The organism is Acidovorax sp. (genome assembly GCF_034519795.1).
GTDB lineage: Bacteria > Pseudomonadota > Gammaproteobacteria > Burkholderiales > Burkholderiaceae_C > Acidovorax.
In genome coordinates this window covers 56,273-110,412 of sequence record NZ_JAXHOB010000009.1, presented here as the reverse complement: position 1 = coordinate 110,412, position 54,140 = coordinate 56,273, and the positions used below count along the sequence as shown (strand labels likewise).

The 54,140-nt window shown below is 67.3% G+C and carries 57 protein-coding genes and 5 pseudogenes (2 of these 62 running past the window's edge); 33 read left to right on the top strand and 29 right to left on the bottom strand.

Going from position 1 to position 54,140, the window contains the following annotated elements:
- From U5N23_RS11075 to U5N23_RS11050, 6 genes are all read left to right on the top strand, one after another.
- Positions 1–1,648, top strand: partial view of a glutamine--tRNA ligase/YqeY domain fusion protein gene (locus tag U5N23_RS11075; RefSeq protein WP_322592864.1) — the 3' portion only. 176 nt of this gene lie to the left of the window's left edge; 1,648 of the gene's 1,824 nt are visible here — the last part of the coding sequence; its start codon lies beyond the left edge, outside the window; the stop codon is at positions 1,646–1,648.
- A gap of 94 nt (positions 1,649–1,742) precedes the next feature.
- Positions 1,743–1,991 carry a type II toxin-antitoxin system Phd/YefM family antitoxin gene (locus U5N23_RS11070; RefSeq protein WP_322592863.1) on the top strand — a complete coding sequence of 83 codons (249 nt, stop codon included), beginning with the start codon at positions 1,743–1,745 and terminating at the stop codon, positions 1,989–1,991.
- Positions 1,992–1,999: 8 nt separating this feature from the next.
- On the top strand, positions 2,000–2,419 hold the full coding sequence (locus U5N23_RS11065) for a type II toxin-antitoxin system VapC family toxin (protein ID WP_322592862.1): 420 nt from the start codon (positions 2,000–2,002) through the stop codon (positions 2,417–2,419).
- Positions 2,420–2,592: 173 nt separating this feature from the next.
- Positions 2,593–2,958 (top strand): hypothetical protein, encoded by a 366-nt coding sequence (locus tag U5N23_RS11060; protein WP_322592861.1) that lies wholly within the window; start codon positions 2,593–2,595, stop codon positions 2,956–2,958.
- A gap of 115 nt (positions 2,959–3,073) precedes the next feature.
- On the top strand, positions 3,074–3,496 hold the full coding sequence (locus U5N23_RS11055) for a nuclear transport factor 2 family protein (RefSeq protein ID WP_322592860.1): 423 nt from the start codon (positions 3,074–3,076) through the stop codon (positions 3,494–3,496).
- A gap of 84 nt (positions 3,497–3,580) precedes the next feature.
- The gene (locus tag U5N23_RS11050) at positions 3,581–3,901 is read left to right on the top strand and encodes a DUF2322 family protein (protein WP_322592859.1); all 321 of its coding nucleotides are present in this window, start codon (positions 3,581–3,583) and stop codon (positions 3,899–3,901) included.
- Positions 3,902–3,989: 88 nt separating this feature from the next.
- Here U5N23_RS11050 and U5N23_RS11045 read toward each other — a convergent pair.
- A pseudogene (locus tag U5N23_RS11045) lies at positions 3,990–4,559 on the bottom strand (transporter substrate-binding domain-containing protein); the annotation flags it as partial.
- 266 nt (positions 4,560–4,825) lie between these two features.
- A pseudogene (locus U5N23_RS11040) lies at positions 4,826–5,039 on the bottom strand (cyclohexadienyl dehydratase); the annotation flags it as partial.
- Between the two features lie 210 nt (positions 5,040–5,249).
- Between U5N23_RS11040 and U5N23_RS11035 the strand changes: the two are divergent.
- Positions 5,250–5,501 carry a hypothetical protein gene (locus U5N23_RS11035; protein ID WP_322592858.1) on the top strand — a complete coding sequence of 84 codons (252 nt, stop codon included), beginning with the start codon at positions 5,250–5,252 and terminating at the stop codon, positions 5,499–5,501.
- A 141-nt stretch (positions 5,502–5,642) separates the two neighbouring features.
- On the opposite strand, the gene U5N23_RS11030 is transcribed toward U5N23_RS11035, so the two are convergent.
- Together U5N23_RS11030 and cls are read right to left on the bottom strand one after the other, a co-directional pair.
- Positions 5,643–6,740 (bottom strand): hypothetical protein, encoded by a 1,098-nt coding sequence (locus tag U5N23_RS11030; RefSeq protein WP_322592857.1) that lies wholly within the window; start codon positions 6,738–6,740, stop codon positions 5,643–5,645.
- Between the two features lie 129 nt (positions 6,741–6,869).
- A complete protein-coding gene (cls, locus tag U5N23_RS11025; protein WP_322592856.1) occupies positions 6,870–8,153 on the bottom strand; it encodes a cardiolipin synthase in 1,284 nt (427 codons plus the stop codon).
- A gap of 122 nt (positions 8,154–8,275) precedes the next feature.
- Here cls and U5N23_RS11020 point away from each other — a divergent pair, with 122 nt between their 5' ends.
- On the top strand, positions 8,276–9,190 hold the full coding sequence (locus U5N23_RS11020) for a peptidoglycan DD-metalloendopeptidase family protein (RefSeq protein ID WP_322592855.1): 915 nt from the start codon (positions 8,276–8,278) through the stop codon (positions 9,188–9,190).
- Positions 9,191–9,201: 11 nt separating this feature from the next.
- Positions 9,202–9,414, top strand: coding sequence for a hypothetical protein (locus U5N23_RS11015; protein ID WP_322592854.1), 213 nt, complete (start codon positions 9,202–9,204; stop codon positions 9,412–9,414).
- A 967-nt stretch (positions 9,415–10,381) separates the two neighbouring features.
- Here U5N23_RS11015 and gltS read toward each other — a convergent pair.
- Positions 10,382–11,578: a sodium/glutamate symporter gene (gene gltS, locus U5N23_RS11010; RefSeq protein ID WP_322592853.1), complete on the bottom strand. Its 1,197-nt coding sequence runs from the start codon at positions 11,576–11,578 to the stop codon at positions 10,382–10,384.
- Between the two features lie 224 nt (positions 11,579–11,802).
- On the opposite strand from gltS, the gene U5N23_RS11005 reads away from it, so the two are divergent.
- The 4 genes from U5N23_RS11005 to U5N23_RS10990 all read left to right on the top strand — a co-directional run bounded on the left by U5N23_RS11005 (position 11,803) and on the right by U5N23_RS10990 (position 15,126).
- On the top strand, positions 11,803–12,351 hold the full coding sequence (locus U5N23_RS11005; protein WP_322592852.1) for a pseudouridine synthase: 549 nt from the start codon (positions 11,803–11,805) through the stop codon (positions 12,349–12,351).
- Between the two features lie 91 nt (positions 12,352–12,442).
- Complete coding sequence (locus U5N23_RS11000; RefSeq protein WP_322592851.1) at positions 12,443–13,189, top strand: GntR family transcriptional regulator; 747 nt, start codon at positions 12,443–12,445, stop codon at positions 13,187–13,189.
- Between the two features lie 36 nt (positions 13,190–13,225).
- On the top strand, positions 13,226–14,230 hold the full coding sequence (locus tag U5N23_RS10995) for a tripartite tricarboxylate transporter substrate binding protein (protein ID WP_322592850.1): 1,005 nt from the start codon (positions 13,226–13,228) through the stop codon (positions 14,228–14,230).
- Positions 14,231–14,307: 77 nt separating this feature from the next.
- A complete protein-coding gene (locus U5N23_RS10990; RefSeq protein ID WP_322592849.1) occupies positions 14,308–15,126 on the top strand; it encodes an amidohydrolase family protein in 819 nt (272 codons plus the stop codon).
- Positions 15,127–15,145: 19 nt separating this feature from the next.
- Here the strand turns inward: U5N23_RS10990 and U5N23_RS10985 are convergent, their stop codons facing one another.
- Positions 15,146–15,748: a DUF2242 domain-containing protein gene (locus U5N23_RS10985; RefSeq protein ID WP_322592848.1), complete on the bottom strand. Its 603-nt coding sequence runs from the start codon at positions 15,746–15,748 to the stop codon at positions 15,146–15,148.
- Positions 15,749–16,210: 462 nt separating this feature from the next.
- Between U5N23_RS10985 and U5N23_RS10980 the strand changes: the two genes are divergently transcribed.
- Positions 16,211–17,284, top strand: coding sequence for a tetratricopeptide repeat protein (locus U5N23_RS10980; protein WP_322592847.1), 1,074 nt, complete (start codon positions 16,211–16,213; stop codon positions 17,282–17,284).
- 188 nt (positions 17,285–17,472) lie between these two features.
- Positions 17,473–18,780 carry a UDP-N-acetylglucosamine 1-carboxyvinyltransferase gene (locus tag U5N23_RS10975; RefSeq protein ID WP_322592846.1) on the top strand — a complete coding sequence of 436 codons (1,308 nt, stop codon included), beginning with the start codon at positions 17,473–17,475 and terminating at the stop codon, positions 18,778–18,780.
- Positions 18,781–18,787: 7 nt separating this feature from the next.
- Here the strand turns inward: U5N23_RS10975 and U5N23_RS10970 are convergent, their stop codons facing one another.
- Positions 18,788–19,447 carry a hypothetical protein gene (locus U5N23_RS10970; RefSeq protein ID WP_322592845.1) on the bottom strand — a complete coding sequence of 220 codons (660 nt, stop codon included), beginning with the start codon at positions 19,445–19,447 and terminating at the stop codon, positions 18,788–18,790.
- A gap of 122 nt (positions 19,448–19,569) precedes the next feature.
- On the opposite strand from U5N23_RS10970, the gene U5N23_RS10965 reads away from it, so the two are divergent.
- A complete protein-coding gene (locus tag U5N23_RS10965; protein ID WP_322592844.1) occupies positions 19,570–20,025 on the top strand; it encodes a thermonuclease family protein in 456 nt (151 codons plus the stop codon).
- On the opposite strand, the gene U5N23_RS10960 is transcribed toward U5N23_RS10965, so the two are convergent.
- The gene (locus U5N23_RS10960; protein WP_322592843.1) at positions 20,022–21,722 is read right to left on the bottom strand and encodes a flagellinolysin; all 1,701 of its coding nucleotides are present in this window, start codon (positions 21,720–21,722) and stop codon (positions 20,022–20,024) included. The genes U5N23_RS10965 and U5N23_RS10960 overlap by 4 nt on opposite strands.
- 341 nt (positions 21,723–22,063) lie before the next feature.
- On the opposite strand from U5N23_RS10960, the gene U5N23_RS10955 reads away from it, so the two are divergent.
- The 3 genes from U5N23_RS10955 to U5N23_RS10945 all read left to right on the top strand — a co-directional run bounded on the left by U5N23_RS10955 (position 22,064) and on the right by U5N23_RS10945 (position 26,277).
- On the top strand, positions 22,064–23,338 hold the full coding sequence (locus U5N23_RS10955; RefSeq protein ID WP_322592842.1) for an MFS transporter: 1,275 nt from the start codon (positions 22,064–22,066) through the stop codon (positions 23,336–23,338).
- Between the two features lie 153 nt (positions 23,339–23,491).
- Positions 23,492–25,063, top strand: a complete 1,572-nt coding sequence (locus tag U5N23_RS10950; RefSeq protein ID WP_322592841.1) for a DUF1800 domain-containing protein — start codon at positions 23,492–23,494, stop codon at positions 25,061–25,063.
- 11 nt (positions 25,064–25,074) lie between these two features.
- The gene (locus U5N23_RS10945) at positions 25,075–26,277 is read left to right on the top strand and encodes a DUF1501 domain-containing protein (RefSeq protein WP_322592840.1); all 1,203 of its coding nucleotides are present in this window, start codon (positions 25,075–25,077) and stop codon (positions 26,275–26,277) included.
- 12 nt (positions 26,278–26,289) lie between these two features.
- On the opposite strand, the gene U5N23_RS10940 is transcribed toward U5N23_RS10945, so the two are convergent.
- The gene (locus U5N23_RS10940; RefSeq protein ID WP_322592839.1) at positions 26,290–27,207 is read right to left on the bottom strand and encodes a DHH family phosphoesterase; all 918 of its coding nucleotides are present in this window, start codon (positions 27,205–27,207) and stop codon (positions 26,290–26,292) included.
- 390 nt (positions 27,208–27,597) lie between these two features.
- Here U5N23_RS10940 and U5N23_RS10935 point away from each other — a divergent pair, with 390 nt between their 5' ends.
- Positions 27,598–28,065, top strand: a complete 468-nt coding sequence (locus U5N23_RS10935) for a TerB family tellurite resistance protein (protein ID WP_322592838.1) — start codon at positions 27,598–27,600, stop codon at positions 28,063–28,065.
- 12 nt (positions 28,066–28,077) lie between these two features.
- Here the strand turns inward: U5N23_RS10935 and U5N23_RS10930 are convergent, their stop codons facing one another.
- The 3 genes from U5N23_RS10930 to U5N23_RS10920 form a co-directional block, all read right to left on the bottom strand.
- A complete protein-coding gene (locus U5N23_RS10930) occupies positions 28,078–28,413 on the bottom strand; it encodes an ankyrin repeat domain-containing protein (RefSeq protein ID WP_322592837.1) in 336 nt (111 codons plus the stop codon).
- A 24-nt stretch (positions 28,414–28,437) separates the two neighbouring features.
- Positions 28,438–29,145 carry a tetratricopeptide repeat protein gene (locus U5N23_RS10925; protein ID WP_322592836.1) on the bottom strand — a complete coding sequence of 236 codons (708 nt, stop codon included), beginning with the start codon at positions 29,143–29,145 and terminating at the stop codon, positions 28,438–28,440.
- A 70-nt stretch (positions 29,146–29,215) separates the two neighbouring features.
- On the bottom strand, positions 29,216–29,851 hold the full coding sequence (locus U5N23_RS10920; protein WP_322592835.1) for a DUF6151 family protein: 636 nt from the start codon (positions 29,849–29,851) through the stop codon (positions 29,216–29,218).
- 137 nt (positions 29,852–29,988) lie between these two features.
- On the opposite strand from U5N23_RS10920, the gene U5N23_RS10915 reads away from it, so the two are divergent.
- From U5N23_RS10915 to U5N23_RS10880, 8 genes are all read left to right on the top strand, one after another.
- Positions 29,989–30,738 (top strand): pseudouridine synthase, encoded by a 750-nt coding sequence (locus U5N23_RS10915; RefSeq protein WP_322592834.1) that lies wholly within the window; start codon positions 29,989–29,991, stop codon positions 30,736–30,738.
- A gap of 70 nt (positions 30,739–30,808) precedes the next feature.
- Positions 30,809–31,765, top strand: a complete 957-nt coding sequence (locus U5N23_RS10910; RefSeq protein WP_322592833.1) for a nitronate monooxygenase family protein — start codon at positions 30,809–30,811, stop codon at positions 31,763–31,765.
- 61 nt (positions 31,766–31,826) lie between these two features.
- Positions 31,827–32,450: a hypothetical protein gene (locus tag U5N23_RS10905; RefSeq protein WP_322592832.1), complete on the top strand. Its 624-nt coding sequence runs from the start codon at positions 31,827–31,829 to the stop codon at positions 32,448–32,450.
- A gap of 1,007 nt (positions 32,451–33,457) precedes the next feature.
- Entirely contained in the window at positions 33,458–34,003 is a 546-nt protein-coding gene (locus U5N23_RS10900) for an MgtC/SapB family protein (RefSeq protein WP_322592831.1), read from the top strand.
- Positions 34,004–34,193: 190 nt separating this feature from the next.
- The gene (locus tag U5N23_RS10895; protein WP_322592830.1) at positions 34,194–35,129 is read left to right on the top strand and encodes a DMT family transporter; all 936 of its coding nucleotides are present in this window, start codon (positions 34,194–34,196) and stop codon (positions 35,127–35,129) included.
- 105 nt (positions 35,130–35,234) lie between these two features.
- Positions 35,235–35,468, top strand: coding sequence for a hypothetical protein (locus U5N23_RS10890; protein ID WP_322592829.1), 234 nt, complete (start codon positions 35,235–35,237; stop codon positions 35,466–35,468).
- A gap of 170 nt (positions 35,469–35,638) precedes the next feature.
- Positions 35,639–36,442, top strand: coding sequence for a class III extradiol ring-cleavage dioxygenase (locus U5N23_RS10885; protein WP_322592828.1), 804 nt, complete (start codon positions 35,639–35,641; stop codon positions 36,440–36,442).
- 56 nt (positions 36,443–36,498) lie between these two features.
- Positions 36,499–37,041: a DUF924 family protein gene (locus U5N23_RS10880; protein WP_322592827.1), complete on the top strand. Its 543-nt coding sequence runs from the start codon at positions 36,499–36,501 to the stop codon at positions 37,039–37,041.
- A gap of 13 nt (positions 37,042–37,054) precedes the next feature.
- On the opposite strand, the gene U5N23_RS10875 is transcribed toward U5N23_RS10880, so the two are convergent.
- The 3 genes from U5N23_RS10875 to U5N23_RS10865 form a co-directional block, all read right to left on the bottom strand.
- Positions 37,055–37,822 carry a fumarylacetoacetate hydrolase family protein gene (locus U5N23_RS10875; protein ID WP_322592826.1) on the bottom strand — a complete coding sequence of 256 codons (768 nt, stop codon included), beginning with the start codon at positions 37,820–37,822 and terminating at the stop codon, positions 37,055–37,057.
- A 5-nt stretch (positions 37,823–37,827) separates the two neighbouring features.
- Entirely contained in the window at positions 37,828–38,805 is a 978-nt protein-coding gene (locus U5N23_RS10870) for a tripartite tricarboxylate transporter substrate binding protein (protein WP_322593221.1), read from the bottom strand.
- A gap of 303 nt (positions 38,806–39,108) precedes the next feature.
- Positions 39,109–40,350: a pyridoxal-phosphate-dependent aminotransferase family protein gene (locus tag U5N23_RS10865; protein ID WP_322592825.1), complete on the bottom strand. Its 1,242-nt coding sequence runs from the start codon at positions 40,348–40,350 to the stop codon at positions 39,109–39,111.
- Between the two features lie 122 nt (positions 40,351–40,472).
- On the opposite strand from U5N23_RS10865, the gene U5N23_RS10860 reads away from it, so the two are divergent.
- Both U5N23_RS10860 and U5N23_RS10855 read left to right on the top strand, forming a co-directional pair.
- Entirely contained in the window at positions 40,473–41,171 is a 699-nt protein-coding gene (locus U5N23_RS10860; RefSeq protein WP_322592824.1) for a GntR family transcriptional regulator, read from the top strand.
- Between the two features lie 13 nt (positions 41,172–41,184).
- Positions 41,185–44,253, top strand: a complete 3,069-nt coding sequence (locus U5N23_RS10855) for an FAD-binding and (Fe-S)-binding domain-containing protein (RefSeq protein WP_322592823.1) — start codon at positions 41,185–41,187, stop codon at positions 44,251–44,253.
- Positions 44,254–44,333: 80 nt separating this feature from the next.
- Here the strand turns inward: U5N23_RS10855 and U5N23_RS10850 are convergent.
- A pseudogene (locus U5N23_RS10850) lies at positions 44,334–45,250 on the bottom strand (LysR family transcriptional regulator).
- A gap of 152 nt (positions 45,251–45,402) precedes the next feature.
- On the opposite strand from U5N23_RS10850, the gene U5N23_RS10845 reads away from it, so the two are divergent.
- A complete protein-coding gene (locus U5N23_RS10845; protein WP_322592821.1) occupies positions 45,403–45,819 on the top strand; it encodes a 4-oxalocrotonate tautomerase in 417 nt (138 codons plus the stop codon).
- 76 nt (positions 45,820–45,895) lie between these two features.
- Entirely contained in the window at positions 45,896–46,333 is a 438-nt protein-coding gene (gene gloA / locus U5N23_RS10840; protein WP_322592820.1) for a lactoylglutathione lyase, read from the top strand.
- A 216-nt stretch (positions 46,334–46,549) separates the two neighbouring features.
- Here the strand turns inward: gloA and U5N23_RS10835 are convergent, their stop codons facing one another.
- From U5N23_RS10835 to U5N23_RS10775, 13 genes and pseudogenes are all read right to left on the bottom strand, one after another.
- On the bottom strand, positions 46,550–46,960 hold the full coding sequence (locus U5N23_RS10835; protein ID WP_322592819.1) for a hypothetical protein: 411 nt from the start codon (positions 46,958–46,960) through the stop codon (positions 46,550–46,552).
- A 105-nt stretch (positions 46,961–47,065) separates the two neighbouring features.
- Complete coding sequence (locus tag U5N23_RS10830; protein ID WP_322592818.1) at positions 47,066–47,746, bottom strand: DMT family transporter; 681 nt, start codon at positions 47,744–47,746, stop codon at positions 47,066–47,068.
- Between the two features lie 221 nt (positions 47,747–47,967).
- Entirely contained in the window at positions 47,968–48,267 is a 300-nt protein-coding gene (locus U5N23_RS10825; RefSeq protein WP_322592817.1) for a hypothetical protein, read from the bottom strand.
- Positions 48,268–48,295: 28 nt separating this feature from the next.
- A complete protein-coding gene (locus U5N23_RS10820) occupies positions 48,296–48,946 on the bottom strand; it encodes a GntR family transcriptional regulator (RefSeq protein ID WP_322592816.1) in 651 nt (216 codons plus the stop codon).
- A 67-nt stretch (positions 48,947–49,013) separates the two neighbouring features.
- Positions 49,014–49,454: a VOC family protein gene (locus U5N23_RS10815; RefSeq protein ID WP_322592815.1), complete on the bottom strand. Its 441-nt coding sequence runs from the start codon at positions 49,452–49,454 to the stop codon at positions 49,014–49,016.
- On the bottom strand, positions 49,451–49,672 hold the full coding sequence (locus U5N23_RS10810; protein ID WP_322592814.1) for a hypothetical protein: 222 nt from the start codon (positions 49,670–49,672) through the stop codon (positions 49,451–49,453). The genes U5N23_RS10815 and U5N23_RS10810 overlap by 4 nt, the downstream gene beginning before the upstream one ends.
- 130 nt (positions 49,673–49,802) lie before the next feature.
- Positions 49,803–50,204 (bottom strand): annotated as a pseudogene (locus tag U5N23_RS10800) (ATP-binding cassette domain-containing protein); the annotation flags it as partial.
- A 66-nt stretch (positions 50,205–50,270) separates the two neighbouring features.
- Positions 50,271–51,080 (bottom strand): ABC transporter permease subunit, encoded by an 810-nt coding sequence (locus U5N23_RS10795; RefSeq protein ID WP_322592811.1) that lies wholly within the window; start codon positions 51,078–51,080, stop codon positions 50,271–50,273.
- Positions 51,081–51,261: 181 nt separating this feature from the next.
- Positions 51,262–51,744 (bottom strand): transporter substrate-binding domain-containing protein, encoded by a 483-nt coding sequence (locus U5N23_RS10790; RefSeq protein ID WP_322592810.1) that lies wholly within the window; start codon positions 51,742–51,744, stop codon positions 51,262–51,264.
- A gap of 55 nt (positions 51,745–51,799) precedes the next feature.
- A pseudogene (locus U5N23_RS33120) lies at positions 51,800–51,976 on the bottom strand (transporter substrate-binding domain-containing protein); the annotation flags it as partial.
- A gap of 322 nt (positions 51,977–52,298) precedes the next feature.
- Positions 52,299–52,511, bottom strand: a complete 213-nt coding sequence (locus U5N23_RS10785; RefSeq protein WP_322592809.1) for a hypothetical protein — start codon at positions 52,509–52,511, stop codon at positions 52,299–52,301.
- Positions 52,496–52,672: a hypothetical protein gene (locus tag U5N23_RS10780; RefSeq protein ID WP_322592808.1), complete on the bottom strand. Its 177-nt coding sequence runs from the start codon at positions 52,670–52,672 to the stop codon at positions 52,496–52,498. The genes U5N23_RS10785 and U5N23_RS10780 overlap by 16 nt, the downstream gene beginning before the upstream one ends.
- A gap of 296 nt (positions 52,673–52,968) precedes the next feature.
- Positions 52,969–53,808, bottom strand: coding sequence for a GntR family transcriptional regulator (locus tag U5N23_RS10775; protein WP_322592807.1), 840 nt, complete (start codon positions 53,806–53,808; stop codon positions 52,969–52,971).
- Positions 53,809–54,099: 291 nt separating this feature from the next.
- On the opposite strand from U5N23_RS10775, the gene U5N23_RS10770 reads away from it, so the two are divergent.
- Positions 54,100–54,140, top strand: partial view of an ABC transporter substrate-binding protein gene (locus U5N23_RS10770; RefSeq protein ID WP_322592806.1) — the 5' end (the start) only. 844 nt of this gene lie beyond the right edge of the window; only the first 41 of its 885 coding nucleotides appear in the window; its start codon is at positions 54,100–54,102; its stop codon lies off the right edge, out of view.

Sequence of the window (54,140 nt, the reverse complement as noted above, 5' to 3'; positions counted from 1 at the left end):
GCCCGACCCGGCGAAGATCCGCACGCGCTTCCCGCCCGAGCCCAATGGCTACCTGCACATCGGCCACGCCAAGAGCATCTGCATCAACTTCGGCCTGGCGCGCGACTACGGCGGCGTGTGCCACCTGCGCTTTGACGACACCAACCCCGAAAAAGAAGACACCGAGTACGTCAACAGCATCATCGATGCCGTCAAATGGCTGGGCTTCGACTGGAACGGCAGCCCCAACGCCGCGCCCTACCAGGCCAGCGATTATTTCGACTTCATGTACCGCGCGGCCGAGTACCTGGTCGAGGCCGGCCACGCCTATGTGGACGAGCAGACCGTGGAGCAAATGCGCGCCAACCGCGGCGACTTCGGCAAGCCGGGGGTCAACAGCCCCTTCCGCGCCCGCACGCCGGCCGAAAACCTGAGGCGCTTTCGCGAAATGCGCGACGGCGAGCACGAAGACGGCTCCATGGTGCTGCGCGCCAAGATCGACATGGCCAGCCCCAACATCAACATGCGCGACCCGGCCATCTACCGCATCCGCCGCGCAACGCACCACAACACCGGCGATACCTGGTGCATCTACCCGATGTACACGTACGCCCACCCCATCGAGGACGCGCTGGAGCAGATCACCCACAGCCTGTGCACGCTGGAGTTCGAAGACCAGCGCCCGTTTTACGACTGGCTGCTGGAGCGCCTGACCGAAGGCGGCCTGCTGGGCAACCCGCCCCCGCGCCAGTACGAGTTCTCGCGCCTGAACCTTACCTACGTGATCACCAGCAAGCGCAAGCTGGCCCAACTGGTGTACGACCACAAGGTGAGCGGCTGGGACGACCCGCGCATGCCCACCATCGTCGGCCTGCGCCGGCGCGGCTACACGCCCGAATCGCTGCAGGTGTTTGCCGATCGCATCGGCGTGACCAAGAGCGACAGCTGGATCGACTACAGCACGCTGGAAGGCTGCCTGCGCGAAGACCTGGAGCTCAAGGCCTTCCGCGGCATGGCCGTGCTCAACCCCGTCAAGCTGGTGCTCACCAACTGGGACGAGGTCATGGGCGCCGGCCACCTGGAGTCCTGCACCCTGCCCTCGCTGCCCCACCCGCCCGAAGGCGTGGAAAGCCCCGAGCGCCACTTCACCATCGGCAAAGAGGTGTGGATCGAACGCGAAGATTTTGAGGAAGAGCCCCCCAAGGGCTACAAGCGCCTGTTCCCGGGCAACAAGGTGCGCCTGAAGGGCGGCTACGTCATCGAGTGCACCGGCTGCACCAAGGATGCCGACGGCACCATCACCGAAGTGCTGGCCACCGTGGTGCCAGACACCAAGAGCGGCACCCCCGGCGCCGACACCGTCAAGGTCAAGGCCGCCATCACCTGGGTGGGCGTGGCTGACGGCGTGAATGCAGAAGTGCGCATGTACGACCGCCTCTTCCTCGAAGCCCAGCCCGATGCGGGCGGCAAGGACTTCATCGAAGGCCTGAACCCGAACAGCCTGAAGACCGTGACCGCCATCGTGGAGCCCTCGCTGGGCCATGCCCACAAGGACGACAAGTTCCAGTTCGAACGCCACGGCTACTTCGTCGCCGACCGGGTGGACCACGAGCCGGGCAAGCCGGTGTTCAATCTGGCGGTGGGGTTGAAGGACAGCTGGGGTAAGTAAACCCCACTCAGAACAAAGGCGCCTTGGGCGCCTTTGTTATTTCACCGCTTGCGGCCTACAATCTGACCTGTCTAGTCAGACATCCAGGAGCACTATGCAAACATGGCAAATGCAGGACGCCAAGGCCCGCATGTCCGAACTGGTGAAATCCGCCCAGAGCCAGCCGCAGGACATCACCGTACATGGCAAGTCGGTTGCGGTGGTGGTTTCGCGCGAAACCTTCGACCGGCTTTCCCAAGCGCAGGGGACGCTTGTGGACTTCATGCAGCGGTCGCCCTTGTTCGGAGCTGATGACGTGGAGTTTGAACGCGACTCCAGCCTCACGCGTGATACTGGCTTCTGAGGCGGCCCATGAGCTACCTGATCGACACCAATGTGCTTTCCGAGCTGAGGCGCAAGGCGCCGGATCCTGGTGTGGTGGACTGGTTCACCAAGCGTCCACCCAGCACGCTGTTCCTGAGCGTATTGACGCTGGGAGAGATACGCAAAGGGATAGAAGGTGCTTCGGACGCGCAGCGACGCCAGGTGCTGACCGACTGGCTCGAAACGGACCTGCCGCTTTTCTTCACGGGGCGCATACTGTCTGTGGACGCTTCCGTCTCTGATCGATGGGGCAGGCTAGTTGGCGCTGCAGGGCGCCCCCTGCCCGCCATCGACAGCCTGCTTGCTGCCACCGCGATGGCGCATGACCTGGTACTCGTAACGCGCAATACCAAAGACTTTGCGGGGCTGTCTGTGCAGCTGTTCAATCCGTGGGCAGACAAGCAATAAGCGCCTGTCAGGCTTACCCTGCCCACTCTGTTGATGCGCGGCGTAGTCGACGGCGTGAAGGCCGAAATGCACATGTACGACCACCCGTTCCTCGAAGCCCAGCCCGACGCGGGCGGCAAGATCCAGTTCGAATGCCACGGCTACTTCGTTGCCTTCAACTGCCCAGTGCGGAGATGGCCATCGAGCGGGTGCGCTTGCGGGTGTCGCAGGGCGGGCATAACATTCCTGATGAGGTCGTTAGGCGGCGGTTTGATGCGGGGCTGTCCCATCTGACCCGAACCTACCAGCCCATCGTCGATGCCTGGTTTCTGTACGACAACCAGCACCGGCAGCCATTGCTGCTGGACCAAGGTCTCGCCCCCACCGATGATCTGGCCCAGGCTGCATTGGCAGCGCTTGCCAGGGCAGGCCTGCGTGCAGCACAAGACGCGCGCAAAGCAAACACCCCTATGGTGATCACGGTGGGGGGCAAGGTGCAGCACATCAGCCCAGAGGAGTACGTCAGCCTGCGCCAAGCCCCGCAAAAGGCCCCCGCGTGATGGCGGAGTGCCCACTGTCAGCCCTTCCCTACCCCACCCTTCGCACTCAGCCGATGCCGGCAGAGGTCGCCACCGCGCACCATGGCCCCTTGTTCATGAAACAACGGAGGTCCCCATGCCCACGACATCTGCACCCCGCCAAACCCTCATCGACCTGGAAACCCAATTCTGGCAAGCCATGGTCGACGAGAACGTCGGCGCCGCCACCGAGCTGCTGGCCGAGCCCGCCATGATGGTCAGCAGCCACGGTGCGCTCCAATTCGGCCGCGCCATGTACGGCAAGATGGCCAAGGAAGGCCCGATGGTGGTCACCGCCTTTGAGTTCAGCGACATGCAGGTGGTGTTCCCGACCGAAGCGATGGGCATCCTGACCTACCGCGTGAAGCAGGGCGTGGCGCCGCGCGGCGACAAGGCGCAGAGCACGGAACAGGTGATGCACGACAGCTCGACCTGGATCCATGCTGATGGCCAGTGGAAGTGCGTGATGCACACCGAGACGCCGGTGGACGACTCCATGAAGGCACCAACCAAGCACTGAGGAAGGCGCGGGGGTTTTAAGATCGGCGGTCTTTTCCATCCAAGCGCAGCCGGGCCATGCTCGCCTCGATCTTTGTCTATCCTCATGAACTTCGCCACCCGCCTCCAGCAACTGCCCTCCGCCTCCCACCTTGCCGCCCTGCAACTGCTGGGCGCCGATGGCGAGGTGCTCGCCACCATCGAGAACAAGCCCGGCCAGACCGGCTCGCTGGTGGTGTATGCCGCGCTGGCCGCGCTGTACGGCGGCAGTATCACGCCGGCAGCGGCGCGCCTGGGGCTGGAGTGGTATGGCGAGCACGTGGCCGATGCCAAGGCATTTCCGGGCAAGCACCCCAACATCGACCGCCTGCTGGGCTGGGCCGAGGGCAGCGAGAGCTACCGCGCGCAGGTGGTTGCCCTCGCCTGATGCCCATTGAGCCAGGCTCTGATACGGATTTGCCTTCAACCGTCTAACTTCTTTGGTCCGCCTTGCCGTGCTACAGCAGTTCAGCGGCTTACTTCAGCCACTTGTCGGCGGCGCCCTTGAGGACACCCCGGCTGTCAATCTGGCCCCAGACGAAATTCATCACGCGCGTGTAGTCCGCATCGTCCTTGGGCAGCATGAAGCCCAGGTAGCTCTTGGGTGTGAGCGGTGCGTCGATGAAGGCCGCATGCAGGCGCGGGTCGGCCTTGCTGTAGACCAGGGCCTCGTAGGTCTCGGTGATCATCACATCGCCCTTGCCTTCGGCAATCAGCGCCGGGATCTCGGCGTTCTTCTCGTGCGTGCTGACCTGGGCGGTCTTGAGGTTCTGCAGCACAAAGGTCTCGTTGGTGCCGCCGGGGTTCTTGATCACGCGCACATTGGGCTTGTTCAGGTCGTCCACGGTGGTGTACTTGGCCTTGTCGGCCGAGCGCACCAGTGCCACCTTGCCGAAGGGCGCGTAGCCGGGCAGCATTTCGATCAACCGGATGCGCGCCACGTTGCGCGTGATGCCGCCCACGGCGATATCGAACTGGTCGGACTGCAGGTCTGCCATCAGCTTGGGCCAGGAGGTCTGCACGTACTCGATCTTCACACCCAACTTCAGTCCCGTGAACCATAGAAATGACACCCCCCGCCGGGGCGGGAAGGGGCGCAGGCGTAGGCGCGCGCCGCAGTCCAGGCTCGCCGCCTGGACAAGGTGCGCAACGCCCGCATGCGCCCCTTCTCGCCCCGGCCCTTCGGGTGAGCGCCACACAGGCCGCATGCGGCGTTGCCAATCCTCGCCAGGTGTCCAACCTGGCTGCGGTTGGCGCCTTGCCTGCGGCCTGTGTGGCGCTCACGGGGGGTGCCATTTCTATGGTTCACGGGACTAGGCCATGGCTTCGATCACGTCGATATCGTGGCCCGACAGGCCGGCGCCGGTCTTGATGGCAAACGGGCGGTAGTCGCCCGGCGTGCCCACGCGCAGCACCTTGGTTTCCATGATCTTGTCCAGGCGCGGGCCGGCCTGGGCGCCCTGGCTCAGGGCAAGGGTGGCGACCACGGCGGTCACGGCCACGGCAAGTAGTTTCTTGGCGATCATTTCAGGGCACTCCGAAGGGGGAAAGGGTGAGGGTACGGCTGCGTGCGACCGCCACCGTCTGCGCGGGCGGTTCGCAACAAAAGGATACCGCGCGGTCCTGCTTGGCTACCGCTGCAAGGCAACGCACAACCAAGGCACGAAGCCTTATTCGGCGTAGCCCTGAAGGAAGTGGGTTACCCTGCCCGCATTCACCAACCGAGAACACACACCATGACCAAAAAGCTCAAAGTCACCATCGAAGTCGAAATGTCCGTGCCCGAGGACTGGTCGCTGGTCGAAACCTCCGAAGGCACGCCCGTGCTGAGCCTGCCGGACGGCCGCTTCATGGACATCGCCATCGAGCCCCTGTTCGCCACCGACCCCGAAGAGCTGTGGAGCAGCACCGAAGACGACGACGCCCTGCACGAAGTGCTCGACATGGTGGACAGCGAAGCCGTGACCTACGAGTTCGTCACGCATTGATGCACCCCGTGGCGCTGTGCGCCATGGGCCCGCACGGCGTCATCGCAAGTTAGAGCGGCCAACAAAACTCAGCGAAGCGGTTCTGGATAGGGCGTGTACGACAAGACGCAGCAAAGACGCCAGAAGAGTTTTGTTGGCCGCTCAATACAGGCTGTAGTGGTAGTCGTAGCTGCGCAGCCACAGCCGCGGCTTGCGCGGCCCGTCGAAGTGCAGCTGCAGCAGGTTGGCGCGCGGGTTGGCGCTGTCCACCACGAGTTCGTCGTCGGTCTCGGGTGAATCCACGTCCGACAGCGCAAAGCGCTGGAATACGTGGGTCAGCGCGGCCTCGGTGGTTTTGGGGCGGTAGTCGTCGTCCAGCAGCAGCTCGGGCGTGGCGATGTGGTCCTGGTGCAACCAGTACCACAGGCCTTCATTGGGTGTGCCGGGCCGGGCACCGGGGTTGCCTTTGTCACCCCAGGTATTGGGCGGCTCGCCGGGCGTGGCGCCCACCGGGTCCCACGCCATTACGCCCAGCCCATCGCCCACCTCGATGAACACGGCCAGGCTGCGGTCGTAGCGGGCACGCACGGCGGGTGAAAGAATGCGGTCGAGCCCATTGGCGCCTGTGCGCTGGTAGCCCCCTTCGCGCAGCAACAGGTCGGTGACCTTGCCCATGTCGGCCGCCGACAGGAAGTAGGAATCACCGATCTCGATCCGCCAATCGCCCAGCACCTTCACCAGCGGGGGCAGCGCCACACCCAGGCTCTTTTCCAGGTCGGCGAAGGCGGCCTTGGCAGGTTTTTTTTTGGCGCCGCCGTCACCGGGCTCGATGGAGATGGTGTCTTCCAGCTTCTTGGCCAGACCCCGGACGCGCTCGATCCAGGGCTTGCCCTGCTCGTACAGCGGGGCCGAGAAGGGCGCCATGTCGCGCACCGTCCAGGTCTTGTCGAAGGACGATGTCTTGGCGCCCTGGGTGACTTGCCCCTTGAGCCGCATGCGCTTGAGCCCCACGGGCAGTCCAAACACCAGCGCGGGCGGCTTCTTGAGCCCCGGCTGCGTGGCCTGGTGGTCCAGCTGCGCGACCAGCTTGCCATCGACGATCACATCGGCCACCACCTTGTCGCCCGCGTTGATCCAGGGGTGGATGCCGGCCCGGCCGGCGGTGGGGCCGTCGGCTGCGGAGACACTACCCGGCGCCCCTGCGAACACAGTCGCCAGCCACGCCGATATGCCCGCCAGAATGCTTCGCCGCTGTGCCATGGAAATCCCTCTCTCTTTTGTCTTGTAGAAGAGCGGAATTGTAGAAACGCGAAACCTCCTGAAGGCCTGAAGCGCATTCCCATGAAGTAACGAGCTGTTAGCGAAACGCGCGGTCTCGCAGCGGCATGCCTACAGCTGCGACTCCAGCAACGCCGCAACCCGCTCCGCCAACCGCTCTTTGAGCGGCCGGTTCTGCCAGTCCTCCAGCGTCACGCGCTTCGACTGCTTCAGATCCTCCTCGAACACGCGCGTCTGGCGCTCGGCGAACGCAGCGTCGTAGACATTGAGGTTGGCCTCGTCGTTGAGGCGAAACGAGCGGTTGTCGAAATTGGTGGAGCCCACCGACACCAGGCGCTGGTCCACGATCATCACCTTGCAGTGGTACATGGTGGGCTGGTACTCGTAGATCTCGGCACCGGCTTCGAGCAGCGGGCCCCAGGTGGCGCGCGAGGCGGCCTTCACGGTCTCGGTGTCGGTGTGCGGGCCGGGCGTGATGAGGCGCACACGCACGCCGCGCTTCAAGGCATCGAGCATGAGCTGGCGCGTGAGGTCGTCGGGCACGAAGTAGGCGACCGACAGGTCCAGGCTGCGCTCGGCGGCGGTGACGGCCATGTGGTACATGAGCTGCATGCTCTCGCTGCCGCTCGACGGCGAGCTCGAGAACATCTGCGCGCGCTGGGTGCCTTGCGGTGCAATGGCCGGAAAGTACGCATCCCCATGCACCACCTTGCCCGTGACCTTGAGCCAGTTGTCCAGAAAGGTGGCCTGCATCTGCGCCACGGCGGGCCCGCGCACCTGGTAGTGCGAGTCGCGCCAGTGGTCCGGGTCCTGGCCATTGCCCGTCCACTCCGGCGCAATGCCCACGCCGCCGGTGAAGCCCACCTGCCCGTCCACCACCAGCAGCTTGCGGTGGGTGCGGTTGTTCATGCGTGCCAGGTTGTACCAGTGCGGCTTGTGGAATTTTTCGACGAGCACGCCGGCCTCCTTCATCTCGGCCAGGTAGCTCTCCTCCATCTTGGCGCTGCCCACCCAGTCGAGCAGCACATGCACCGCCACGCCCGCGCGGGCGCGCTCGGCCAGGGCGTCGGCAAACTGCTTTCCGATGTCGCCGGACCAGTAGATGTAGGTCTCGAAGTTCACGCTCTTCTGTGCCGAGCGGATGGCCGCGAGCATGGGCGGAAAGATCTGGTCGCCGTTGATCAGCTCCTTGACCTCGTTGCCACCCAGGATGCCCGGGCCCAGCAGGCTGCCCATGGCGCGCTCGAACTGCGGGCTGGCGCTGGTGTACAGCCGCGGTATCTGGTGCTGCACCTTCTTCTCGCCGGCCGTGAAGTTCAGGGCAAAAAGCACCAGCGCGGCCGTGGCCACGAAGGTGAGCAAGACGATGCGCAGGGTGCGGCCTGTTTTTTTCATGGCGCGATTGTGGGTGGGGCCCTGGCGGGGCGATGTAGGCCGACTTCGTTTCAAAGGCCCGGCACAATGGCGGCCTGCATCGCCGTCTGCCCGTTATCGATTTGCCCAAGGTTCGTTCTTCCGTGCCCCATTCCATCCGCAACGCCATCCTTCCTGCCGAGACCTCTTCCCTGAACCGCCGCACCGCATTGCTGGGCGCAGCCAGCGGCCTGTGGGCCCTGCATGCGCCCACGCTGCACGCCAAGGCCCCGCCTGCCCCTACGGTATGGCCGCAGCCGCTGCAGGTACCGGGCGGCGTGGCCCGCCTGTCGCTCGGCCCTGCGGCCCAGCGGCCGGTAGCGCATGTGGGCGACGTGCCGTTGCTGGTGGTGGGCGATGCCATCGAATGGACGGCCATCGTCGGCATACCGCTGGCCGCCACACCGGGCCCGGCGCACATCACCGTGCAGCCAACCAGCGGTGGCGCGGCCCGCGAACTGCCCTACACCGTGGCGCCCAAGAAGTACAAGGAGCAGCACCTGACCGTGTCGCCGCGCACGGTGGACCTGTCGCCCGCAGACCAGGCGCGCTACGAGCGCGAGCGCGACCACCAGGCCCGGGTGATGGCCACCTTCACCGAGTCGCCTGCGGGCCAGGCGCTCGACTCGCTGCGCATGCGCGTGCCGGTGCCCGGGCGCCGCTCCAGTTCGTTCGGGCTGCGCCGGGTGTTCAACGGCCAGGCGCGCAATCCGCACAGCGGGATGGACATCGCCGCGCCCACGGGCACGCCCATCCTCTCGCCCCTGCCGGCGCGCGTGATCGACACGGGCGACTACTTCTTCAACGGCGGCACCGTGTGGCTGGACCATGGCCTGGGCCTGCTCTCCATGGTCTGCCACCTGAGCGCCATCGACGTGAAGGTGGGCGACGTGCTGGCCACCGGCCAGCGCCTGGGCGCCGTGGGCGCCACCGGCCGCGTGACGGGGCCGCACCTGCACTGGGGCGTGATGCTCAACCGCACCATGGTGGACCCGGCGCTGTTCGTGCCGCAGGCGTGATGGCAAGCGCCATGGCACTTGACCACGACACACTTCGCACAGGCCGCGCCCTGGCATCTGCCGCCTTGGCACTGTGCTGCACAGGCTGCGCCGTGGTGGCTGTGGCCGATGCGGCGGTGAGCGTGGCGGCCACCACGGTGAAGGTGGGGGCCAAGGTAGTTGGGGCTACGGTGGACGTGGGGGCTGCTGGTGTGAAGGCGGTAACGGGCGGCAGCAACGATTGACGTGCCGCCTTGCGTGCACCGTGCAGGCGGCGTTTGATTGCAGTGGCCCATGGCTGTGTGCAGGACCTGCAGGTCGGGGTCCGTGCCAAGGGGTTCTGCGGTTCTGCGGTTCTTGTTGGATGGGTGCTGCGTGCCTTGGTGAAGGGCGGAGGCCGGGGTGTGCGCCCGGCGGCGCAGTAACTTTCTCTTGCGTCGCCAAGAGAAAGTCACCAAAGAGAAGGCGACCCCCAGTCTGCGTCCCCCGTTCGCCCTGTCGGGCGAATGGGGGCAGCCTGCGATGCTCGGATCTGGGGTGGGCGTCGCTGAACTCGCTGCGTTCTGCGAACTCCGCTCAGACAGCAGCGACGAGCTAGACGACGAAGCGTGTGTGTCCTTCGGCACACACGCCCACCCCAGCTCCTGCGCTTCTCGGCGCAGCCAGCAGGGGTGGGGAGCGGGGACAAAGACGGCTGCTGCTTCGCAGCTGCGCCTGGGGTCGGTTACGCGCTGCGCGCTGCCGACGGGCGGCGCAGCCGCCCTGGCGAGCCGAGCGCAGCGAAGGACCACAGGCCGAGCGAAGCAATGGCCCGTATGGAGCCCGCTCCCACCCCCTTCTGACCGTGCCGAGAAGCGCAGGGCCTGGGGTGAGCGCGTGCCGAAGGACACGCGCATCGTTGTCTGGCTTGCCGCAGCTGTTTGAGCGGAGTTCGCAGAACGCAGCGAGTTCTGCGGCACACCCCAGGACCGAGCATCGCAGGCTGCCCCCTCGCCTCCGGCGAGGGGGACACGGGCAGCGGGGTCGCCTTTCTTTTGGGTACTTTTCTTTGGCGAAGCAAAGAACAAGTACCTCGGCCGCCGGGCCGAGACCCGGCTCCCGCCCTCCATCAAGGCATGCAGCCACCATCAAACCACAAGCGACGAAGGAGACCCGTGCTCCACCTTCAGCAAAGCAAAAGCAGCAATCGAGCAAAACGGCTTCAGCGGCCCATCATTTCAAGAAATTCATGAACGCCGTAATGACCACCGCATTGAAGAAATCAATGAACAGCGAACCCACCAGCGGAATCACGAAGAACGCCTTGACCGACGGCCCATTGACCGCCGTGAACGCCTGCATGTTCGCCATGGCATTGGGCGTGGCCCCCATGCCGAAGCCGCAGTGCCCGGCGGCAATGACAGCGGCATCATAGTCGCGCCCCATCACGCGAAAGGTGACCCAGTAGCCGTAGGCGAACATCAGCGCCGTCTGCGCCACCAGGATCACCAGCAGCGGCCCCGCCACCTCGGCCAGTTCCCACAGCTTCATCGACATCAGCGCCATGGCCAGAAAGAAGGCCAGCGACACATGGCCCACCACCTCGAACTGCCGCAGCGGCAGCTCGCTGTTGCGCCAATCGATGAGGTTGCGCACCAGCGCCGCCACCAGCATGGGCCCCAGGTACGAGGGCAGCGTGACGCCCAGGTCCTTGAGCCAGTTCACCAGCAGCGTGCCGATGCCGATGGACACGGCAATCAGGATGCTGGCGTACATCACCGTATCGCCACCACTGCCCGTGTTGGCCGTGACGGGCACCGGTATGGCCGGCGCGGTGGCAGCGCTGGCGCCATGCGCGTGCAGGCCGTTGCGCCGCATGAGCAGCGTGCCCAGGGGGCCGCCAATCACGCAGCCCGCCACCAGGCCATAGGTCGCGGCAGCAATCGCGGCCGGCAGGGCACCGGCTGCGCCGGCCTGCTCCAGCAGGGGGCCGAACGCGGCCGAGGTGCCATGCCCGCCCGTGAGCGCAATGGAGCCCGCCGCCACGCCGATGAGCGGATGCACGCCCAGCAGTGCTGCCAGGCCCGCGCCCAGGGTGTTCTGCAGCAGCACCAGCCCCACGGCCGCCGCCAGGAACAGGGCCACACCCACCCCGCCCTTCTTGAGCAACTCGAAGCTGGCAGAAAAGCCGATGGTGGTGAAAAACACCAGCAGCAAGAAGGCGCGCATGTTGTCGTAGAACTCGAACGCGAAGCTGCCGCTCAGGTGACCCACCAGCGCGATGAGCGAGAACACCAGCCCGCCGATGATGGGGCCTGGTATGAAGTAGCGCGACAGCACGCCTACGTGCTTCTTGATGAAGTCGCCCAGGACCAGGAGCACGGCGGCAACGCCGATGGTCTGTGCAATGTCCAGCTGGATGGTGATCATGGTGGAGTTGACTGGTGCCAGGCAGCAAGGCCGGGCCGGAACGCAGCCACCGCGTGAATGGGGTGGCCAGGGGGATGCAGCAGCACGCTGCGCGAGCCGGCGAGTGTATCGCCGCAGAAATGCCCCTCCAGGGCCTTCGCAGGCTGCGCGCAGCGGGCCCCTGGCTGCGGCTATGCTTGGCGGCCCGCCCACCGCTGCACTCCCTGCGCCACCGCGCCGCCCCCATGCCACCCCGCCTGATCCGCTTCAACAAACCCTATGGCGTGCTGAGCCAGTTCACGGCCGAGGGCAAGTGGCAGGGGCTCAAGGACTACATCGACCAGCCGGGCGTGTACGTGGCGGGCCGGCTCGACGCCGACAGCGAGGGCCTGCTGCTGCTGACCAGCGACGGGCCACTGCAGGCGCGCATTGCCGACCCGCGCTTCAAGATGGAAAAGATCTACTGGGTGCAGGTGGAGGGGCAGCCCGGTGAAGATGCCCTCGCACAGCTGCGCAGCGGCGTGCAGCTCAACGACGGCCCCACCCGGCCCGCGCGCGCCCGCTTGATGGACCCGCCACCTGCGGTATGGGAGCGCACACCGCCCATCCGCGAGCGCAAGGCCATCCCTACGGCCTGGATCGAGCTGGCCATCCGCGAAGGCCGCAACCGCCAGGTGCGGCGCATGACGGCGGCCGTGGGCTTCCCTACGCTGCGGCTGGTGCGCGCGGCCATCGGCCCCTACACGCTCGACGGGCTGGCACCGGGGGCCTGGGCCGAGCAGGCCGTGCTGTAGACCACAGCGGGCCCACCGTGCGGACAAGGGCAGTCCCCACCAAGGGTAAACCCGGATTTTTCAAGTCCTATAGAGGACTATAGTTCTTTGCATGGAATCCCCCTCGCACCTCGCCCTGGTCGACAGCTCCTCCGGCATGCGCCGCTATGCCGCGCTGGCCAATGCCCTGCGCGTGCGCGTGGTGGCGGGCGAGTGGCCGCCGGGCAGCGCCCTGCCGGCCGAAAGCCTGCTGGCTGCCGAGCACCAGGTGGCCCTGGGCACCATGCGCCGCGCGCTGGAGCTGCTGGTGGAGCAGGGGCTGATCGAGCGCATCCACGGCAAGGGCACCTTCGTGCGCCAGGGCATCGCGGGCGGGTCCATGCTGCGGTTTTTTCGCTTCGGCGGCGGTGGCGGCAGCGAAGTGCCGCAGTCGCGCATCCTCGTGCGCAAGAGCGTGACCGCAACGACCGCCGTGGCGCGCGGCCTGGGCATTGGCCCGGGTGAGCCCGTGCTGCACCTGCTGCGGCTGCGTCTGCTGGCCAGCCAGCCCTGCCTTATCGAAGAGATGTGGCTGCCGCTGGACCTGTTCGCACCGCTGGCCGACGACGACCTGGCTGGGTGGGACGACCTGCTCTACCCCATGTTCGCGCGCCGCTGTGGCGTGCACGTGCACCGCGCGGTAGACCAGATCGGCTTTGGCGCAATGACCGGCGCCCAGGCCGCCCAGTTGCGCCTGCCTGCCGGCCACCCCTGCGTCGCTGTGGAGCGCAGCGCCTACGACCTGACAGGCCGCTGCGTCGAGTGGCGCACCACGCGCGGTGATGCCCACGCCTTCCACTACTCCGTAACGATCACCTGACCCTCTCGTCCCCCGACCCCAGCAGGAGCAACCACCATGGCACCATCCACGCCCTCTTCCCATATCCCCCGCCGCCTGCTGCTGCAGGCCGCCGGTGCCGCGCTGGCCGCACCCTGGGTGGCCCACAGCCACGCGGCCACGGTGGCCGGTGGGCGGCCTGTCACGCTGGTGGTGTCCTACCCTGCGGGCGGCGGTGCCGACCTGATCGCGCGCATCATCGCGCCGCGCCTGGCCGACGCGCTGGGCCAGAGCGTGGTGGTGGAGAACAAGCCGGGCGCCAGCGGGCAACTGGCCGCCTCGCAGGTGGCGCGCGCCACGCCGGACGGCAGCACGCTGCTGCTCGATGCCTCGTCGTTCGCGGTCAACCCCTCGCTGTTCCCCAAGCTGCCGTATGACAGCGCCAAGGCCTTCACCCCGCTGGCGGTGCTGGTCACCTTTCCCAACGTGCTGGTGTGCACGCCCGGCTTCTCGGCCAAGTCGGTCAAGGACGTGATCCAGCTGGCCAAGGCCAAGCCGGGCGAGCTGACCTATGCGTCGTCGGGCAACGGCTCGGCCCAGCACCTGGCGGGCGCCATGTTCGAGGGGCGCGCGGGCGTGCAGTTGCTGCACGTACCCTACCGCGGCGGCGGCCCGGCCATGACCGACGTGATGGGCGGGCAGGTGCCGCTGTTCTTTGCCAACGTGGCCTCGTCGCTGGGCCACATCCAGGCGGGCAAGCTGCGCCCGCTGGCCGTGACCAGCATGGTGCGCGCCCGTTCGCTGCCCAATGTGCCCACCATGGCCGAGGCCGGCGTGCCCGGCTACGAGGTGCTGGAGTGGAACCCGCTGCTGGCCCCTGCCGGCATCGCTGCAGACACCAAGGCCACGCTGGTGGCCGCCGTGCGCAAGGCCCTGGCCGACCCCGAGGTGCTGGGCCGCGTGCGCCAGTTGGGGGGCGATGTGTTCGCCGATGCCTCGCAGCAGACCGCCGGCAAATTCATTGCGGCGCAGCAGGAGCAGTGGGCCAAAGTGGTGCGCGAGCGCAAGATTTCGGTGGGATAAGCCCCCTGCCTGGGCGGCCGGCAGGGGCGCGCACGCTTCGTGCATGCGCCATCGGCACGCCGTAGCGTGTGACTGAAATGACTTTTTCCACCTCTCCCACTTCCCCTCCTGCCCTGCCCCAGGGTTGGGACACCCATGTACACGTGTTCGACAGTGCCGCGCCCGCGCAGGCCGGCCACTACCAGCCCGTGCACCGACCGCTGGCCGACATCGAGGCACTGGCCGCGGCCCATGGCATCGGGCACCTGGTGCTGGTGCAGCCCAGCGTGTACGGCACCGACAACCGCGTGCTGCTCGATGCGCTGGCCCAATCCAGCGGCCGCCATCGCGGCGTGGTGGTGCTGGACGGCACCGTGCCCGACGCCGAGCTGGACCGCATGCATGACCTGGGCGTGCGCGGCGTGCGCTTCAACCTCGTCTCGCCCGTGGGCAACGGCCCCGAGACCATGAAGACCCTGGCCCCGCGCCTGGCCGAACGGGGCTGGCACGTGCAGTGGTACGCCAACCCCGAAGACCTGGCCACCATCGTCCACCTGCACCAGGGCACGCCCGTGGCCTGCGTGCTCGACCACCTGGCCGGCCTGCACGGCCTGCTGCCCTCTGATGACCGTGCCTGGCAAGCCCTGGCCAAGCTCGCGGGCCAGGGCGCCTGGGTCAAGCTCTCGGGCTGGTACCGGCTGCAGGCCAGCGCGCCGTATGGCCTGCTGCACCCGGCCATCACCCGCGTGGCCGCGCACATGGGGGATCGCCTGGTCTGGGGCTCGGACTGGCCGCACACCTCGTTCGCACCCGACGCGCTGCCGCGCTATGCCAGCGTGTGGGAGCCGGTGGTGAATGCGCTGGGCCATGAGGCCGCGCTGCGCATCCGCGATGCCGGCGCGCGCCTGTACGCCTAAGAGCCCGGCAGCGACCCGGCTACTCGTTGGCCTGGGCGGCCTCGTCGATCACCAGATAGCGTTTGACCAGGTCGAAAAAGCTTTCGTAGAAGGTGTCGGTGGTGATGGTCTCGCTGCCCACGCGCACCAGCGACTCGCTGCTCGACGAGAACGGCAGCGACACGGACCCGATGGCCCCCACGCCCAGGCTGGCCGAATTGTTGGTCTTGCGCAGCGCAAAACTGTCCTGGATGGCCGTGACAAAGCCCAGGCTGATCTTGCCGGTGGGCGACTCGGGCACGCAGACCACGCGGATCACCATCTGCATGTGCGTCTCGGTGCCGGGCTGGAAGTTCTTCTTGCCCTCCACCAGCTCGGCCGAGCTGGTGTTGATGATGTAGCCCTGGCTGAGCAGCGCCCGGCGCGATGCCTCGCAGGTCTGCGCCGGCGTGGCATCGAACAAGCGCGAGTAGGTGGCCAGCGAGCCGAATTTCTCCTGCGGCGCCTGGGGGCCCTGCGCGCTGCTGGGCAGGGTGCCGCAGCCGGCCAGCAGCAGGGCGACGCCCGCCAGCAGTGCGGCAAGCGGGCGAAGGGCGCGTGGCGTGGCGCCGAAAGGCACAAGGGCAGACGGTTTCGAGGGCATCGTCGGATTCAAAAGCGGCACTCCGAAAAGGCAGGCGTTGGAGAGGGTGCGGGGCGCCCGGCACTGCAGACAACGGCGGGCAACTGTCGCTGTGAGGCGCCGTACTTGCGGTCGGTTCCCACCATTCTAGAAATGAAATTCGTCGCTGGGATGGCATTTCGCCGGGACACGGCGCCCGGACTGTGCAGTTCTCGGGCAAGGCACCATCATGCCATGTTGCTCTCATTTCGATAGCCCGCAAGCCCCCCTGCACGATATTGGTCTTGATTGTTACAAATGGCGCTGCAAGTTGCCGGTTTTGGCGGGGATCCCTTTGCCCTCGTTACACATCTGGACATATAAAAAACCATTTACTACAAATACACTAGCCGCCTACGGGCCAGCTGGCGCCCCTATGGGAGGGGGCCGCACCAAGATGCCCGAGGAGGGCCGCGCTTTCGTGCGCGGTGAAGGAAGAGATACGTGAACCAAAAACCCGACCTGTCGTTTTCGCTGGAGCCCATCGAAAAGGAATCCGCCGCCAAGACCACCTTCACGGAGCGCACCTGCCCCCGCTGCAAATACGCACGCCAGCCCAGCGACACAGCGCCTGATTGGCAGTGCCCGAGCTGCGAAGTGGCCTACGACAAAGTAGACCCGCCCAAGCCGCGCGAACCCGAGGCTGCGGCCCCTGCGCCGGCACCGTATGTCGGCAAGGCCGCGCGGCAGCGTGCGGAAGCGGCGGCTGCCGCTGAAGCCGCGGCCGCTGCCAAGAAGAAAGAGAAAGCCCGGAAAAAGCCCTCCCGCGAGCTTCCCACGACCTGGATTGCCCTCGCACTGGCCGTGGTGCTGGGCCTGGGCCTGGTGGGCTGGAAGTTCCACAACGACAAGCTGCGCGCGCAGGAACGCATCGCCAAGGCCGAGGCCGATGCCCGCGCTGCGGAAGTGGCGGCACAGAAAGCCGCCCAGGACCAGCAAGCGCGCATGAAGGACCTGGAAAAGCAGGCCCGCCGCAGCAGCGAAGGGCCTGAAGCGGTGCAGGAACTGCAGGCCCTGGCAGACAAGGGCGACCTGCGCGCCATGCTGGTGCTGGGCACCACGCTGCGCGACGGCCGCGGCGTCCCCAAGGACCCCGACCAGGCCATCCGCTGGCTGACCAAGGCATCGAGCGAGGGCTATTCCCTGGCCAGCGTGCAGCTGGGCTACAGCTATGAGCGCGGCCTGGGCGTGACCCAGCAGGCCGAGCAGGCCGAAAACCTGTACCAGCGCGCCGCGCGCCAGGGCGACCCATCGGGCCTGTACAGCCTGGGCCTGCTCTACTCCACGGGCCTGGACAACGTAGGCCGCCGGCCGGTGGCCGCCCACATGCTGCTCGACCTGGCGCAGCGCGCACACAAGGAGCAGCAGCAGGACGACACGCTCGTCCCGCCCAACCGCGGCGCCTTCTGGGCGGCCGGCACCATGCGCCGCCTGGCGCCCAGCATGAGCATCGTGGAAGTAGCCGAGGCCAAGCGCCTGGCCGACGCCTGGAAGCCGGGGCAACCGTTCGGGTTCTGACCCCCCTGGCTTTGGAGTGGCCGATCTAAAGCCGACCTGCCGAGCGGCAGATTACCGGCGGATACACGCGCCGGTGCGCGGCACGGGTACAGTGCAGGGCTTTCGCGGAGCGCAGCGCCAGCAGGCGCAGCGCCCGCCGTGCCTTTTTCCGCCCAGATCCCTCCCCCCTCTTTCTTTCCGGTTTCCCCATGTCCAACCTCATCGTCCACGGCGGTACGCCCCTGCGTGGCCGCATCACCCCGTCCGCCAACAAGAACGCCGTGCTGCCGGTGCTGTGCGCCACCCTGCTCACGCGCGAGCCGCTGCGCCTGCATGGGGTGCCCGACATCACCGACGTGCGCAAGATCCTCGACATCTTTCGCATGCTGGGCAGCAGCGTGCAGCTGGACGAGGCCACGGGCACGCTGAGCCTGCACCACCAGAACACGGTGTTCGACCCCGCGCAGCACCGCCTGCCCGAGGAGATGCGCTCGTCCATCATGCTGATCCCGCCGCTGCTGGCCCGCTTTGGCGTGGCGCGGCTCGAAGACAACGTCAAGGGCTGCACCCTGGGCGTGCGCGAGATCGACCCGCATGTGGAAGTCTTCCAGCGCTTTGGCGGCACGGTGGAACGCGCCGAGGGCTCGCTGCTGGTGCGCAGCAGCCAACAGGGCGCGCTCACGCCCACGGACCACTGGCTCGACTACGCCTCCGTCACCACCACCGAGAACTTCGTGCTCTGCGCCGTGGCCGCCAACGGCACCTCCACCTTGACCAACGCGGCGTCGGAGCCCCACGTGCAGGAGTTCTGCCGCTTCATGGTGATGCTGGGTGCGCGCATCGACGGCATCGGCACCTCGCGCATCACGGTGCAGGGCGGCGCGGCGCTGGGCGGCGGCGAGTTCCGTTTCGATGAAGACTTCCACGAGATCACCACCTTCCTGGCGCTGGGCGCCATCACCGGCGGCGACGTGATCGTGCGCAACAGCGCGCCGGGCAACTTCCCGCTGATCGACCGCACCTTCGCCAAGTTCGGCGTGGTGGTCACGCACGAGGACGGCTGGTCGCGCGCGCACTGCCCTGGCCCGCTCAAGGTGCAGACGCCGTTCACAAGCAACGTGCTGACCAAGGTCGAGGCCGCGCCCTGGCCCTACTTCCCGGTGGACCTGCTGCCCATCTTCATCGCCCTCGGGGTGCGTGCGCAGGGCAACTGCATGTTCTGGAACAAGGTCTACGACGGCGCCCTGGGCTGGACGGGCGAGCTCTCCAAGTTCGGCGCCCACGTCTTCTCGTCGGACCCACACCGCCTCATCACCTTCGGCGGCAACCCGCTCTCCCCCGCGCTGGTGGAGAGCCCCTACATCATCCGCGTGGCCATTGCCCTGTTCATGGTGGCGGCCAGCATCGAAGGGCGCTCGGAGATCCGCAACGCCGCGCCCATCCGCCGCGCCCACCCGCGCTTCGTCGAGAACCTGCGCAGCCTGGGCGTGAACGTGGAGTGGACCAGCGAGGAGTAAGGGCCTGCTACCGGCGACGGAACCAGAGCACCACGCCCAGGAACACCACGCCCGTGAGAATGGGCGACCAGGACATCAGCAGTTCGATCCACGTCGATTTGCGGATGCCCGACCAGACCTCGACCTGCACGCGGTCGATGCGCAGGTTGCGCGACGACTCGAACTCCAGCGAGGGGGCGGCCATGCGGTCTTCCTTGAAGCTCACGCCCTTGGAGGCCCCCACCATGGACACGGGCTGGCCCGCACGGGCGCCCTTGTGCACCAGCTCGGGCAAAAAGGAGATGGGCGACGGGCCATCGAACTGCAGGCCGGTCTGCCAGCGCGAGCCGGCGTCGCCATCGGCCAGCGCCACGCCAGAGACCTTGACGACGATGGTGAAGGGGTTCTTGCTGGTGGGCAGCGACAGCTCGTCGCCGCGCCAGCGCTCGGTGTCGGCGTAGATGCCTTTGCCCTTGTCACCCGGCTTCTGTGCCTGCTTTTCCTGGAAGCGCTCAAACTTCGCCAGCGTCTCGGGCGACAGGTCGTAGATCTTCTCCAGGGTCTTGCCATGGGCGCTGGCTTCGTCCTTGGCCTGCACGGAAGGCAGGGCCGCCGCCAGCACCAGAAAAGCCACGGCGACCCATCGCCACACGCGGCCCGAATGGGTGGCGCAAATCACGGTACGCATCTGAAACTCCCCCTCATGTGCTGTTGTCGTTCGTTGTGCAGGCAGCCTGCGTGCGCCGCGCAGCACGGAGTGTAGGAGACAATGCGCGGCTTTTCACCGCCCCGCCAGACGCCTCCCGCCCCATGCCCCTGCCTGCTGCTGCCCTGCTCTGCCTCGTGGTCGCCATCAGCGATGGCGACACCCTCACCGCCCGCTGCGGCACGCCAGGACGCTACCAGCAGTTGACGGTGCGCATCGCGGCCATCGATGCGCCCGAACGCAAGCAGGCCTTTGGCCAGAAAGCGCGCCAGCACCTGGCGCAGATGTGCTTCAAACGCCAGGCGACGTTGCAGCCCATCGAGGAAGACAGCTATGGCCGCACCGTGGCCAATGTGCGCTGCGGCGGCACCGACGTGGCCACCGCGCAGGTGGCGGCAGGCCTGGCCTGGGTGTACAAGCCCTATGCGGAACAGCACCCGCACCTGGCACCGCTGCAGCGCCAGGCACGCGCCCGAAGTGAAGGCCTGTGGGCTCAAAAACGCCCGCTGGCGCCGTGGGACTACCGGCACCGACACCACAAACCCTACGGCAGCTCCTAACGCAGCAGCGCCAGCACGCCCTGCGGCAACTGGTTGGCCTGCGCCACCATGGCCGAGCCGGCCTGTTGCAATATCTGCTGGCGCGCCAGCGTCGCGGTCTCCACCGCAAAGTCGGCATCGAGGATGCGCGAGCGGCTGGCCGACAGGTTCTCGCTGGTGTTGTTGAGGTTGGCCATGGCCGACTCCAGGCGCGAGGCCTGGGCGCCGATCACGGCGCGCTGGCCGTTGACGTAGTCGAGCGCCCGGTCCACCGCCACGATGGCCTGGGCCGGTGAGATGGTCACGTCCAGCGTGCTGCGCAGCCCCAGCGACGTCAGGCCCATGGCGCCTATCGATGTCTCCAGGGTCTGGTTGGCATTGGCCCCGATCTGGAAGACCTGGGTCGTCGTGCCGCCCTTGGACGTGGCGATGGTTTCGAAGGACTCGGCAAAGCCGTCGAGCACGTCGGTGCCCGAGCGGCTGCCGCTGTTGGGCACGGTGCTGGTGGCGGTCTTCACGTCACCGCCGTCCACATCCTGCCCGCCGATGGCGCCGGTGTCGGCATTGTTCAGGTCGAAGCTGCCGATGAAGGCCGCGCCGTTGGCGGCGAACTGCGTCTTGAAATCGGCGGCGCTGGCAAACTGCCCCTGCGAGGCGTTGGCCAGCGCCTGGTCGAGCGTCGAACCCGGGTTGGCGCTCAGGTAGGTGAGCACATCCTTCACACCCTCGCCGCCAGCGCCCTTGATGCGGCTGTGCATGTAGCGCACGGCGGAATAGCTCGACGAGTAGAACTCGCTGGTGTTTGAGGGCCCGTTGATGGCGGCCACCACGGCGGGCAGCCCGACGTTGGCGATGTCGCCCTTGACGCGCTCGTCCGCCCCCTGGATGAACTCGGCCGTGCCCTCGGCAAACCACAGGTTGTTGCTGGTGATGTCCTGCCAGTTGGTGGCCCGCGCCATCACGGCGTGCACCATCTCGTGGGCAATGATGCGGTCGTTGTAGTACGGAGCATTGCCCCCGTCGGGGAAATTGGGCGGCACGAAATCGGCCATGTCCACCTGCAGGGTCAGGTTGGTGCCGCGCCCCTGGCCATCGAAGCCCGTGGCCTGCACGTATGCGGCCACTCCGCCCGCGCCATCGGTGTAGCCCGTGTACTTCACCGCCAGCGCCGCGCCGTCGGCCTTGATGCCGTAGAGCTTGCCGATCAGCGTCTCGCTGCTCTCCAGCCAACTGCCCACGCTGGTCATGCCGTCAAACACGGCCAGCAGGCTGGCATCCCCAACCAGGCTGCCCCGGGTGGGGTCGAACACGTTCATGCCGTTGAACTGGGCGGTGTTGGCGGTGCGGTCGATCTCGGAGGCCAATTGCGCCACCTCGGCCTGGATGGCCTGGCGGTCGCTGGCGCTGTAGCTGCCATTGGCGGCCTGCACGGCCAGTTCGCGGATGCGCTGCAGGCTCGATGCGATGGTGCTGATGGCGCCTTCGGCCGTCTGCAGCAGGGAAATGCCGTCGTTGGCGTTGCGCGCGGCCTGGTTCAGGCCGCGGATCTGGCTGGTGAAGCGTTCGGAAATGGCCAGGCCTGCCGCATCGTCCCGGGCGCTGTTGATGCGCAGGCCCGAGGACAGCCGCTGCAGCGAAGTCGCCAGAGTGCTCTGCCCCACGCTCAGGTGGCGCTGCGCACTCAGCGACATCACATTGGTGTTGATGCTCAACGCCATGGCATGCCCGAAGAAGAACTCCTGACCGACCTAAGAACGTGTTTGCGATCTTTACGGGGCCGTAAGGATCGCAAACACGTTCTAACAGGCAGGGCTGCGCACGCGCTGCCGCTGCCAGGGCTGGCCCCATGCCAGCCCCTTCTTTTTCAGTTATCGGCGGATGGAACAGGAACTTTCGGGAATATTGGTGTGCCCGCCGGTCAGGCAGCCTTCAGCAGCCCCGGTGCAAAGCCGGTAGCATCAAGCCCCCGGTACAAACCCTGATCGGCTGGCCTGGCTCCGGCCCGGCGCAGCTTTCCCCGGCCCGCTTTTCCCGCGCCTGCCCATTTTTCGCACCTCCCGTGTCCCCACCGTCCCCGACCTCCCCCCCGCACCCGGCAGGCCAGCCCGCCCCCAGCGTCTACCGCCACACCGGCTTCCTGGCCTTTCTCACCGCCCGCCTGATCGCCGTGTTCGCCACCCAGGTACAGGCCGTGGTGGTGGCCTGGCAGGTGTACGACCTCACACGCGAACCGCTGGCCCTGGCCTACGTGGGGCTGGCGCAGTTTCTTCCCATGCTGTGCCTGCTGCTGCCGGCGGGCGATCTGATCGACCGCTTCGACCGCCGGCGCATCCTGGCCATCAGTTGGGCCGTGGGCGCCGTCTGCAGCGCGCTGCTGTGGTGGCTGTCGGGGCATGGGGCCACGGGTGTCAACGGCATCTATGCGGTGCTGGTGCTGTTCGGCTGTGCACGCGCCTTCTCGGGCCCGGCCATGCAGAGCCTGCTGCCGCAGATCGTGCCGCGCGAGCAACTGGCCCAGGCCATCGCCGCCAACAGCATGCTGATGCGCGCGGCCAGCATCGGCGGGCCGCTGCTGGGCGGCATGCTGTACGCGGTGGGCGGCGGCGAGCTGACCTATGCGCTGTGCTTCGTGTGCTTTGCACTGGGTGCCGCGCTGCTGGCGCGCGTGGCCGTCCCCTACGCCATGCCCCCGGCGGCGGCGCAGGGCAGCATGTGGCAGCGCTTTGGCGCGGGCATCGTGTTCATCCGCTCGCGGCCCATCATCCTGGGCACCATTTCACTGGACCTGTTCGCCGTGCTGCTGGGCGGTGTGGTGGCCTTGCTGCCCATCTACGCGCACGAGGTGCTGCACGTGGGCCCCGCCGGTCTGGGCGCGCTGCGCAGTGCCATGGCCGTGGGCGAGGTGGGCGCCGGGCTGTACCTGAGCATGCGGCCCTTCAACCGCAAGGTGGGGCAGACCATGTTCATCGCCGTGGCCATCTTCGGCGCGGCCAACCTGGTGTTCGCGCTGTCCACGCTGTTCTGGCTGTCGTTCGCGGCGCTGCTGGTGGCCGGTGCTGCCGACATGGTGAGCGTGTACATCCGCGGCGCGCTGGTGCAGTTCTCCACGCCCGACGAAATGCGCGGGCGCGTGAATGCGGTGAACATGCTGTTCATCGGCTCGTCCAACGAGCTCGGGGAGTTCCGCGCCGGCACCAGCGCGGCCTGGCTGGGCGTGGTGCCTGCCGCCGTGCTGGGCGGCGTGTGCACGCTGGGCGTGGTCGGGGCGTGGACCTTGGGCTTCAAGCAGCTGCGCAAGGTGGACAAGTTCGAGGAAGCCGCCAAGGCCCACTGAACCCGCGCGCTGCAAGGCCCGCACAACTGCTCACAACCGCAGGGCATTTGTGTCGCCCGCGTAAAACCCGCCGCAGCCCCTTGCCTTGGCCCCGCAGAGGGCGCAGCATGGTGTTCCAGCCCCGGCCCGATGGGGCCGATGGACGCCCGCACCATGCTCCTGCACGACCTTGCCCCCCGTTCCCCGATCAATCGCCGCCAATGGCTGGCGCTGACCGCCCTGGGCGCCTCGGCCAGCGCCGTGCCCGCCTGGGCCGCCACCGCCGCGCCAGCGGACCTGCCCGACGAGGCCCTGCCAGCCCGCCTGGTGGACCGCATCACCTGGGGCTGCACGGCCCAGGGCGCACAGGCGCTGGCCACCCTGGGCCGGGATGCATGGCTGGCCGCCCAGTTGCGCAGCCCTGCCGATGCCCCCCTGCCCGCCGAAGCCCAGGCGCAGATCGACGCCATGGCCATCACCAAGACCCCATTCGAACCCCTGGCATTGCAGATGCAGGCGCGCCAGCGCGAGGCCCGCGCCCTGCCCACCGAGGACGAGCGCAAGGCCGCGCTGCAGGCCTGGCAGAAGGACATGCGCGGCCTGCAGCGCGAGGCCAGCCAGCGCTTCGTGCTGCGCGCGCTGTACTCCCCCAGCCAGTTGCGCGAGAAGATGACCTGGTTCTGGATGAACCACTTCAGCGTGTTCGCCGGCAAAGCCGACCTGCGTGCCAGCGTGGGCGACTACGAGGAGCGCGCCATACGCCCGCACGCGCTGGGCCGCTTTCGCGACCTGCTGGGCGCCGCCACGCGCCACCCGGCCATGCTGCGCTACCTGGACAACGCGCAGAACGCGGTCGGCCGCATCAACGAGAACCATGCGCGCGAGCTGATGGAGCTGCACACCCTGGGCGTGGGCGGCGGCTACAGCCAGCAGGACGTGCAGGAGCTGGCGCGCGTGCTCACGGGCGTGGGCATCGGCATGCGCCCGCTGGAGGACGGGCCCCCACGCATGAAGCCGGCCTTGCGCAGCCACTACGTGCGCCAAGGCCTGTTCGAGTTCAATCCCCAGCGCCACGACTGGGAGGCGAAGACCCTGCTCGGCCAGCCCCTCAAGGCAGAAGGCCTGGCCGAACTGGACGAGGCGCTGGAACGCCTGGCGCGCCACAGCGCCACGGCCCGCTTCGTCACGCGCAAGATGGCGATCTACCTGGTGGGCGATGCGCCCCCGCCCGCGCTGCTCGACACCCTGGCGCGCACCTTCGAGCGCACCGATGGCGACATCGCCGCCGTGCTGGCCGCGCTGTTCCAGTCGGGCGAATTCCAGGCCTCCCTGGGCCTGCGCTTTCGCGACCCGGTGCAGTACCTGCTGGCCGGTGCGCGCCTGGTGCACGGCGAACAGCCTGTGCTGGCCAGCACCGATCCCCTGCTCAACTGGCTGCAGCGCCTGGCCGAGCCCCTGTATGGCCGCGCCACGCCCGACGGCTACCCGCTGGATACCGCGACCTGGTCGGGCTCGGGCCAGATGAGCACGCGCTTCGAGGCGGCGCGTGTGCTCGGTGCCGGGGCCCTGGCACCACCCGATGCGCAGGGCAAGCGCGCGCCGCCGCTGGCGCTCGCACAGACGCCCTACCTGCGGCAGATTGGTGCCACGCTGGCGCCGGCCACGCGTGCCGCCCTGGTCCAGGCCACGTCGCCGCGCGAATGGAACCTTTTGTTCCTTTCGTCCCCCGAATTCATGCACGGCTGAAAGGACTCCCCATGCTGCGACGCCACTGCCTGCAGGCCCTTGGCGCAAGCGCGCTGGGCCTGGCCACCGCCCAGGTGGCAGCGGCCCCGCGCGCGGGCGATGCACGCCTGCTGCTCGTCTTTCTGCGCGGCGGCTACGACTGCGCCAGCCTGCTCGTGCCCACCAGCAGCAGCTTCTACTATGAGAGCCGGCCCCACATCGCCATTGCACGCCCCGGGGAGGAAGGCGGTGCGCTGGAGCTGAACAGCGACTGGGGACTGCACCCGGTGCTGGCCGATTCGATGCTGCCGCTGTACCGGCGGCGCGAGCTGGCCTTCGTGCCCTTCGCCGGCACGGACGACCTCTCGCGCAGCCATTTCGACACGCAGGACAGCATCGAGCTGGGCCAGCCCCTCACTGGGCGGCGCGACTACGGCTCGGGCTTTTTGAACCGGCTGGCGGCCGAACTGGGTGCCAAGGGCACAACGGCCGCCCCCATGGCCTTCACCAGCACCCTGCCGCTGGTGCTGCGTGGCACGGTGGACGTCCCCAACAGCTCCCTGGCGGCCTCGGCAGGAAAGCCGGGCGTGGACGAGCGCCAGGCCCAGCTCATCGGCATGATGTACGGCAGTACCGCGCTGGCCGGCCCTGTGGCCGAGGGCTTTGCCACCCAGGGCGAGGTGGTGCGCAGCATGCAGGGCGAGATGGAAGCGGCCAGCCGCAATGCGCTGAGCACCAAGGGCTTCGAGGGCACAGCCCGGCGCATGGCGCGGCTGATGCAGACGCGCTACCACCTGGGTTTTGTCGATGTGGGCGGCTGGGACACCCATGTCGGCCAGGGCAACGCCACGGGCCCGCTGGCCAACCGCTTTGAAGAACTGGGCCGGGGCCTGGCCGGCTTTGCCGACGAGATGGGCGGCGCCGCCTGGAAGAACACCGTGGTGGTGGTGGTCAGCGAGTTTGGCCGCACCTTCCGCGAAAACGGCAACCGCGGCACCGACCATGGGCACGGCACCGTCTTCTGGGTGCTGGGCGGCGGCGTGGCGGGCGGGCGCATCGCGGGCGAGCAGCAGGCGCTGAGCGCCACCACGCTGTTCCAGAACCGCGACCACCCGGTGCTCAACGACTACCGCGCCGTGCTCGGCGGCCTGTTCGGCCGCATGTACGGACTCAACGCCGCGGCCCTGGCGCGGGTGTTCCCGGGCGCACGTGCCAGCGATCTGCGGCTCGTGTGAGCCGCGAACGCATCACGCGTTGAGAACCCCGCTCATCAGCTCGGGCAGGCGCTCGATCTTCATCTTGAAGCCGCAGGCCTGCGCATGGCCGCCCCCGCCCATGCTTTCGGCCAGGGCGATGCAGTCGAAGTTGCGCTGCGAGCGCAGCCCCGCCTTCACGCCCTTGGCACCTGCGCTCCACATCAGCGCGAAGGTACCGGTCTTGGCCGAGAGGATGTCGCCCACCAGGCTGTGGAACATGCCGGGCGCATTGACCATCAGGCCCTCGATGCCGTTGAACACCAGGGGCTGCGCGCCCTCGGCGATGTCGGCGCAGAGCTTTTGGTACTTCTCGTCCATGGCCGAGCCGCGCGCCATGAAGCGCTCCAATTGCTCGGGCGTGAAGCGGGCGATCTCCTGCCAGCGCTCAAAGGTCTGCGTCTCCATGTCCAGCGCCGACAGGAAGGCCGCGCTCTCGGGGAACTCCCACTTCCAGATGTCGCGGTCCTCCACGTACTGCAGCAGCGCCGGCACGGGCTGGTGCGGGTGGAAGAACTCCCAGGCCAGGCGTGCGCCCGACTTGTCCATGTCGAAGTGCACCACGCCGCAGCGGCAGGCAAAACCGGTGAGCTTCTCGGCCGCGCTCTTGTGGTGGTCGAGCATCACCAGGCGCGCCGCACGCTCGTCGATGGCCGAGAGGATCTCGGCCGAGAACGAAAAATCGAGGATGTAGACCGAGCGGCCATCGAGCGCGGGCAGGTCGTCCACCGACTGCACGTCGCCATGGTCCAGGCCCACGTACTCGGCCTTGTCGCCGTAGTAAAGCCAGGCCGCGAGGGCGGCGCCAAAGCCGTCCGGGCAGCTGCGGCCGTGGTACAGCACCAGGGGCGAAGGGTCGTTCAGATCGGGGGCAACCAGCAGTTGCAGGGGAAGGATCGTTTTTTTCATCATTGCCTGCGATTGTCGCGCGGCTGCGTGACGGCGGGAACCAATACATTGCACCGGGCTCCATCGGACATGGCACGCAGCATCCTCTCGCGCATACTCCAACCCTTTTACTCAGAACCTGTTCAAAGTCTTTTTGCAGCCGCGTTGGGGCGCAATCGGGATGAGTGGATGCTTCGGATGCGCCGCATGGGCTCATGCCCATGCAAGCAGACGGGGCGTCCAATCGCCCGATTTCGCCCCAACCCTTCGGGCAAGTGCCTTTTCGGGCGGTCTGCGGCGTTGCGGCGCTTGTTGATAGCGGGGCTATCAACTGCGCACCGCGCCTTGCATCCCATCCCGAAAAGGGACTTGCGCGGCTCCAAAAAGACTTTGAACAGGTTCTTAGGCCGGCACATGTTCCAGACCCTCAAAGAACTGTTCGACAGCTTCACCGCCCCTTTTTCTCCCGAGGCCACCCCGGCCGAGCGCGCGCATTCCGTGCAACTGGCCGCCGCCGTGCTGCTGGTGGAGGTGGTGCGCGCCGATGCCGCCATGGACGCCGCGGAACGCGATGCCATGGTCCGCGCCCTGCGCGAGCGCTTCACCCTCACCGACGACGAGATCGAGCGCCTGGTGGAGCTGGCCGTGGACACGGCCAAGACCGCCTACGACTACCAGCGCTTCACCGGCAACCTCAACGACCACTTCACCCAGCCGCAGAAGATCGAACTGGTCGAGGCGATGTGGCAGGTGGCCTATGCCGATGCCCGCCTGGATGAAAACGAGTTGCACGCCATCAGCAAGGTGGCCGGGCTGCTGCACGTGACGCACGGCGAGTACATCGCCGCGAAGATGCGTGCCAAGGAAGCGGCTGGCGTATGAGAGGTTGAGCCGCTACACCGGCAGCCAGCGCCACCAGAACGGCTTGCGCACTTCGCGAGCGCCACGCGCCTGCAGCAGCTGCACAAACGCCGTGCGGCCATGGCGCCTGGCGGCCTGCAATGGCGTCATGTCGTCGAATTCCGAGCGCAGCTGCGGGTCTGCGCCATTGTCCAGCAGGTAGTGCGCGATGGCATCGTGCCCGTGGACCAGGGCCGCCACCAACGGCGTGCACAGGATCTCGGGGTGCTGGTAGTTGGGGTTCACGCCTGCGCTGATGTGGTGGCGCACCAGCGCCAGATCGCCGGCCAGGGCGGCGGCATACATGTCTTTCCAATCGCCTGCGGACATGAAGGGGGTCTCCTTGGTTGTAGATCAGCGTGGCTTGCCGTACCTGGCTGCGTACTCGGCAGCCAGCTTGCGCGCAGCCACCTGCCCCTTGGCATCGAGGATGCTCAGCAGCTGCGCCCGGTTCTTGATGGCGTGGGGCTCGCCCGCACTGGCCGGCATGTCGATCCAGGCAAAGGCCTGCACATAGTCCTGCGGCACGCCATGGCCCTGGGCGAAGAGCAGGCCGTATTCGTTCTGCGCGGCCAGCGAGCCGGCCTCGGCCGCCTTGCGGTACCACAGCGCGGCCTTCTCGTGGCTCTGGGGCACACCGGCGCCCTTGCGGTAGGACTGGCCCAGGTTGAACTGCGCCTGCACGTCGCCCTTCTCGGCGGCCAGCGTGGCGTAGTGCTCTGCACGCTGCATGTCCTGCGGCACGCCATCGCCCTTGGAGTACATCAGGCCCAGGTTGGCCATGGAGGGCGTGTAGCCCGCCTGCGCCGCCTCGGTGAACAGCGCGACCGCCTTCTTCAGGTCCTTGCCCACGCCCTGGCCGGTGTAGTAGAGGCTGGCCAGCATGTGCTTGCCAGCGGCATCGCCGGCGTTCGCTGCGGCGCTGAATTCCTTGAACGCAGTGGCGTAGTCCCCCTTGCCATGGGCGGCGATGCCATCGTTCACGGCAGCGAGGGCGGAAAAGGACATGGCGGCGGCAACTCCCAAGGTCAGGGCGGCAGCAAAGGCACGCGGGGTCATCATCGGCAGGTGCTCCTTCGGCTATTGGGGCGCATTCTGGCACGGCCCGCCGAGCCATCTGGCGCGCCAGGGACTATGCAGCGGCCTCCACAGCCGCCACCGCGTGGGCATGCTCGGCCGGGGCCAGCACCTGCACCGTGGCGACCGGCACGCCCGCACCATCGAAGAACGGCGTGCGCCGGTAGCTGCCGGTCAGGCGCGATGCCGCGATGCGCGGCATGAAGCCCAGCAATGCCCTGGCCTGGCGCCACCCACCCAGTGCCGGTGGCTTGCCGCCCCTGGCACCGGCCGTCTCCAGATGCATCTGCACAGGCTGGAATGCGGGCGGCCCCAGCGGTTCGCTGCCCAGAGGGCGCAGGCAGCTGTGCACCAGGCCCACATAGGGCATGCGCCAGTCGCGCCCGGTGTTGGCCAGCGGCGTGTTGCAGCAGCGCGCGTACCATCGCAGCAGGCCCTTGCCCGTCAGCGACACACAGGCCAGTTGGTCCGTGCCGCCGGTGAACGACACGTTGCGCGCATGCGTGCCCACGACCTCGGTGCCTGCCAGCGCACCGAGCACGCTACCGGCCTGGCCCAGGTGATGGGCATAGGCCTGGCAGTCGCGGCAGTAGCACACGGCATGCAGGGCCGAGCGCGTATCGGCCAGTTCGCCGGTGACCTGGCCGCACCGGCATTGGAAGCGGTGCTTGTCGTGGTGCTGCGTGTCCATGGCTGCGTCTCCCTTTCTTCCTGGTCTCTCTGTAGGCGTGGTGCAAGCTTAGCCCCCTTGCTGCCAGAATCTGTCAGCAGCGTACACCCCCTCCCCGCTGGCCTTTTTTTATCCCTTCGCACTGCGCTTTTTCCACCATGCCCCCATTGCACATCCTCTGGCGCGACGAGCACCTCGTCGCCGTCTACAAGCCTGCCGGCTGGCTGGTGCACCGCACGGGGCTCGACGCGGGCGAGACGCGCTTCGTGATGCAGACCCTGCGCGACCAGTTGGGCCAGCATGTGTACCCCGTACACCGGCTCGACAAGGGCACCTGCGGCGTGCTGGTGATGGCGCTGCACAGCGATGCAGCACGCGCCCTGTCGCAGGCCTTCGAGCACCATGCCACACACAAGCGCTACCTGGCCATGGTGCGCGGCTTTGCGCCCGCTGCGGTCGAGGTGGACCACGCCCTCAAGCCCGACGACGCGCCGGCCGACGCCCCGGTGCAGGACGCGCACACGCGCTTTCGCACCCTGGCGCAACTGACCCTGCCCGAGGCCAGCGACCCGCGCTTTGCCAGCACCCGCGCCTCGCTGGTCGAGGCCGTGCCCACCACCGGCCGGCGCCACCAGATCCGCCGGCACCTCAAGCACCTGGCCCATCCCATCATCGGCGACGCCACGCACGGCAAGGGGCCCCTGAACCGCTGGTGGGCCGAGCGCCTGGGCCTGCAGCGGCTATGGCTGCATGCCTGGCAGTTGCAGGTGCCGCACCCGGTGACGGGCGAGACGCTCGTGTTCGACAGCGGCTTGCGGCTGGGCACCGGCGCGGTCCAGGAGGCCGACCCCACCGCCGACTGGCAGCGCCTGCTGGCAGAGAGGCCCTGGTCCACCATGGCCCCGTAACCCGGGCGACATGCGCCATGCGTCGGGCCCCGAATAATGGGTTTTCCCAAGAACAACGGAGACCGAACGCATGACCACCCCGACCACCAGCAACAACCGCGTCCTCGCCCACACGGGCGCGCGCTACCCAATCATCCAGGCGCCCATGGGCTGGATCGCCCGCACCCCGCTGGCCTCTGCCGTGTCGCGCGCCGGCGGGCTGGGCATCATCGAGACCTCGTCGGGCGAAACGGCCAACTGCCAGGCCGAGATCACGAAGATGCGCGCCCTCGGCCTGCCCTTCGGCGTGAACCTGCCCATCCGCTTTCTCAAGGACGACGCGATGCTGCGTTTTGTCTGCGCATCGGGCGTGAAGTTCGTCACCACCTCGGCCGGCAGCCCGGCCAAGTTCATCGCGCCGCTCAAGGACGCGGGCATCACCGTCTACCACGCCGTACCCACGCTGGAGGCCGCGCTCAAGTGCGTGGATGCGGGCATCGACGGCCTGGTGGTCGAGGGCGGCGAAGGCGGTGGCTTCAAGAACCCCGAGGAGGTGTCGACCCTGGTGCTGCTGCAGGCCATCCGCGCACGGGTGGACGTGCCGCTGGTCGCCGCCGGCGGCATCTGCGACGGGCGCGGCATGGCTGCAGCCTTTGCCCTGGGCGCAGAGGCGGTGCAGATGGGCACGCGCTTCGTGAGCTGTGCCGAAAGCCCGGTGCACGCCAACTACAAGAACGCCATCCTGGGCGCGAGCACCACCGGCACCTGGATGCTCAACACCCGCGCCAGCCCCTGCATCCGCGCGCTCAAGTCCGAGCGCACCGCGGCGATCCACGCAGCCGGGCTGATGCCGGCTGACAGCTTCGAGGGCATACAGCGCGTGTACTTTGATGGCGACATGGAAGCGGCGCCGGCGCTGGCGGGGCAGACGGCGGGGCTGATCGATGCGGTGAAGACGGCGCAGCAGATCATCGACGATACGGTGGCGGAGTTCTTTGCCATCACCACGCGGCTGGGCACTCTGGGTGCGGCGCGTTCCTTCGGTTGATGGGTGGTGGGTGGTTGGCCCACAATGGCCCGGTGAACCGCACTTCCAAAGGACCATTGCGATGCCCCGCCTTTGCAGAAACGCCACCACACGCCCGTACCGCCTGCACCCAGGGGCGGCCCTGTTGCTGCTGGCTGCAGCGCTGCTCACAGGCTGCGGCACACCCGCCGCCAACACCAGCACCAACCCTGGGCCGGCCCATGCCGAGCGGGCGCACCTGCCGCTGCTGCGCGGCTGGTTCGACGGCAAGGAGGTGCTGTACGTGACCACCGACGCCTCCGACGCCGAGGTGGCGCGTGAGCACCTGGCCAACCACGTGCCCCAGCTCGCCCATGCGCTGGCCGACATGCCCGGCGCTGCGGGCGGCAGCCGGCGCCCTGGCGCCACGTCGCGCGTGTACGGCAGCACCAACTTTCGCCAGCCCAGCGTGTTCGCTTCTGCCCCGGAGCCCGTGGGCCATGCCAACCGCAGCGCGGCTTATAGCCCGCTGTGGCAGTTGGTCAAGGTCACGTGGCGCGACCCTGCGCAGGCGCGCGTGCTGCGGTCGGAGGAGGAGGTGCTGGATGCGGAGGACAAGGGGCTGGTAGTGCTGGAGGTGACGCGTGTGGTGCTCAATTGTCCCATCTTGCACCGGGGGGAGTTGGGGGTGTTGCCGGGGGTGACTGTGGATGGGCGCACGCCGTGAACGAACGCTTTGAACTGTGCTTCGGTGTTCGGTCTCTGTGGTTGCTGCGGCGCATAGGTTGAGGGCGGAGGCCGGGTCTCGGCCCGGCGGCCGAGGTACTTGTTCTTTGCTTCGCCAAAGAAAAGTACCCAAAAGAAAGGCGACCCCGCTGCCCGTGTCCCCCATCGCCCTGTCGGGCGCTGGGGGTAGCCTGCGATGCTCGGTCCTGGGGTGACGCCGAAGAACTCCCTGCGCTGCCTCTGCGAGGCAGCTGCGGTCAAACAGCTTCGGCGAGCCAGATGACGAGGCGCGTGTCCTTCGGCACGCGCTCACCCCAGGCCCTGCGCTTCTCGGCACGGTCAGAAGGGGGTGGGAACGGGCTCCACTCGGGCCATTGCTTCGCTCGGCCCGGTGGTCCTTCGCTGCGCTCGGCTCGCCAGGGCGGCTGCGCCGCCCGTCGGCAGCGCGCAGCGCGTAACCGACCCCAGGCGCAGCTGCGCAGCAGCAGCCGTCTTTGACCCCGCTCCCCACCCCTGCTGGCTGCGCCGAGAAGCGCAGGGCCTGGGGTGGGTGCGTGTGCCGCAGGACACACGCACTTCGTGCTCTAGCTTGCCGATGCTGTTTGAGCGGAGTTCGAAGAACGCAGCGAGTTCATCGGCACCACCCCAGGCCCGAGCATCGCAGGTTGCCCCCGTTCGCCCGACAGGGCGTACGGGGGACGCAGACTGGGGGCCGCCTTCTCTTTGGTGACTTTCTCTTGGCGGCCAAGAGAAAGTTACTGCGCCGCCGGGCGCACATCCCGGCCTCCGCCCTCAACCAAGGCACGCAGCAACCATAAACGCACAGCTCCAGAGCACCACAGCGTCGGCCGCGTCCTACCCCAAAACTCGACTTCCGCTGCTAGCGCCCCAAGCAACAAGCAAGCACATTGTCGCCAGTGCCCGCCGTGGGCACCGCACCCGGAGATGCCATGCGCCCCCCCATAACCACAACACACCACCACAACCCCCACCCACCAGGCCGCCGCCATGGCTGACGCATCCCAAGCCTGGTGGCAACAAATCGCCAGCACCATCGCCTCCGAATTCTCCGACGTCCCCGACGCCGGCGAAGCCACCCGCATCGTCGTGCGGCTCACGGTGGCCGGCATCCTGGGCGGCCTGCTCGGCTGGGAGCGTGAGCACGCGGGCAAGGCCGCCGGCGTGCGCACCCACATGCTGGTGGCGATGGGCGCGGCCCTGTTCGTGCTGGTGGCGCAGCAGGTCGGCATCGGCCCGGCGGACAACAGCCGCGTGATCCAGGGCATCGTCGCGGGCGTCGGCTTTCTCGGCGCCGGCACCATCCTCAAGGGCGATGCGGATGGCGAATCCCAGGTGCGGGGCCTGACCACCGCCGCCGGCATCTGGCTCACGGCGGCCATCGGCGTGGCCGCGGGCCTGGGGCGCGAGGTCACGGCCGTGCTGAGCACCGTGCTGGCCCTGGCCGTGCTCTGGGCCATCCCGATGCTGCACGACGCGACGCAGAGCCGTTCGCAGCGCGGTGGCAAAGAAAAGGACAAAGCGAAGGCCGATTGACCAGCCGGCAGGGCACGCGTCTCGCAGCATGGGAATGCTGGCAGCCCACTGGCAGCAGGCCTGGGCTACACTTTTTGCACAGCCCCGCACTGCGTTGGGGACTGGCCCCATTGCCAACGATTGATTGCCGCCATGACGCCTTACCCCACCCCGGCTGCCCTTGCAGCCATTGCACCGCCAGGAGCCGCCGGTGGCTGAGCCCAGCGCCCAGGCCACCCCGTCCAGCCAGCCCACCTCTGCCACCGCGCCCCTCTCGGCCAACCTGCGCGGCATCATCGCCATGTGCCTGGCGGTGGGCTGCTTTTCGGTGATGGACGCACTGCTCAAGACCCTGTCGGGCAGCTACCCGGCCATGCAGGTCGCGTCCATGCGCGGGCTTGCTGCATTGCCCCTGGTGACGCTGTACGTGCTGTGGCGCGGCGAGGTGCGCGGACTGCTCAAGGTGCGCTGGCCGCTGCACCTGCTGCGCGGCGCGATCAACATCACCATGCTGGCGCTGTTCGCCTTTGCTCTGCGCGAGCTCGGCTTGGCCGAGGCCTACACGCTGTTCTTCATCGCCCCGCTGCTCATCACGGCCCTGTCCACCGTGGTGCTGGGCGAGAAGGTGCGCGGCGCGCACTGGGTGGCCATCGTGCTCGGCCTGGTGGGCGTGGTGGTGGCCCTGCGCCCGAGCCAGGAGGCCATGCTCTCCGTGGGCGCGCTGGCCGTGCTGGGTGCGGCCACGGGCTACGCCATCTCGGCCATCGCCGGGCGCCTGCTCACGCGCACCGATTCGAGCGCCAGCCTGGTGTTCTGGACCACGGCCATGCTGGCCCTGGGCGCCACGGCCCTGGCCTTGCCGCAGTGGAAGGCGGTGGACGCATCGCACTGGCCGCTGGTGGCCGCCATGGGGGTGTCGGGCTTTCTCGGCCAACTGGCGATCACCGAGGCCTTCCGCCACGGCCAAGCGTCCGTCGTCGCGCCGTTCGAGTACACCGCCCTGGCCTGGGGCATGGGCCTGGACTGGGTGCTGTGGCAGGCCATGCCGGGTGCCTACACGCTGATCGGCGGGGCCATCATCATCGGCAGCGGGCTGTACCTGGTGCGCACCGAGCGCAATACGCAGCAGGCGGTACTGCCGCCTTGAGCCCCTGCCCCGCACCGGCACGGCGCGTGGTCCCACAATGCGCGGGCGCGCGCAGCGCTGTAATGGGCAAATACCAATAGCGGCCCTGCCGCACGAGGATTTGCCATGACACAAGCAGCACACACCCAGCACGCCACCATCCACGGCCATGTGACCTACACGCCCGGCGATGGCGCCCCCATAGTCATCCCCGAAGGCCCGGTGGAGCTGATCACCTCGCCCGACAGCACCACGCTGAGCTGGTCGGTCGAGGACGATATCGCAGGCTCGGCCGCGATACCGAAGGACCAGTACAACCAGTACGTGCGCGACGGCAAGATCCGCCTGACGAAGCACTGAGCCAACCCGCTCCCCGCCCCAGCCCATAAAGCAAGGTGGGAAGCGGGCCTTGATTGTCCTGCCTGCCGGACAGTGTGTCCCGGCCATACCGGCTTGTGCGCCTTTTGATGGACCCTATATTCGATCCATCGCACCGGGGACCCCCACTTCTCCCCGGGCCAAGGAGCCGCATGACCGCCACCCCCACCTTTCCCACCTTCTTCGTCTCGCACGGCGGCGGCCCCTGGCCGTGGGTCGATGGCATGAAGCAGCTGTTCGCCAAGACGGCGCGCGAGTTCGCCCGGATGCCCGGCCTGCTGCCCGCAAAGCCCAAGGCCGTGCTGGTCATCACCGGCCACTGGGAGGCGCAGGAGTTCACCGTCTCCACCGCCGAGCACCCGCCCATGGAGTACGACTACTCCGGTTTTCCCGAGCACACCTACCGCATCCAGTACAAGGCACCCGGATCGAAGGCGCTTGCAGGGCGCGTCGGCGAGTTGCTCAGTGCCGCCGGCATCGGGTGGGGGGAAGACGCCCACCGCGGCTTCGACCACGGCACCTTCGTGCCCCTGAGCCTGATGTACCCCGAGGCCGATGTGCCGGTGGTCATGCTGTCGATGAAGTCCAGCTACGACCCGGCGGAGCACATCCGCCTGGGCCAGGCCATTGCACCGCTGCGGGACGAAGGCGTGCTCATCATGGGCAGCGGGCTCACGTACCACAACATGCGCGGCTTCGGCAGGCCGCAGTCCACGCCCGTGGCCGAGGCCTTCGAAGCCTTCCTGAACACCGCCATCACCGCACCCAGCGCGCAGCAGCGCAATGACATGCTGGTGCATTGGCAAGAGGCCCCCGGCGCACGCCTGGCGCATCCGCAGGAGGACCACCTGATCCCGCTGATGGTGGTGGCAGGTGCCGCCGGTGCCGACGTGGGGCACCGGGTCTTTGTCGACCATGCCATGGAGGTGGCCATGGCCTCCTACCAGTTCGGCTGACCGCACCGCAGGCCAGCACCTATGATGGCGGCCCCCTATCCGCAGATCCATTGCCCATGCCACGCGAAGAAGACATCCTCCGGTTCTGGTTCCAGGAACTCACGCCCCAGCAGCAATTCGTGAAGGACGAGGGGCTCGACCAGACCATCGCCACCCGCTTCGGTGCCACGCTGCAGGCCGCACGCCAATGCGAGCTGTCGCCCTGGCGCGCCACGCCCGAAGGGCGGCTGGCCGAGATCATCGTGCTCGACCAGTTCTCGCGCAACATCCACCGCGATACCGCACTGGCGTTTGCGCAGGATGCGCAGGCCCTGACCCTGGCGCAGGAGCTGGTGGCCAGCGGCCAGCACAAGGCCCTGCCCGTGGCGCAGCGTGCATTTGCCTACATGCCCTACATGCACAGCGAATCGCTGGTGATCCACACCCAGGCCATGGAATTGTTCGACCAGCCGGGGCTGGAGAACAACCTGGCCTTCGAGGTCAGGCACCGCGACATCATCGCGCGCTTTGGCCGCTACCCGCACCGCAATGCAGTGCTGGGGCGCACCTCCACCCCGGATGAGCTGGAGTTCCTCCGGCAGCCCGGCTCTTCGTTCTGACAGGGCCTGGCGGTCAGAGCTGCACTGCGGCGCTGCCCACGCCGTCGAACTCCACTTCCACCTTGTCACCGCGCTGGGCCGGCAGCATGCCCACCCACGAGCCGGTCGTCACCACCGTGCCCGCAGCCACCGTGGCGCCCTGGCGCGTGGCGTGCTGCAGCCAGGTGTGCAGCAGCCACACCGGGTCGGCCAGTGGATGGGTGCCCGTGCGCACCACGGGCTCGTGCTGGCCGATGCGCGCCACGCAACGCTGCGCCGCCCAGTCGCGCGCCACATAGGGCAGCCACTCGCCCAGCACCAGCGCGCCGTGCGACTGCAGGTCGGCCAAGCGAAGCAGGGCCGGTGCAGCACCGCCCTCGGCCCAACGCGAATCCACGATTTCGATCGACACGGCCATGGCGTCGACGAACATGCCTGCCGTCTCGGGCGTGAGCGCTGCCGCCTGCGCGGGCGAGACGGCCTGGCCCAGGCGCAGCGCGATCTCCGCCTCGATGCCGATGGTGTGGAACAGCATGTCGGCATAGCTGGCCGGGCTGCAGCGCACGCCCGCTGGCGGCAGCGGTGCATGCGTGAGCACGGCCTGGCGGTTGGGGCCACCCGACTTCCAATGCCGCGCCGGGCCCGGCGGGAACCAGCCCATGGCCTGCGCCAGCGCATCCTGCGCGGCATAGGCTGCAGCGGCATCGGCCAGGGCCCAGGGTTGGGCGCTGGTGGTCTGTCCGCCCTGCCATGCGGCAGCAAGCGCCTGGGCCACTGCGTGCGTCGGGTCGTTTTCGGCCATTGTTTTCAGCTTTCTACCTTGACGTTGCCATCCTTCACCACCTTGCCCCACTTGGCGATTTCGGTGGCGATGAAGTCCTTGAACTTGTCGCGCGATCCACCGCCGTCTTCGGCGCCATAGGTGTCCAGGCGCTCCTGCACGTCGGGCATGGCCAGCACCGTGTTCACATCGCGGTTGATCTTGTCGGCGATGCCCGATGGTAGCTTGCCCGGCCCGGCCAGCCCGTACCAGGTGGTGGCCTCGAAGCCGTTGAAGCCCTGCTCCTGCATGGTCGGCACGCCGGGGTGCCCCTTGGCGCGCTTGGTGCGCGTCTGCGCCACGGCGGCCACCTTGCCGCTCTTGACGTGTGGGGTGGCGGCCGTCATCGTCTCGAAGCAGAACTGGATCTGGTTGCCCATGAGGTCGGCCAGCGCGGGCGCGCTGCCCTTGTAGGGCACATGCAGCGCATCCACGCCCGCCTGCAGCTTGAACATCTCCAGCGCCAGATGCTGGGCCGATCCCGGGCCGGCCGAGCCGAAGCTCACCTTGCCGGGGTCGGCCTTGCACAGGGCCACGATCTCCTTGACGGTCAGCGCCTTCTGCCCCGGCCCCGCGATCAGCAGGTTGGGCGTGACGCCCACCATCACGATGGGCACGAAGTCGCGCTGCACGTCGTAGCGCAGCTTGGGCTGCAGGCTGGGCGCCAGGGCATGGCTGTTGATGTGCGCCATCAGCAGCGTGCTGCCGTCGCTGGGCTGCTGCGACACGTACTCGGCCGCCAGCACGCCCGAAACGCCGGCCTTGTTCTCCACGATGACCGACTGCTTCCACATGGTCGACAGCTTGGTCGCCACCACGCGCGCCAGCGCATCGGTGCCGCCACCGGGCGGAAAGCCCACGATGATGCGCACCGGGCCGCTCGGCCACTCCTGCGCGAACAGGCGCGGCGCGCCAAGCGTGGCCACCGCCGCGCCAGCGGTCTGGATCAGGGAACGTCTTTTCATCATCGCTTGTCTCCTTCGTGGCTCTGTGAGCCTGGTTTGAATGAACCCAGCAAGGCGCCGCTTCATACGGATTTGCATTCAATCGGAGAACTAGGCGGGGAGCCGCAGACAGTGCTTTAGCACGGCAAGGCGACCCAACGACGTTATACGTTTGAAGGCAAATCCGCATCAGGCACGCGCAACGCACCCGGCGGCAGAAAAACACGGTGTCTCCACGGCTCCAGGCCGCGCCGGGCACGGCGAAGGCCAGCGCACGCGCGCTGGCCTGGTGCCCCGATCAGGAAAAAGAGGAACGGGCGGCGTTCACGCCGCCTTCTTCAATGCCGCAGGCGCTGCATGGCTGGCGAAGTAATCCATGCTCGCCTGCACGCCGCTGCCGGCCAGGGCAATGCCCGAGAGCTTCATGCCCATCTCCACGCCCGCGACCATGGCAATGAGCGTGAGGTCGTTGCTGTCGCCCAGGTGGCCCATGCGGAACATGCGGCCCTTGAGCTTGCCCAGGCCCGTGCCCAGCGAGAGGTCGAAGCGCTGGTGGATCAGGCGGCGCAGGGCATCGGCGTCCACGCCCTCGGGCGTGATGACGCCCGTGAGCACGGGCGAGTACACCGCCGGGTCGGCGCACTGGATGGGCAGGCCCCAGGCGTTGACGGCGGCGCGCACGCCCGCACCCCAGCGCTGGTGGCGCGCGAAGACGTTGGGCAGGCCCTCGGCCAGCAGCATGTCCAGCGCTTCGGACAGGCCGTACAGCAGGTTGGTGTTGGGTGTGTAGGGCCAGTAGCCGTCCTTGTTCATCTCCACGATCTCGTCCCAGGCCCAGAAGGCGCGCGGCAGCGTGGCGGTCTTCGAGGCTTCAAGCGCGCGCGGCGACAGGGCGTTGAAGCTGATGCCCGGGGGCAGCATCAGGCCCTTTTGCGATCCGCTGATGGTCACGTCCACCCCCCATTCGTCGTGGCGGAAGTCGGCGCTGGCCAGGCCCGAGATGCTGTCCACCATCAGCAATGCCGGGTGGCCTGCGGCGTCGATGGCCTTGCGCACCGAGGCGATGTCGGAAGTCACGCCGGTGGAGGTCTCGTTGTGCACCACGCACACGGCCTTGATCTTGCGCTCCGTGTCCTTGCGAAGGCGGGCCTCGATCAGGTCGGCCTGCACGCCGCGGCGCCAGCCGCCGGCCTGGGGCAGGTGCTCATCCTTGCCCTCCCAGGTGAGGAACTCGGTGGAGATACCGAGGCGTGTGGCCATCTTCTGCCACAGCGAGGCGAAGTGCCCGGTCTCGAACATCAGCACATGGTCGCCCGCGCTCAGGGTATTGCACAGGGCCGCCTCCCACGCACCGGTGCCGGAAGCGGGGTAGATCGCCACCGGGTGGCGGGTCTGGAAGATCTTCTGGATGCCCGAGAGCACCTTCAGGCCCAGGCCCCCGAACTCGGGGCCCCGATGGTCGATGGTGGGCAGGCTCATGGCCCGCAAAATGCGGTCTGGCACCGGGCTCGGGCCCGGGATCTGCAAGAAATGGCGGCCGGTGGGATGAAAGTCGAGTTGAAGCATGGAGCGTCCTTTCTGCCTTCAGTTTTGCATGCAAAAAACATGAACGCATGCGGGAATACCCTTTATATTGGCCGTTGATAGCGCCATTTTTTGCATGCAAAATTCAATCAAGAAAGCAACCCATGGCTGAAATCATTGAAATCTCCCGCCTCGCACTGCACGACCAGGTCGCTGCGCGGCTGCGCACCATGCTGGTGGAAGGCCAGATCGCGCCCGGCGCCAAGCTCAATGAACGCGAGCTGAGCGAGCAGTTGCGCGTATCGCGCACCCCGCTGCGCGAAGCCATCAAGCTCTTGGGCGCCGAAGGCCTGGTGGACCTGCTGCCCAACCGGGGCGCGGTGGCCGTGAAGCTCACCGAGGCGGACGTGGTGAACACCTTCGAGGTGCTGGCCATGCTCGAAGGCATGTCGGGCGAGCTGGCCGCGCAGCGCATCGGCGACGAGGAACTGGCCGAGCTGCGCGCCGTGCACTACGAAATGATGGCCTGCTTCGCGCGGCGCGACCTGTCGGGCTACTACCGCATCAACAACAACATCCACACCGCCATCAACGCGGCGGCGCGCAACCCGGTGCTCACGGCCACCTACCGCTCCATCAACGCGCGCGTGCAGTCGCTGCGCTTTCGCACCAACCAGAACGAAGCCAAGTGGAAGCTGGCCGTGGCCGAGCACGAACAGATGATCGAAGCCCTGGCCGCCCACGACGCCGATGCCATGCGCAAGGTGCTGGTGGCCCACGTGCTGCGCAAGCGCGATACGGTGCTGGAGCTGCTGCGCGCCGGCGAGATCTACCCCAAGCCCCAGCGAAAAGCATCCACCTAGGACCTCAGCACTTATGCGCATCGAACCCGCCAGCAGCCTGCAGCCAGCCGGTACCACCCTGCCCCCCAACGAGACCTGCGAGGCGCTGGCGCGGCGCCTGTCCAGCGAGACCGAGGGCGAGGTGCTGTTCGATGCCGGCTCGCGCGGGCGCTACGCGACCGATGCCTCCATCTACCAGATCATGCCGGCCGGCGTGCTGGTGCCACGCACCGAGCGCGACATCGCGGTGGCCATCGACATTGCGCGCGACCTCAAGGTGCCCGTGCTGGCGCGCGGCGGCGGCACCAGCCAGTGCGGCCAGACCACGGGCGCGGCGCTGGTGATCGACAACACCAAGCACTTCCGCAAGCTGCTGGCGCTGGACACCGAGGCCCGCACGGCCACGGTGGAGCCCGGCATCGTGCTCGACCACCTCAACGCACAGCTCAAGCCCCACGGCCTGTGGTACCCGGTGGACGTCTCCACCAGCGCCCAAGCCACGCTGGGCGGCATGGCGGGCAACAACTCCTGCGGCTCGCGCTCCATTGCCTATGGCAACATGGTCCACAACGTGCTGGGCGCGAGCGCCTGGCTGAGCGACGGCGAACTGGTCGACTTCGGCCCGCTGGCCACGCTGGGCCCGCGCGCCACGGCCATTGCCCAGCATGTGCGCCAGCTCGCCGTGCAGCACCGCAGCGACATCGCCGAGCACTGGCCCAAGGTGCTGCGCCGCGTGGCGGGCTACAACCTCGACATCTTCGACAACCAGAGCGAAAAGCCCTACACCACCGACGGCAGCGTGAACCTGGCGCACCTCCTGGTGGGGTCCGAGGGCACGCTGGCCTACACGCGCAGCCTGACCCTGAAACTCAGCGAGCTGCCGCGCGCCAAGGTGCTGGGCATCGTGAACTTCCCCACCTTCCACGCGGCCATGGATTCGGCGCAGCACATCGTCAAGCTCGGCCCCACGGCCGTGGAGCTGGTGGACCGCACCATGATCGAGCTGGCCCTGGCCAACCCGGCGTTTCGCCCCACGGTGGAGACGGCGCTCATCGGCAAGCCAGCCGCCATCCTCCTGGTGGAATTTTCGGGCACCGACAAGGCCGCCCTGCTGCCGCAACTGCGCCAGCTGGTGGAGCTGATGGGCGACCTGGGCCTGCCCGGCAGCGTGGTCGAGATGCCCGATGAGGCCCCACAGAAGAACCTGTGGGAGGTGCGCAAGGCGGGCCTGAACATCATGATGAGCCTCAAGGGCGACGGCAAGCCCGTGAGCTTCATCGAGGACTGCGCGGTGCCGCTCGAACACCTGGCCGAGTACACCGACGGCCTGACCGAGGTGTTTGCCCGCCACGGCAGCCGGGGCACCTGGTACGCCCACGCCTCGGTGGGCACGCTGCATGTGCGCCCCATCCTCGACATGCGCACCGACGGGGCCGCCAAGATGCGCGCCATTGCCGAAGAGGCCAGCGCCCTGGTGCGCAAGTACAAGGGCGCTTTCAGCGGCGAGCATGGCGACGGCCTGTGCCGCGGCGAGTGGATCGAGTGGCAGTTCGGCCCTGCCATCAACGAGGCGTTCCGCGCCATCAAGAACCACCTGGACCCGATCGGCCTGTTCAACCCCGGCAAGATCATCGACCCGCCCAAGATGGACGACGGCGCGCTGTTCCGCTTTGCCCCGCCCACGGCGCCCCGGCCCTACAAGCGCATCCCCCTCACCCCCGTGCTCGACTGGTCGGCCTGGAACGTGCAGGCCGACCCGGTGACCGAGGTGACCACCGCCCCCGGCACCGGCGGCGACGTGACCGGCGGCTTTGCCAAGGCCGTGGAGATGTGCAACAACAACGGCCACTGCCGCAAGTTCGACGCCGGCACCATGTGCCCCAGCTACCGCGTGACGCGCGACGAGCAGCACCTCACGCGCGGGCGCGCCAACACCCTGCGCCTGGCCGTGTCGGGGCAGCTCGGGCCCAACGCCTTCACCAGCGAGGCCATGCACGACACCATGGACCTGTGCGTGGGCTGCAAAGGCTGCAAGCGCGACTGCCCCACGGGCGTGGACATGGCGAAGATGAAGGTCGAGTTCCTCGATCACTACAAGCGCCGCCACGGCCATACGCTCAAGGACCGGCTGGTGGCCCACCTGCCCGGCTATGCACGCACCGCCAGCCACTTCGCCTGGCTGCTCAACCTGCGCAACACCGTGCCCGGCGCGGCCTGGCTGGGCGAAAAGCTGCTGGGCTTTTCGGCCAGGCGCTCACTGCCCGCCTGGCGCAGCGACACCTTCTGGCGCAGCCACGATGCCTCCCTGTTTGCAGGCAAGGACGACACCATCGCCGCCGCCCAGGCCGGCCGCAAGACGGCCGTGCTCTTCGTCGACACCTTCAACGGCACCTTCGAGAGCGAGAACGCCCTGGCCGCCGCGCGCGTGCTGCACGCCGCCGGCTATGTGCTGCACACCGTGGAAAAAGCCGGCGGCCACCACTGCTGCGGCCGCACCTACCTGGCCACCGGCATGGTCGACGAAGCCAAGGCGAAAGCCGGCGCACTCATCGACGCCCTGCTGCCCCTGGCCCAGGCCGGCATCGCCATCGTGGGCCTGGAGCCCTCGTGCCTGCTCACCCTGCGCGACGAGGCCCTGGTGATGGGCCTGGGCGACAAGGCCGTGACCGTGTCCCAGCAAGCCCTCCTGTTCGAGGAATTCCTGGCCCGCGAGGCCAAGGCCGGGCGCTTTGCGCCATCCCTCAAGCCCGCCGGCCAACCCATCCTGCTGCACGGCCACTGCCACCAGAAGGCCTTCGGCGCCGTGCCCCCCATCCTGGAGGTGCTGCGCCTGATCCCCGACGCCAGGCCCGAGCTCATCGAAAGCTCCTGCTGCGGCATGGCCGGCAGCTTTGGCTACGAGGCATCGCACTACGAGGTGTCGATGCAGATGGCCGAGACCGCGCTGCTGCCTGCGGTGCGCAAGAACCCCGATGCCATCGTGGTGGCGGATGGGACCAGTTGCCGGCACCAGATCGCGGATGGGGCGCAGCGGGAGGCGGTGCATGTGGCGAGGTTGCTGGACAGGCTAATGGGTGAAGCGGGTTCGCTGCGGGATGGATAGGGTGGCGCCCGGTACTTCAGTTCTGCTATGGACCAAAGCTTGCGCTTTATCTTTGGTGCGCAGGCGAAGAGGTCCATAGGTCAGGATTTCCTTGCTGGCTCTCTGAAATCCGAAAAGCAGGATTCAAGAAAGGCCATCGCTGCCAGTATCTTGGGGGCCCTGTGCCTGGTGCTCAAAATCACAGCATACACAGGGCTGCTACCCGGACGTACGAGCTTGCCCAAGACTGGACGGAGCCGCCCAGCTTCAACCAGCGCGTTGCCAATCACGTCATTGATTCGCGCGATTCCGGCTCCGCACAGAGCCAGAGAAATGACAGATGCGCTGCTGTTAACACGCACATTCCCCTGTACTTCCAAGGTGACTGAGTCCCGTCGCGATGAAACTCCCATCGATTGTGGGACCTGGTGGCCGCATTGGAGATAAGTCGGTGCTCGGACAAGTCGTCGATCGACTTCGGAGTGCCCCACTTGCGCAAGTAGGCTGGTGATGCATAGAGGGCACGGCCATGCGTACCCAGCGTTCTGGCGACTGCAGCCTGAGCAGGTTCAGCGCCCGCGCGAATGGCGATGTCTATCGACTCGTCCGCCATGTCCACCAAGCGATCTTCCACCTGCAGTTCCAGGGACAGCCCGGGATGGAGCACGGCCAGCTTGTGCAAGCGGGGGATCACCACATACTCCGAGAGCAACTGGCTCACGCTGATTCGCACCACGCCCGAAATGCTATTGCTGCGCCCGCCAATACCGTCCTGAAGCTGGCCAACTTCATCAAGGATTCTGCGGGCGTGCTCCAGAAAAACTTCCCCTTCTTCTGTCAAGGAAAGGCTGTGGGTAGTTCGATGGGCAAGCCGCAGGCCGCAAACGGCCTCAATGTGCGCAATTCTTCGCGAGACATGGCTGGGGGCGACATTGCGATCACGTGCAACTCTTGAGAACGACTGCGCGTTCGCCACTTGCAGAAACAAATAGAAATCGTCCAGGTTCAAATCATTCATGCTTGTGCATTTTCTGCACAAGCATTGATCTGCGCAAAGGATTTCCACAACACCGTGGACATCGCACAGTACGCCAGCGCGGATGTCCCGTGCACAGCGCAAGACCGAGCCATGCGGAGTCATGCACCCAGCAAATCGTTCCTGGAGAAAAAATGCCACTCACACTCATCATCACCGAAGGCCTTCTGCCGAAAGACCGCCGACATACGACGATGGCACGGCTCTCTGAAGCTTTCTTGAAGCTGCACGGCTTGACCGGCAACAAATTCTTCACACCCAATGTGATTGGACACATTTCCGACGTCTCTGCCGACAGCACATTTGCGGGCTTGGAGCCCACACCTGTCGCCATCGTCGAGTGGCTGACGCCATCCTTCGCTTTTGCGTCCAGAGAGATTCAGGAAGCCTATGTGGCCGAGGCCACGCAGATCATCTACGACGCCTGCGACGGCAAGCACCCGCGCGAGAAAATCTGGGTGAACCTGAAGTACGCCATCGACGGCATGTGGGGCATTGGTGGCAAGGCCTACACCAACGAAGAACTGGGCTCTGCGGCAGCCCAAGGCTGACAACGCTCCCGAGTGGCTGCCGATCCGACGATGGGCAGCCAGTTCACGAATCCACACAAGCCGCACAGGGCAGAGCATGACCCACATCGCAGAGACTTCATTCAATGGCCTACCCACGCGCCTGTTACACACCATGCTTCGGGTTTCCGACCTGGAGCGCTCCGTGGACTTCTATACCAGGCTGCTGGGAATGACACTGATGCGCAAGGAGCGCTACCCGCAGGGGCAATTCACTCTGGCCTTTCTCGGATACGGGGAGGAAAGCACCGCTGCGGTCATCGAGCTGACGCACAACTGGGGCGACCGGACTTATGCCATTGGGGATGCCTTCGGGCACATCGCAGTAGGATGCAGCAACGTTCATGCGACTTGCAGACTGCTTGAGCGCGCCGGCGCCACGGTCATCCGCCAACCCGGCCCCCTCTCTGAAATGTCGCCAGACCGGACAGACATCGAACACATCGCCTTCATCCAGGACCCAGACGGCTACCGGATTGAATTGGTCCAGCAGTAGCACTGCAAACACCCCGGAGATAGTCCCGAGGCGGCATACCACCCGTCCGAATGGGGGCATCCACCACCAGGCCCTATCAGGTCATCCGACATGTGGCCGAGCTTCATCGCAAAGCGATGGTTGGAGCGCTGAACCTGCGGCTGCAGATCGTTGCTCTCTATCGATCCTCGCCCCCTCGGCGTAGGCAGATTGGGACGAGCCGACTCCAGACCCGCGTCATCTCACTGCCGCCACGCCAGACAGACCGGAACCCGTCGTGCGGCGCTTGAGCACCGCGATCAGCACATGCGCCCCCACGGCCAGGGCCAACAGCGCCAGCGCACCCAGCCCCCAGATGACCACGGCCAGCACCGTGACGGCACCCGACAGGGCGGGCACCGTTTCCAGCGCCGCCTGGAACACTGGCCCGACGGAGGCGATCATGGCGCCGAAGTCCTCGGCCAACTGGGGCGGTATCCAGACCTTGATCCATTCGGGCAGCAGGACTGCATCGATGGCGGCGGTGCCACCGGCCAGGGCGCCGGCGCTGCCGACCGCCCACACCGTCACCGCATGCACGCCCCAGCAGGCCAGCGACCACAGGGCCAGCAGCATGAACGAGAGAAACCAGCTGATTGCGTAGAACATGGATCGTTGCCCGTATGAAACATCAGGCTCCAAGTATGGGCACTGCGCATCGAAACTGGCACCATGCGCAGCCGAACCTGGCATCCCGTTTTACCGAACTTGGTTTCAGCTGCGGGGATTGGCCCGCCGCGCCATCCATGTGGCCCACAGGCCGCTCAGCACGATCACCGCGATGCCCAGGAGTGTCTGCGCGCTGGGCACCTGGCCGAACACCAGCCAGCCGAGCAAGGCGGCCCAGAGCAGTGGGGAGTAGGAGAGCGGTGCGATGGCGGATGGCGGCGCGAGGCGGTAGGCCCCGATGAGCAGCCATTGCGCCATGCACCAACTGCCTGCCATGGCCAGCAGCCAGGGCCATTGCCGGGCCAGGGCGCGCAGGTCCATGTCCATGGCGGGCAGCGACAGGGCCAGCACCCCGAGCGCGGCAGAATACAGCATGGTGGTGGACGCGGTGTCGGTGCCGCTGAGCAGGCGGGTGCAGATGACGGCGCCGGCCCAGGCCATGGACGACAGCATCGGGAAGAGCATGGCGGCGTCGAAGCCCGCACCACCGGGCCGCGCCACGACCAGGACGCCGGCGAAACCGAGCAGCACCGGGGCACTGCGCCACAGCACCGGGGCACTGCGCCACAGCGCCAAGGGCTCGCGCAGCAGCAGCCAGGACAGCAGCGTCACATACAGCGGCGAGGCGAACACCAGCGCCGTGGCGTCGGCAATGGGCAGGGTTTTGATGCCCTGCAGGAACAGCACGGCGGAGCCGACCAGCCCGCAGGCCCGTCCCAGTTGCACGAACGGGCGCCCCGAGCGCAGCAGCGCGGGGGTTGCGCACTGCCAGGGGGATGGCAGTGACCAGCAGCAGCGCATAGCGCAGCCAGGCGAGCTGGGCGGCGTCGAGCCCCGATCCAGCGTGCTGGACCAGCGCATCGGAGACAGAAAAGCCAGCCATGGCCCCCAGCAGGAGCAGGCAGCCCGAGGTGTGGGCGTACATGGGTGGGGGTAGAAAAAATGGCTCAGGCAGGGGGCCGGCGCACGCGCAGCAGGCCAGGCCCGAGGGGGTGCGGGTGCGGATCCAGCCACCAGGTCTGGGCCGCGATGGCCGCGCCCTTGGCGGTGCTGCGCGCCGCCAGGTGCAGCAGCCAGCCGCCCGGGGGCCCGACGGCGAGCCGGCCTTCGCCCACGGTGAGGTCGGCGAATTCGACCACCACTGCATCGCCGGCCTGCCAGTGGGCCCAGTCCGGGACACTGCGGCCCCCCAGGCGCGCGCCGGGATACAGATGGCTGTCGCCAGCCTGCAGGTGCCGGGCGGTCATCGCGGCTGCTACTGGTTGGGCTATGCGTTCAGCGCTCGTCGAGCGCATCGGCCACGATGCGCATCGTGGTGGCGATGTGCTCGCGCGTGAGGTGCTCGGCACGGTCGCCGTCGCGCTGCTCCAGCGCTTCGAGGATCTCGTGGTGCTCCTTGGCGGAATGGGCCAGCTGGTCCTTGGCGAAGATCACCGGCAGGCGCAGGCTCCAGTACTGGAACTGGGTGCGCTCGTGCTGCTCCACGAAGTACGCATTGGCCGAGAGCGCCACCACGCGGCGGTGGAAGATCTGGTTGAGCCGGTTGACCTCGCTGCGCGAGACCGCCTCGGCCTGGTCCATGGCCGCGAGGATCTGCCGCAGCTCCTGCAGTGCCTCGGGCGATGCGCGCTCGGCCGCCAGCCGCGTGGCATAGCCTTCGATGGCCATGCGGCTCTCGAAGATGCTGCGCACCGCCAGCGGCGCGCCCGTGCCCACCACCCAGCCGCGGCTGCGGCGGACCAGGCCTTCGCCCTGCAGGCGCAGCAGGGCTTCGCGCACGGGGGTGCGGCCGGCGGACAGGAGCGCGCAGATGTCGTCCTCCACCAGGCGTTCACCGGGTTTGACCTCGTGCGACAGGATCCTGTCGCGCAGCTGCTGGTGGACATCGTGGGCGATCAGCGCCGTACCGTTCTGAATGCGGGTCATGGAGTTCCCATTGTGGCGAGCATGGTGCGTGGGTGGCAACAGGGATGGGTGGGGGTGACTGGTGGCGTCAGGCTGTCTTGCGTACCTCGAGAACCACGCCGGCACCGGCGCGCGTGTCGAAGTAGGTGAAGCCGGAGCGGTCCGCCCGGCGCCCGCGCGCGGTGGGCGCAACGCCGGCCTGGCGCGCCTGGGCTTCGGCCTCATCGCAGTCCGCCACCTCGAAACCGAGGTGGTAGACGCCTTCTCCGTGCGTGTCCAGAAAGCGCCGCTGGGGCGAGTCTAGCAAGGACGGCTGGCACAGCTGGAGCTGGAAGTTGGCCAGGTCCAGGCACTTGTAGCGCATGGCGTCGGAGGCGGCCTTGCTGGGCACCTCGAAGGCCACGTAAGGCGGGCCCTTGGGGTAGTCGAACCAGGGGCCCATGCCCAGGTTTTCGTAGTACGCAACCGCAGCGTCCAGGTCGTGCACGACGATGCAGACATGGTGCAGGTGCTGTATTTTGTGGTTCATGGCGGTTCCTCGTTCAATCGTCTCCCCGGCAGGGATATCTTTTTTTGAGTGCCTCCGGCAAGGTGGTGCGAGAGGAACTGGCGGCCCCGGTCGCTGGCCGGGCCGTCGAAGAACCGCCGGGCTGGCTGCACGTCCTCGACGATCTCGCCGTTGACCATGAACAGCACCCGGTCGGCGAGGTCGCGCGCCAGTGCCATCTCGTGCGTGGCCATCAGCATGGTGATGCTCGTCTTCGGCGAGCTGGCGCACGACGGCGATCACCTCCTGCGCCAGCTCGGGGTCGAGCGCGCTGGTGGGCTCGTCGAGCAGCATCACCGCAGGCTCCATGGCCAGGGCGCGCGCAATCGCCACGCGCTGCTGCTGCCCGCCCGAAAGCTGGTGCGGGTAGGCCCGGCCTTTTCCGCCAGGCCCACCCGGTGCAGCAGCGCCAGGTCCTTTCCGCGCGCCTGGGCGCGCGGTTGGCGCAGCACATGCAGCGGGCCGGCCATCACGTTGTCGAGCACGCACAAATGGCGAAACAGGCCGTTCTCTGGGCACCGCGCCGGTGCTCGCGCGTAGCCTGATCTTTGGTGGTTTGGTGCAGTGGGTTAAAAGCGGGTGTAGTTTCACCAGTTTCCACCGACGATGATCTTGCTTCTGCTGTCGATGGCTCTCCAGGTGGGTCACGCAGCGCAGCAGCGTGGACTTGCCTGCGCCCGAAGGGGCCGAGCACGGCGACCACCTGGCCGCGCGGGATCTGGGCGCTGACATTGCGCAGCACGCATTGCGTGCCTCGGAATTTGGTCACTTCCATCAGTTCGATGGCGTTGGGGGGCGTCAGGGACATGGTGCGCCTAGCGGTGGGGAAAGAATTTCTCGAGGGTGGTCTGCAGCGCCGTGGCAAAGGCCGTCATCACCAGGTACCAGAAGCCTGCGACAGCCAGCAGCTCCACCACCTGGAAGTTGGCGGCATAGATGTCGGTGGAGATGCGCAGCAGCTCCAGGTAGCTGATGGCCGAGGCCAGCGAGGTGGACTTCGAGCAGCAGGATGTACCGGCTGCTCGCAGCGGGCACGATGATGCGCGCCGCCTGCGGAATCACCACCTTGCGCATGAGCAGGCCGTGCGGCATGCCGATGGCACGTTTCGCACCGCGCTGGCCGCTGTCCACGGCCAGGAAGCCGCCGCGGATGATCTCGGCCATGTAGGCGCCCTCGGCCAGGCTCAGCCCGATCAGCGCCGCCACGTGGGGCGTGATGACCGAGGTCATCGGCGCGTCCAGCAGCACCCAGCTGGTGAACGGGATGGCGACGTGCAGCTGCGGAAACATGATCGGGAAGGTGTTGAACCAGAAGATCAGCTGGATCAGCATGGGCGTGCCGCGAAACAGGTAGATGTAGGTCGACGCAAACGCCGTGAGGATGGGGTTGCCGCTCACGCGCATCAGCGCGGCCACCAGCCCGACGATGCCGTCCAGCAGCAGCGCCGTGGTGCCCAGCATCAGCGAGTTGATGGCGCCCTCCAGCACCAGGCGGCTGAACAGGTATTCCATGAAGACCGTGAGGTTCATCACCTTGGCCCGGATGGCGGCCTGCAGCAGGACCGCCAGGCCCGCCAGCACCAGCCGGCGAAGATCCAGGGTCCCCATGGGCGGCGGTGCACCACGCGGCGCGGCCTGGCGGGGGCAAGGGTTGAAGATGGCAGGGGCAGCGGGGGTCACACGAACGCCCCGGGTCAGGGCAGGAAGAAAGGCGGGCGGCGCCGGGTCTGTTGGCACACTGCCCGGGATGGGCTGCCGAAGCATTTGCCGCGCTTGGAGGCGGGCAGGTTCACGCTGATGGCCGGCAGGGCGGCACCTGCCACGCCCCATTTGTCGAGCAGCTTCTTGTAGGTGCCGTCGTCCAGCATGGACTGCGTGGTTTTTGCACCGCATCGCGCAGGCCGGTGCGGTTCTTGGCAAAGCCCCAGGAGGTGATGTACTGCGTGAGCATGTAGTTGCCGCCGACGATGCGGTAGCGGTCGGGAAACTGCTGGCCCATGTACACCAGGGCCGGGAAGTCGCCCAGGTAGCCATCGACCCGGCGCAGGTCCAGCTGCATGCGCGCATCCGGCGCCGAGGGCAGTTGCTCGGCGCGGATCGCGCCCTTGCCGGCCTTCACGCAGCGCTCCGACGCAGCCTCCACCTGGGCCATGATCACGCGGCTGCCCAGCAGCGTGGCAACGCCCTTGCCGCAGAAATCGTCGATGGTCTCGAGCTTGTCCTTGTTGGCTGCCAGGGCCAGGATGCTGCCCCCGGAGAACAGGTAGTTCACTAAGCTCCACCTTCTGCTCGCGCTCTTCGGTGTCGCTGATGCCGCCCGACGCCAGGTCGAAGCGGTCGGCCTCCAGGCCGGGGATCAGCGCCGAGTATTCGGCCTGCACGTATTCGAGCTTGAGGCCCAGGCGCTGGGCCACCTCGGCCAGCAGGTCGCGGCTGGCGCCGGTGACCTCGCTCTTGCCCGGCTCACGGAACTCGATGGGCGGAAACGTCTGCTGCGAGCCCACCCGCAACACGCCGCGCGCCTGATCTCCGCAGGCACCTCAGCGGCGAGGGGGTGGCCGCCTGGGCCATGCCCAGGAGTGGAATGGCGGCCGCCAGCAAGAGCAGGCCGCTGCGGAATGGTCGCTTCAGGAAATGCATGGTGATGTCCTTTCAAGTACGCGCGAGAGTGTAGGGATGCGGGTGGGTGCGGGTGCCGGTCAGCGGCTTTCGGCGGACTTGCCCGGGATAGCCGATGGGTTGGGGCGGTCCGCGCGCGGGCAGGGGGCGGCCGCGTCGAACGTGGCCTGCACCGATTCGATGTAGTCGGCAGGAGCTTCCAGGCCTTCAACCCGGCAGGAATGTGCTCCCTGCAGAAGCTGGGCGGCGCATGGCCATGCCGGGGTTGGACAGGCGGTAGGTCCAGCAGTCGTAGGCCTTGCCGTCCTCGCCATGCACGGTCAGGAAGAAGCGCTCGAAGTCGTCGTAGTCCTCGTTAAGCTGGTGGGGTTCGTGCTCGAACACCACGCCCAGGGCGTTGTTGCCTACGGAATCGGCCACTCCGTTGAGGTGGCACCAGCCCCGGTCGCTGCGCTCGCCGGCGGCATGGAACTGCAGGCGGTGGTTGGCGCATGCGCCTTGGTGATGGCCTTGGTAGTGGGCCAGAAGCGGCGGATCTCGGGATCGTTGAGCCAGGTGCAGTAGGCAAAGTAGTAGAGCATGGGTCGCTTTCTTTCAGGAGGGAAGAAGCCTCCTGCGAGGCGGGGAGGGTGAATCTGTATATCTCTTCGTATATGTTCAGTGCAAGGCTTGTGCCAACCCAGGGAAGCAGGTGCCCTTGGCCCTGGTGAAGCGTATATTTCAATGTGTACGTAAAGATATACGAAGATTTTGGGATCGACCCTGGTGTTTTCCCGAACCTGGGATCCGCCAGCGCCATGCACCTGTTTGGTGGGCGGGCGCACTGTCTCGGCGCGTGTTGGGCGGCTTTGGTGCGGCCGGTCGGCCTGGGGGCCTGTCAAGCCGCGTTTCGGGGTCGCGAAATGGGTGTCAACAGGCCCTGGGCCGATTCATGGCGATGAACGCCCCGGCGCCTGTGTCTCTGGGCAGCACCGCGATCCGAGAACGACAGCCTGGCCACGGCGGCCGGGCTTGCCTGTCCTTCAGGCCAGTTGCAGCAAGCCCGGGACGTCGCCGCCTTGCATCTGCTGTTCGCGCGCGGTGGCGAGCAACTCCTTGCGGGGTGTTGTCGACGCGCTCTTCGAGCAGCGACACCACCTTGCCGACGTCGCGCGCGCGGCAGGCAGCCACCAGCTGGTAGTGGTCGGACTGCGGCTTGTCCTTGCCCGTGGCCTTGGACATGGCCAGGGCGGGTATAGCGGTCGGTGTTCAGGCAGTACTCTTCGAAGAGCCGCTTCAGGCGCATGTTGTTCGCCGGGGCCGAGAGCGCCAGGTGGAACTGGCGGTTGTACTCGGCCCAGTCGCTCACCACCTCGCTTTGGCTGTAGTCGTCCAGGATGCGCTCCATGGCCTCGAAGTCGCGCTCCACCATGTTGGGCACGGCCAGTTTGGCGGCATGGCATTCGAGCGCCACGCGGATGTCCAGCAGCTCGCAGATCTGCTGCACGTTCATGCCGGCCACCACCGCGCCCTGGCTGAGGTGGTGCACCACCAGGCCTTCCGACTCGAGCTGGCGCAGTGCCTCGCGCACGGGGATGCGGCTGGCGTTGAACTGCGTGGCCAGCGCGTCCTGCCGCAATTGGTGGCCTGCCGCGAGCTTGCCGCTGAGGATGTCATGGCGCAGCGCGTCGCGGATGACCTGGTGCAGCGCAAGCGGCTTGGTGGTGCGGGATCTCATGGCGCTATTGGATCAGAACTTGGGCAAGGCTTCGCAACGCCATTGTCATATTGGATCCTCATGTATAGAATTGGATCCAATCGATGATTTGTTGGATCTAAAGCAATGCGAATTGGGTTCAGAAAGGTAGCGTTTGGCTACTTTCTGAGAGACCGGGCGCCGCCACCCTGGCGCGCCAGGGCTCTTTCTCTCCGTTCGGGCTGGCACTCCCACAGGCATCCCCCCTGCACCCCGTGCATTGCGGCGCGAGCCGATTTCCTGACCCATCCACCTAACGGAGCTTCCATGTCCATGAAATTTCGAACCCTCCGAGCGCCCATGGCGTTCGCCGC

Coding starts and splice junctions, on each gene's coding strand:
- U5N23_RS11070 (WP_322592863.1), top strand. CDS start 1,743: ATGCAAACATGGCAAATGCAGGACGCCAAGGCCCGCATGTCCGAACTG.
- U5N23_RS11065 (WP_322592862.1), top strand. CDS start 2,000: ATGAGCTACCTGATCGACACCAATGTGCTTTCCGAGCTGAGGCGCAAG.
- U5N23_RS11060 (WP_322592861.1), top strand. CDS start 2,593: ATGGCCATCGAGCGGGTGCGCTTGCGGGTGTCGCAGGGCGGGCATAAC.
- U5N23_RS11055 (WP_322592860.1), top strand. CDS start 3,074: ATGCCCACGACATCTGCACCCCGCCAAACCCTCATCGACCTGGAAACC.
- U5N23_RS11050 (WP_322592859.1), top strand. CDS start 3,581: ATGAACTTCGCCACCCGCCTCCAGCAACTGCCCTCCGCCTCCCACCTT.
- U5N23_RS11035 (WP_322592858.1), top strand. CDS start 5,250: ATGACCAAAAAGCTCAAAGTCACCATCGAAGTCGAAATGTCCGTGCCC.
- U5N23_RS11030 (WP_322592857.1), bottom strand. CDS start 6,740: ATGGCACAGCGGCGAAGCATTCTGGCGGGCATATCGGCGTGGCTGGCG.
- cls (WP_322592856.1), bottom strand. CDS start 8,153: ATGAAAAAAACAGGCCGCACCCTGCGCATCGTCTTGCTCACCTTCGTG.
- U5N23_RS11015 (WP_322592854.1), top strand. CDS start 9,202: ATGGCACTTGACCACGACACACTTCGCACAGGCCGCGCCCTGGCATCT.
- gltS (WP_322592853.1), bottom strand. CDS start 11,578: ATGATCACCATCCAGCTGGACATTGCACAGACCATCGGCGTTGCCGCC.
- U5N23_RS11005 (WP_322592852.1), top strand. CDS start 11,803: ATGCCACCCCGCCTGATCCGCTTCAACAAACCCTATGGCGTGCTGAGC.
- U5N23_RS11000 (WP_322592851.1), top strand. CDS start 12,443: ATGGAATCCCCCTCGCACCTCGCCCTGGTCGACAGCTCCTCCGGCATG.
- U5N23_RS10995 (WP_322592850.1), top strand. CDS start 13,226: ATGGCACCATCCACGCCCTCTTCCCATATCCCCCGCCGCCTGCTGCTG.
- U5N23_RS10990 (WP_322592849.1), top strand. CDS start 14,308: ATGACTTTTTCCACCTCTCCCACTTCCCCTCCTGCCCTGCCCCAGGGT.
- U5N23_RS10985 (WP_322592848.1), bottom strand. CDS start 15,748: ATGCCCTCGAAACCGTCTGCCCTTGTGCCTTTCGGCGCCACGCCACGC.
- U5N23_RS10975 (WP_322592846.1), top strand. CDS start 17,473: ATGTCCAACCTCATCGTCCACGGCGGTACGCCCCTGCGTGGCCGCATC.
- U5N23_RS10970 (WP_322592845.1), bottom strand. CDS start 19,447: ATGCGTACCGTGATTTGCGCCACCCATTCGGGCCGCGTGTGGCGATGG.
- U5N23_RS10965 (WP_322592844.1), top strand. CDS start 19,570: ATGCCCCTGCCTGCTGCTGCCCTGCTCTGCCTCGTGGTCGCCATCAGC.
- U5N23_RS10960 (WP_322592843.1), bottom strand. CDS start 21,722: ATGGCGTTGAGCATCAACACCAATGTGATGTCGCTGAGTGCGCAGCGC.
- U5N23_RS10950 (WP_322592841.1), top strand. CDS start 23,492: ATGCTCCTGCACGACCTTGCCCCCCGTTCCCCGATCAATCGCCGCCAA.
- U5N23_RS10945 (WP_322592840.1), top strand. CDS start 25,075: ATGCTGCGACGCCACTGCCTGCAGGCCCTTGGCGCAAGCGCGCTGGGC.
- U5N23_RS10940 (WP_322592839.1), bottom strand. CDS start 27,207: ATGATGAAAAAAACGATCCTTCCCCTGCAACTGCTGGTTGCCCCCGAT.
- U5N23_RS10935 (WP_322592838.1), top strand. CDS start 27,598: ATGTTCCAGACCCTCAAAGAACTGTTCGACAGCTTCACCGCCCCTTTT.
- U5N23_RS10930 (WP_322592837.1), bottom strand. CDS start 28,413: ATGTCCGCAGGCGATTGGAAAGACATGTATGCCGCCGCCCTGGCCGGC.
- U5N23_RS10925 (WP_322592836.1), bottom strand. CDS start 29,145: ATGATGACCCCGCGTGCCTTTGCTGCCGCCCTGACCTTGGGAGTTGCC.
- U5N23_RS10920 (WP_322592835.1), bottom strand. CDS start 29,851: ATGGACACGCAGCACCACGACAAGCACCGCTTCCAATGCCGGTGCGGC.
- U5N23_RS10915 (WP_322592834.1), top strand. CDS start 29,989: ATGCCCCCATTGCACATCCTCTGGCGCGACGAGCACCTCGTCGCCGTC.
- U5N23_RS10910 (WP_322592833.1), top strand. CDS start 30,809: ATGACCACCCCGACCACCAGCAACAACCGCGTCCTCGCCCACACGGGC.
- U5N23_RS10905 (WP_322592832.1), top strand. CDS start 31,827: ATGCCCCGCCTTTGCAGAAACGCCACCACACGCCCGTACCGCCTGCAC.
- U5N23_RS10900 (WP_322592831.1), top strand. CDS start 33,458: ATGGCTGACGCATCCCAAGCCTGGTGGCAACAAATCGCCAGCACCATC.
- U5N23_RS10890 (WP_322592829.1), top strand. CDS start 35,235: ATGACACAAGCAGCACACACCCAGCACGCCACCATCCACGGCCATGTG.
- U5N23_RS10885 (WP_322592828.1), top strand. CDS start 35,639: ATGACCGCCACCCCCACCTTTCCCACCTTCTTCGTCTCGCACGGCGGC.
- U5N23_RS10880 (WP_322592827.1), top strand. CDS start 36,499: ATGCCACGCGAAGAAGACATCCTCCGGTTCTGGTTCCAGGAACTCACG.
- U5N23_RS10875 (WP_322592826.1), bottom strand. CDS start 37,822: ATGGCCGAAAACGACCCGACGCACGCAGTGGCCCAGGCGCTTGCTGCC.
- U5N23_RS10870 (WP_322593221.1), bottom strand. CDS start 38,805: ATGAAAAGACGTTCCCTGATCCAGACCGCTGGCGCGGCGGTGGCCACG.
- U5N23_RS10865 (WP_322592825.1), bottom strand. CDS start 40,350: ATGCTTCAACTCGACTTTCATCCCACCGGCCGCCATTTCTTGCAGATC.
- U5N23_RS10860 (WP_322592824.1), top strand. CDS start 40,473: ATGGCTGAAATCATTGAAATCTCCCGCCTCGCACTGCACGACCAGGTC.
- U5N23_RS10855 (WP_322592823.1), top strand. CDS start 41,185: ATGCGCATCGAACCCGCCAGCAGCCTGCAGCCAGCCGGTACCACCCTG.
- U5N23_RS10845 (WP_322592821.1), top strand. CDS start 45,403: ATGCCACTCACACTCATCATCACCGAAGGCCTTCTGCCGAAAGACCGC.
- gloA (WP_322592820.1), top strand. CDS start 45,896: ATGACCCACATCGCAGAGACTTCATTCAATGGCCTACCCACGCGCCTG.
- U5N23_RS10835 (WP_322592819.1), bottom strand. CDS start 46,960: ATGTTCTACGCAATCAGCTGGTTTCTCTCGTTCATGCTGCTGGCCCTG.
- U5N23_RS10825 (WP_322592817.1), bottom strand. CDS start 48,267: ATGACCGCCCGGCACCTGCAGGCTGGCGACAGCCATCTGTATCCCGGC.
- U5N23_RS10820 (WP_322592816.1), bottom strand. CDS start 48,946: ATGACCCGCATTCAGAACGGTACGGCGCTGATCGCCCACGATGTCCAC.
- U5N23_RS10815 (WP_322592815.1), bottom strand. CDS start 49,454: ATGAACCACAAAATACAGCACCTGCACCATGTCTGCATCGTCGTGCAC.
- U5N23_RS10810 (WP_322592814.1), bottom strand. CDS start 49,672: ATGCTGATGGCCACGCACGAGATGGCACTGGCGCGCGACCTCGCCGAC.
- U5N23_RS10795 (WP_322592811.1), bottom strand. CDS start 51,080: ATGGGGACCCTGGATCTTCGCCGGCTGGTGCTGGCGGGCCTGGCGGTC.
- U5N23_RS10780 (WP_322592808.1), bottom strand. CDS start 52,672: ATGCTCTACTACTTTGCCTACTGCACCTGGCTCAACGATCCCGAGATC.
- U5N23_RS10775 (WP_322592807.1), bottom strand. CDS start 53,808: ATGAGATCCCGCACCACCAAGCCGCTTGCGCTGCACCAGGTCATCCGC.